Origin of the sequence: Reichenbachiella sp. (genome assembly GCF_039944555.1) — a bacterium.
In the GTDB taxonomy this organism is placed as follows: Bacteria; Bacteroidota; Bacteroidia; order Cytophagales; family Cyclobacteriaceae; genus Reichenbachiella.
In genome coordinates, this window is sequence record NZ_JBDUYN010000008.1 from 461,374 (window position 1) to 519,044 (window position 57,671).

Annotated in this window: 51 protein-coding genes (2 of these 51 only partly in view); 21 read left to right on the forward strand and 30 right to left on the reverse strand. The window is 40.4% G+C overall.

What is annotated here, in order from left to right:
- Both ABJD64_RS15620 and ABJD64_RS15625 read left to right on the forward strand, forming a co-directional pair.
- Positions 1 to 932, forward strand: the end of a protein-coding gene (locus ABJD64_RS15620; protein ID WP_348183170.1) for a sodium-translocating pyrophosphatase. The gene continues 1,432 nt to the left of window position 1, outside the view; the window shows 932 of its 2,364 coding nt (coding positions 1,433–2,364); the start codon falls outside the window, past its left edge; the stop codon is at positions 930 to 932.
- Between the two features lie 98 nt (positions 933 to 1,030).
- The gene (locus tag ABJD64_RS15625) at positions 1,031 to 1,813 is read left to right on the forward strand and encodes a DUF3667 domain-containing protein (RefSeq protein ID WP_348183172.1); all 783 of its coding nucleotides are present in this window, start codon (positions 1,031 to 1,033) and stop codon (positions 1,811 to 1,813) included.
- On the opposite strand, the gene ABJD64_RS15630 is transcribed toward ABJD64_RS15625, so the two are convergent.
- The 8 genes from ABJD64_RS15630 to aroQ form a co-directional block, all read right to left on the reverse strand.
- Complete coding sequence (locus ABJD64_RS15630) at positions 1,810 to 2,463, reverse strand: methyltransferase (protein WP_348183174.1); 654 nt, start codon at positions 2,461 to 2,463, stop codon at positions 1,810 to 1,812. The genes ABJD64_RS15625 and ABJD64_RS15630 overlap by 4 nt on opposite strands.
- A 175-nt stretch (positions 2,464 to 2,638) precedes the next feature.
- Complete coding sequence (locus tag ABJD64_RS15635) at positions 2,639 to 2,995, reverse strand: YciI family protein (protein ID WP_348183176.1); 357 nt, start codon at positions 2,993 to 2,995, stop codon at positions 2,639 to 2,641.
- Positions 2,996 to 3,041: 46 nt separating this feature from the next.
- The gene (locus ABJD64_RS15640) at positions 3,042 to 4,322 is read right to left on the reverse strand and encodes a sigma-70 family RNA polymerase sigma factor (RefSeq protein ID WP_348183178.1); all 1,281 of its coding nucleotides are present in this window, start codon (positions 4,320 to 4,322) and stop codon (positions 3,042 to 3,044) included.
- Between the two features lie 2 nt (positions 4,323 to 4,324).
- On the reverse strand, positions 4,325 to 4,858 hold the full coding sequence (locus ABJD64_RS15645; protein ID WP_348183180.1) for a GNAT family protein: 534 nt from the start codon (positions 4,856 to 4,858) through the stop codon (positions 4,325 to 4,327).
- Between the two features lie 12 nt (positions 4,859 to 4,870).
- A complete protein-coding gene (locus tag ABJD64_RS15650; RefSeq protein WP_348183182.1) occupies positions 4,871 to 5,776 on the reverse strand; it encodes a PhzF family isomerase in 906 nt (301 codons plus the stop codon).
- 101 nt (positions 5,777 to 5,877) lie between these two features.
- The gene (gene rnhA, locus ABJD64_RS15655) at positions 5,878 to 6,351 is read right to left on the reverse strand and encodes a ribonuclease HI (RefSeq protein WP_348183184.1); all 474 of its coding nucleotides are present in this window, start codon (positions 6,349 to 6,351) and stop codon (positions 5,878 to 5,880) included.
- A 12-nt stretch (positions 6,352 to 6,363) separates the two neighbouring features.
- Positions 6,364 to 6,939, reverse strand: coding sequence for a MarC family protein (locus ABJD64_RS15660; RefSeq protein WP_348183186.1), 576 nt, complete (start codon positions 6,937 to 6,939; stop codon positions 6,364 to 6,366).
- A complete protein-coding gene (gene aroQ, locus ABJD64_RS15665; RefSeq protein ID WP_348183188.1) occupies positions 6,939 to 7,361 on the reverse strand; it encodes a type II 3-dehydroquinate dehydratase in 423 nt (140 codons plus the stop codon). The genes ABJD64_RS15660 and aroQ overlap by 1 nt, the downstream gene beginning before the upstream one ends.
- Before the next feature lie 119 nt (positions 7,362 to 7,480).
- Here aroQ and xerD point away from each other — a divergent pair, with 119 nt between their 5' ends.
- The 9 genes from xerD to ABJD64_RS15710 all read left to right on the forward strand — a co-directional run bounded on the left by xerD (position 7,481) and on the right by ABJD64_RS15710 (position 20,828).
- Complete coding sequence (gene xerD, locus ABJD64_RS15670) at positions 7,481 to 8,380, forward strand: site-specific tyrosine recombinase XerD (protein ID WP_348183190.1); 900 nt, start codon at positions 7,481 to 7,483, stop codon at positions 8,378 to 8,380.
- A gap of 70 nt (positions 8,381 to 8,450) precedes the next feature.
- Positions 8,451 to 9,491 carry a quinone-dependent dihydroorotate dehydrogenase gene (locus ABJD64_RS15675; protein WP_348183192.1) on the forward strand — a complete coding sequence of 347 codons (1,041 nt, stop codon included), beginning with the start codon at positions 8,451 to 8,453 and terminating at the stop codon, positions 9,489 to 9,491.
- 62 nt (positions 9,492 to 9,553) lie between these two features.
- Entirely contained in the window at positions 9,554 to 12,064 is a 2,511-nt protein-coding gene (locus ABJD64_RS15680; protein ID WP_348183194.1) for a DNA translocase FtsK 4TM domain-containing protein, read from the forward strand.
- Positions 12,065 to 12,146: 82 nt separating this feature from the next.
- Positions 12,147 to 12,785, forward strand: coding sequence for an outer membrane lipoprotein carrier protein LolA (locus ABJD64_RS15685; protein WP_348183196.1), 639 nt, complete (start codon positions 12,147 to 12,149; stop codon positions 12,783 to 12,785).
- A 73-nt stretch (positions 12,786 to 12,858) separates the two neighbouring features.
- Positions 12,859 to 13,611 carry an NRDE family protein gene (locus ABJD64_RS15690; protein ID WP_348183198.1) on the forward strand — a complete coding sequence of 251 codons (753 nt, stop codon included), beginning with the start codon at positions 12,859 to 12,861 and terminating at the stop codon, positions 13,609 to 13,611.
- A 102-nt stretch (positions 13,612 to 13,713) separates the two neighbouring features.
- The gene (locus tag ABJD64_RS15695; RefSeq protein ID WP_348183200.1) at positions 13,714 to 15,618 is read left to right on the forward strand and encodes a PQQ-binding-like beta-propeller repeat protein; all 1,905 of its coding nucleotides are present in this window, start codon (positions 13,714 to 13,716) and stop codon (positions 15,616 to 15,618) included.
- 69 nt (positions 15,619 to 15,687) lie between these two features.
- Positions 15,688 to 18,873: a caspase family protein gene (locus ABJD64_RS15700; RefSeq protein ID WP_348183202.1), complete on the forward strand. Its 3,186-nt coding sequence runs from the start codon at positions 15,688 to 15,690 to the stop codon at positions 18,871 to 18,873.
- Positions 18,874 to 18,882: 9 nt separating this feature from the next.
- A complete protein-coding gene (locus ABJD64_RS15705) occupies positions 18,883 to 19,665 on the forward strand; it encodes a hypothetical protein (protein WP_348183204.1) in 783 nt (260 codons plus the stop codon).
- Positions 19,665 to 20,828, forward strand: coding sequence for a hypothetical protein (locus tag ABJD64_RS15710; protein WP_348183206.1), 1,164 nt, complete (start codon positions 19,665 to 19,667; stop codon positions 20,826 to 20,828). Before ABJD64_RS15705 ends, ABJD64_RS15710 begins: the two co-directional genes overlap by 1 nt.
- Positions 20,829 to 20,833: 5 nt before the next feature.
- Here the strand turns inward: ABJD64_RS15710 and ABJD64_RS15715 are convergent, their stop codons facing one another.
- Positions 20,834 to 22,462, reverse strand: a complete 1,629-nt coding sequence (locus ABJD64_RS15715; RefSeq protein ID WP_348183208.1) for a S41 family peptidase — start codon at positions 22,460 to 22,462, stop codon at positions 20,834 to 20,836.
- Between the two features lie 315 nt (positions 22,463 to 22,777).
- Complete coding sequence (gene gdhA, locus ABJD64_RS15720; RefSeq protein WP_348183210.1) at positions 22,778 to 24,133, reverse strand: NADP-specific glutamate dehydrogenase; 1,356 nt, start codon at positions 24,131 to 24,133, stop codon at positions 22,778 to 22,780.
- A 221-nt stretch (positions 24,134 to 24,354) separates the two neighbouring features.
- On the opposite strand from gdhA, the gene ABJD64_RS15725 reads away from it, so the two are divergent.
- Entirely contained in the window at positions 24,355 to 24,546 is a 192-nt protein-coding gene (locus ABJD64_RS15725; protein ID WP_348183212.1) for a hypothetical protein, read from the forward strand.
- 133 nt (positions 24,547 to 24,679) lie between these two features.
- Positions 24,680 to 24,865, forward strand: coding sequence for a hypothetical protein (locus ABJD64_RS15730; RefSeq protein ID WP_348183214.1), 186 nt, complete (start codon positions 24,680 to 24,682; stop codon positions 24,863 to 24,865).
- On the opposite strand, the gene ABJD64_RS15735 is transcribed toward ABJD64_RS15730, so the two are convergent.
- On the reverse strand, positions 24,862 to 26,766 hold the full coding sequence (locus tag ABJD64_RS15735) for a hypothetical protein (protein ID WP_348183216.1): 1,905 nt from the start codon (positions 26,764 to 26,766) through the stop codon (positions 24,862 to 24,864). The two genes, ABJD64_RS15730 and ABJD64_RS15735, sit on opposite strands and share 4 nt — an antisense overlap.
- Positions 26,767 to 27,018: 252 nt before the next feature.
- Between ABJD64_RS15735 and ABJD64_RS15740 the strand changes: the two genes are divergently transcribed.
- Complete coding sequence (locus ABJD64_RS15740; protein ID WP_348183218.1) at positions 27,019 to 27,693, forward strand: hypothetical protein; 675 nt, start codon at positions 27,019 to 27,021, stop codon at positions 27,691 to 27,693.
- Between the two features lie 46 nt (positions 27,694 to 27,739).
- Here the strand turns inward: ABJD64_RS15740 and ABJD64_RS15745 are convergent, their stop codons facing one another.
- The 5 genes from ABJD64_RS15745 to ABJD64_RS15765 all read right to left on the reverse strand — a co-directional run bounded on the left by ABJD64_RS15745 (position 27,740) and on the right by ABJD64_RS15765 (position 36,748).
- Complete coding sequence (locus tag ABJD64_RS15745; protein WP_348183220.1) at positions 27,740 to 30,553, reverse strand: TonB-dependent receptor; 2,814 nt, start codon at positions 30,551 to 30,553, stop codon at positions 27,740 to 27,742.
- A 238-nt stretch (positions 30,554 to 30,791) separates the two neighbouring features.
- Positions 30,792 to 32,087, reverse strand: coding sequence for a hypothetical protein (locus ABJD64_RS15750; protein ID WP_348183221.1), 1,296 nt, complete (start codon positions 32,085 to 32,087; stop codon positions 30,792 to 30,794).
- A gap of 225 nt (positions 32,088 to 32,312) precedes the next feature.
- Positions 32,313 to 33,308, reverse strand: a complete 996-nt coding sequence (locus ABJD64_RS15755) for a MoxR family ATPase (RefSeq protein ID WP_348183223.1) — start codon at positions 33,306 to 33,308, stop codon at positions 32,313 to 32,315.
- 108 nt (positions 33,309 to 33,416) lie between these two features.
- A complete protein-coding gene (locus tag ABJD64_RS15760) occupies positions 33,417 to 34,886 on the reverse strand; it encodes a DUF4301 family protein (RefSeq protein ID WP_348183225.1) in 1,470 nt (489 codons plus the stop codon).
- Positions 34,887 to 34,909: 23 nt separating this feature from the next.
- Entirely contained in the window at positions 34,910 to 36,748 is a 1,839-nt protein-coding gene (locus ABJD64_RS15765) for a glycosyltransferase (protein ID WP_348183227.1), read from the reverse strand.
- Positions 36,749 to 37,072: 324 nt separating this feature from the next.
- Between ABJD64_RS15765 and ABJD64_RS15770 the strand changes: the two genes are divergently transcribed.
- From ABJD64_RS15770 to ABJD64_RS15785, 4 genes are all read left to right on the forward strand, one after another.
- Entirely contained in the window at positions 37,073 to 39,514 is a 2,442-nt protein-coding gene (locus ABJD64_RS15770) for a glycoside hydrolase family 31 protein (RefSeq protein WP_348183229.1), read from the forward strand.
- 11 nt (positions 39,515 to 39,525) lie between these two features.
- Entirely contained in the window at positions 39,526 to 39,834 is a 309-nt protein-coding gene (locus tag ABJD64_RS15775) for an isoamylase early set domain-containing protein (RefSeq protein ID WP_348183231.1), read from the forward strand.
- A 75-nt stretch (positions 39,835 to 39,909) separates the two neighbouring features.
- On the forward strand, positions 39,910 to 41,100 hold the full coding sequence (locus ABJD64_RS15780) for a glycosyltransferase (RefSeq protein ID WP_348183233.1): 1,191 nt from the start codon (positions 39,910 to 39,912) through the stop codon (positions 41,098 to 41,100).
- Positions 41,097 to 42,125 (forward strand): hypothetical protein, encoded by a 1,029-nt coding sequence (locus tag ABJD64_RS15785; protein ID WP_348183235.1) that lies wholly within the window; start codon positions 41,097 to 41,099, stop codon positions 42,123 to 42,125. The genes ABJD64_RS15780 and ABJD64_RS15785 overlap by 4 nt, the downstream gene beginning before the upstream one ends.
- On the opposite strand, the gene ABJD64_RS15790 is transcribed toward ABJD64_RS15785, so the two are convergent.
- The 11 genes from ABJD64_RS15790 to ABJD64_RS15840 all read right to left on the reverse strand — a co-directional run bounded on the left by ABJD64_RS15790 (position 42,122) and on the right by ABJD64_RS15840 (position 51,687).
- Positions 42,122 to 44,137 carry an alpha amylase C-terminal domain-containing protein gene (locus ABJD64_RS15790; RefSeq protein ID WP_348183236.1) on the reverse strand — a complete coding sequence of 672 codons (2,016 nt, stop codon included), beginning with the start codon at positions 44,135 to 44,137 and terminating at the stop codon, positions 42,122 to 42,124. The two genes, ABJD64_RS15785 and ABJD64_RS15790, sit on opposite strands and share 4 nt — an antisense overlap.
- Before the next feature lie 138 nt (positions 44,138 to 44,275).
- Complete coding sequence (ftsY, locus tag ABJD64_RS15795) at positions 44,276 to 45,226, reverse strand: signal recognition particle-docking protein FtsY (RefSeq protein ID WP_348183238.1); 951 nt, start codon at positions 45,224 to 45,226, stop codon at positions 44,276 to 44,278.
- A gap of 84 nt (positions 45,227 to 45,310) precedes the next feature.
- Entirely contained in the window at positions 45,311 to 45,463 is a 153-nt protein-coding gene (locus ABJD64_RS15800) for a DUF4295 family protein (protein ID WP_348183240.1), read from the reverse strand.
- Positions 45,464 to 45,465: 2 nt separating this feature from the next.
- Complete coding sequence (gene rpmG, locus ABJD64_RS15805) at positions 45,466 to 45,648, reverse strand: 50S ribosomal protein L33 (protein WP_318173158.1); 183 nt, start codon at positions 45,646 to 45,648, stop codon at positions 45,466 to 45,468.
- Between the two features lie 12 nt (positions 45,649 to 45,660).
- Positions 45,661 to 45,900 (reverse strand): 50S ribosomal protein L28, encoded by a 240-nt coding sequence (rpmB, locus tag ABJD64_RS15810; RefSeq protein ID WP_348183242.1) that lies wholly within the window; start codon positions 45,898 to 45,900, stop codon positions 45,661 to 45,663.
- Positions 45,901 to 46,096: 196 nt separating this feature from the next.
- The gene (locus tag ABJD64_RS15815) at positions 46,097 to 46,441 is read right to left on the reverse strand and encodes a translation initiation factor (protein WP_348183244.1); all 345 of its coding nucleotides are present in this window, start codon (positions 46,439 to 46,441) and stop codon (positions 46,097 to 46,099) included.
- 106 nt (positions 46,442 to 46,547) lie between these two features.
- Positions 46,548 to 46,946: a hypothetical protein gene (locus tag ABJD64_RS15820; RefSeq protein ID WP_348183246.1), complete on the reverse strand. Its 399-nt coding sequence runs from the start codon at positions 46,944 to 46,946 to the stop codon at positions 46,548 to 46,550.
- 171 nt (positions 46,947 to 47,117) lie between these two features.
- Positions 47,118 to 48,023: a 1,4-dihydroxy-2-naphthoate polyprenyltransferase gene (locus ABJD64_RS15825; protein WP_348183248.1), complete on the reverse strand. Its 906-nt coding sequence runs from the start codon at positions 48,021 to 48,023 to the stop codon at positions 47,118 to 47,120.
- A 3-nt stretch (positions 48,024 to 48,026) separates the two neighbouring features.
- Positions 48,027 to 49,820: an arginine--tRNA ligase gene (argS, locus tag ABJD64_RS15830; protein WP_348183249.1), complete on the reverse strand. Its 1,794-nt coding sequence runs from the start codon at positions 49,818 to 49,820 to the stop codon at positions 48,027 to 48,029.
- Positions 49,821 to 49,826: 6 nt separating this feature from the next.
- Positions 49,827 to 50,768 carry an arginine deiminase-related protein gene (locus ABJD64_RS15835; protein WP_348183251.1) on the reverse strand — a complete coding sequence of 314 codons (942 nt, stop codon included), beginning with the start codon at positions 50,766 to 50,768 and terminating at the stop codon, positions 49,827 to 49,829.
- 1 nt (position 50,769) lies between these two features.
- The gene (locus tag ABJD64_RS15840; protein WP_348183253.1) at positions 50,770 to 51,687 is read right to left on the reverse strand and encodes an arginine deiminase-related protein; all 918 of its coding nucleotides are present in this window, start codon (positions 51,685 to 51,687) and stop codon (positions 50,770 to 50,772) included.
- 124 nt (positions 51,688 to 51,811) lie between these two features.
- Here ABJD64_RS15840 and ABJD64_RS15845 point away from each other — a divergent pair, with 124 nt between their 5' ends.
- From ABJD64_RS15845 to ABJD64_RS15855, 3 genes are all read left to right on the forward strand, one after another.
- Positions 51,812 to 53,203, forward strand: coding sequence for an arginine decarboxylase (locus ABJD64_RS15845; RefSeq protein WP_348183255.1), 1,392 nt, complete (start codon positions 51,812 to 51,814; stop codon positions 53,201 to 53,203).
- 96 nt (positions 53,204 to 53,299) lie between these two features.
- Positions 53,300 to 54,031 (forward strand): polyprenol monophosphomannose synthase, encoded by a 732-nt coding sequence (locus tag ABJD64_RS15850; RefSeq protein WP_348183256.1) that lies wholly within the window; start codon positions 53,300 to 53,302, stop codon positions 54,029 to 54,031.
- A 113-nt stretch (positions 54,032 to 54,144) separates the two neighbouring features.
- Positions 54,145 to 54,588: a Dps family protein gene (locus ABJD64_RS15855; RefSeq protein ID WP_348183258.1), complete on the forward strand. Its 444-nt coding sequence runs from the start codon at positions 54,145 to 54,147 to the stop codon at positions 54,586 to 54,588.
- Positions 54,589 to 54,649: 61 nt separating this feature from the next.
- Here the strand turns inward: ABJD64_RS15855 and ABJD64_RS15860 are convergent, their stop codons facing one another.
- The 3 genes in view from ABJD64_RS15860 to ABJD64_RS15870 are tightly spaced (at most 43 nt apart) and all read right to left on the reverse strand, a layout consistent with a single transcriptional unit that may run on beyond the window.
- A complete protein-coding gene (locus ABJD64_RS15860) occupies positions 54,650 to 55,060 on the reverse strand; it encodes a pilus assembly protein (protein WP_348183259.1) in 411 nt (136 codons plus the stop codon).
- On the reverse strand, positions 55,041 to 55,289 hold the full coding sequence (locus ABJD64_RS15865; RefSeq protein WP_348183261.1) for a hypothetical protein: 249 nt from the start codon (positions 55,287 to 55,289) through the stop codon (positions 55,041 to 55,043). Before ABJD64_RS15865 ends, ABJD64_RS15860 begins: the two co-directional genes overlap by 20 nt.
- Before the next feature lie 43 nt (positions 55,290 to 55,332).
- Positions 55,333 to 57,671, reverse strand: partial view of an ABC transporter permease gene (locus ABJD64_RS15870; RefSeq protein WP_348183263.1) — the 3' portion only. It continues 49 nt past the right edge of the window; 2,339 of the gene's 2,388 nt are visible here — the last part of the coding sequence; the start codon falls outside the window, past its right edge; its stop codon occupies positions 55,333 to 55,335.

A 57,671-nucleotide genomic window follows, 5' to 3' on the forward strand; every position in this document is an offset into this window, starting at 1 on the left:
AAGAAGTGAGAGAAAGAACCGACATCCTTGATGCCGTTGGAAACACAACTGCAGCGGTTGGAAAAGGATTCGCGATCGCTTCTGCAGCCTTGACTGCACTAGCACTTTTCGCCGCTTACGTAACTTTTACGGGTATCGATGGTATCAACATTTTCAAGGCTGATGTATTAGCTGCATTATTCATTGGTGGTATGATTCCAGTGGTTTTCTCAGCATTGGCTATGAAATCTGTGGGTAAAGCTGCCATGGAAATGGTAATGGAAGTCAGACGTCAGTTCAAAGAAATTCCGGGCATATTAGAAGGAACCGGCAAGCCAGATCACGCCAGATGTGTTGAGATTTCAACTCAGGCTGCCTTGAAGGAAATGATGCTTCCTGGTGCTTTAACTATCGTTACTCCAATCATCATTGGATTTGCCATGGGACCTGAAGCATTAGGTTCATATATGGCAGGTGTTGCCGTATCCGGCGTGATGTGGGCCATCTTCCAAAACAACGCAGGTGGTGCGTGGGACAACGCTAAGAAGTCTTTCGAAGCGGGTGTCATGATCAATGGCGAGATGACTTATAAAGGGTCTGATGCGCACAAGGCGGCCGTTACTGGTGATACAGTTGGTGATCCTTTTAAAGATACTTCAGGGCCATCTATGAACATCCTGATCAAATTGACATGTTTGGTAGGACTGGTAATTGCTCCTATTTTGGGTGAAGTCTACGGCACCGGTGGCCACGCGGCTGAAGCTAAAATTGAAATGATGGGATGCAAGCACGAAGGTGCTTGTACTGCAGCATGTCATGCTAAAATGGATGACAAAAAAACTTGTGCAGCTGGATGCACTAAAGCTTGTTGTACTTCAAAAAACAGTACTGAAGAAGTCGAAGAAGAAGTTGTACTTGACAAAGAAGTTTCTCAATTAGAAATCGAAGAGTAAGAACGACTTTAAAAGAATAGAAAAGCGAGGGATATCAATCTCTCGCTTTTTTTGTGCCTCAGATTCTTTATAATTGAAGTGCAATGCAGACAGTGCCTATGAAATCTTGCATCCAATGTGGTGAACCCACTTCCGATAATTACTGTTCGAAATGTGGCCAGAAACAAAATATTCAGAGACTTACACTAAGTTCGTTCTTTAGCGATTTCTTTAGTCGTGTGTATGGACTGGATGGAGCATTTCCTAGAACAGTTATTGGTCTTACAAAAAACCCTGCTCTTGTTGCTCAAGAATACATCAAAGGTATTCGCGGAAAATATGTCGGGCCAGTGGGCTACTATTTTTTGATATTTGCAATACTACTTCTGTTGATCGAAATCTCTGGTTATGAGGTGGCTGATTATTTTCCCAAAACAGAAGAAATTTCAGATTCAATCATCGACGAAACCGGAACCACGAAAAATTCAGAAGCAAAAGCACTCGGTAGAATAATCAAAAGTAAAATCTATAGCAACCTTCAATACATAGCGGTTCTGATGGTTCCTTTTTTAGGGATTTGGGGAAGTATCTGGTTCAAAAAATCAAAATTTAACGTGCTCGAAAGCACAGTTTTTGCATTTTTCATTCTTGGTCAAGCAATTATTTTTAACATTATCGGATTCCTTTTTTTTGCGTTAAGCGGTTACAAAAGTCTTAGCATTGTTAATGCAGTGGCCATCATCTATTATACGGTTTGCATCAGTTTGTTCTATACTGAAAGTATTACGTTCAAATCTATACTAAAGGCTCTAGTCGTGTATGGGTCAGCGTTTATATCATTTATGATTTTCACGACTGCAGTCATTGTACTGATCATCATTTTTCAAAGATCATTTGGCTAGTACTTCAGGTAATAAGTACGCATCAACTTGTTGAAAGCCATCGAATATATCCGTCCCTCTCTAATATTCAATTCGTCAGCCTCAATTGCCTCTTGATATTTTGTTATTCTCGAAATCACACGAAAAACGGGTCCATTGGGTTGGTTTCGAATAATCAAAGCGGGTAAACAAAACAACCCGGCCTTCTCTGCCTCAAGCTTAAATTGTTTCGTCTCCAACTCAGGATATAGAATGAAGGCTCTTCCTTCTTCAGAAAGTAAATCTTTAAGTACCAACGCCAAATTAGTTTTATCGAAGTCTGAAGTATCATGTTTGGCGAGGTTTTTATTATCAATTCCTGATTTCAGACTATTGGTAAAGAAAGGAGGATTGGAAATGATGAGATCATATGTTTGATCAATAGTTTTAGCATGGTTAAAAATATTCTCATTTATGACTTTGATACGGTTCGCCCACAGTGATTCGGACACATTTTGCTGAGCCTGCTCTGACGCATGGCCATCCAACTCCACAGCATCTATCGGGGCATCCATCCGCTGTGCCAGCATGAGAGATAGAAGTCCAGTACCTGTCCCAATATCAAGTATGCGAGTGGGCCTCAAGTCTGGCACCCATGCACCGAGAATACAAGCTTCTGTGCTTACTTTCATTGCACATTGGTCTTGATGTACAGTGAATTGTTTGAATTGGAAGTAGGTGTTAGCCACTGATTTTTTTAAGTCAAATATTAGGAATTTTTAAGCAGAGATAAGATTTTGGAAAGATTGATTTGATCAAAAAAACCCAAAGAGCTCTCAAATACCCTTTGGATTTTAGCTCGAAGCTTTAATTAATTCCATCAACCTTCATAATGGGCCTGACTTCCAGTCTCCATTCGCCATCTTCAAATCTCGGATCTTCTTTAGCCATTTGGATTGCTTCTTTCAATGAATCGGCCACCAAGTGATAGTAACCTGAAATTACCTCCTTTGTTTCATTAAAAGGACCATCAACAAATCCTCCATTTTTTTGAGCGACCAAAACGCCTTCCATTTCCAACGGCTGAGCGGCTTTCATTTTTCCAGCTTCTGCCAAACGTTTGATATATGCTCCTACTTTTTGTACATGCGCTTGCTGTTGCTCTGGCGAAAGGTCGGTAATAGGGTTGCCTTCGTTTCTAATAAATACCATGAATTCTTTCATAATCTATTTTTTTTAAAAGTTTATACCCTCATTACAACTGAGACTACTAAAGAGGGACAACCCCCTTCAGTTTTTTCTTTAAAAAAGTCTTGTCTCGTTCATTATCTGCCAGTTTAATTGCTCTTTCAAAGTGTGAAATTGCTTTTTCATTGTGATTAGCATTTCTATGGAGTTCACCAAGCGTTGAATGAAGTAAATAGTTATCTTTCAAATCAATCCGAGTTTCCAATAGTTTCAACTCTGCAATAGCCGAATCATCACCGTGCACTTTCGAAAGAGCCACCGACCTATTCAATCTAATGATTGCCGTATCCTCCATTGTCAACCACGCGTCATATAGGGCTAGTATTTCCTTCCAATTGGTTTCCTCGAAACTTGGTGCTATGCAGTGATTGGCAGAAATGCTCGCCATAAGTAAGTAGTTTGATACAATTCCCTGCTGCTGCGCCTCTTCCAGATGATAAAGTCCTTTGTCGATTAGCGTTTTATTCCATAAAGACCTATCCACCTTTTCCATTTCAAGGGTCCCTTCATTTTCATTAACCCTAGCCTCAAAACGAGAAGCATTCAAATACATGAGGGCTAAAAATGCATGGCAATGCACTTTTTGGGTAATTATTGGGTGAGAAGCGAGTATATGCGTAAGTCTGATCGCCTCGAGGCAAAGGTCGGTACGGATAGACTGGTTTTTTCGGTTGGGTAAATACCCTTCATTGAACAGGAGGTAAATAGCTTCTAAAACCACGTCGCAATTTTTGCTGATCCTTTCTTCGGAAACTATTGATAAATCAACTGACCTCAACTTTTTTCTTCCACGAACCAGACGTTTATTGATGGTATCTGTATTCGTGAAAAAAGCAGCTGAGATTTCGGAAATGCTAAATCCACAAAGGATTTTCAAAATCAATGTGATTTGCACTTCTTCCGAAATAGAAGGATTGCAGCAAGCAAACATCATTCGCAATTGCTCGTCTGCGATCTGTTCGTCAGAAAAATTGAAATGAACTGCTTCGTCTGTATCACTCTCCTTTTCAAATTTTCTTTTGTGCTTCTGGTGTTTTAGATAGTTGAAGGTCTTGTTTTTGGCCGTTGTATAGAGCCACCCGCTGGGATTTTCGGGAATACCATGATGTTGCCAATATTCGACTGCAACCAAAAGAGAATCTTGCACAATATCTTCAGCGCTTTCAACATGTTCTGCTCCCAGGTATTTGGCAACTACAGCTACCATTTTCCCATATTCATTTCTGAAAAAATGTTCGGTTAGCTGATTTTCCTTGCTTTGTACAGTTTTTTTCTCGTTGATGCTATTGATATTTTTTATCAAATCTAATTCACTTCGTCAAATCTAATTCTAGACATTTCATATCTATTCACCAACTGGTGAAAACATATGATACCTGGAATGGTTTCGTAGCTCCTGATAAATTCAAATCCGACCTTCTCCAAAGCCCTATTTGGGGCAGGGTTGAGTGCATAAGGTTCGCAAATTAGTTTTTCCAACCTAAATTTATCAAAGTAAATCGGTATCGTTTGCCTGACCAGATCAAGCCCGTTCCCTCCTTGTCTGTCTTTGCTTTCCCAAATATGCAAGTGCATGGAAGCATGCTTACCGAATTCGATTTGATTGACATTGGAATGTCCAATGGCTCTACCGTCTACTTGCCAGATCACGTAATAGATTTCCTTTTGATCAAAAGGTATATCTAACTCATGCTTGATTCTTTCAATCCAATTGGCTCTCTCTGGCAATTTGCTTTTATCTGCACCCATGCCCCTTAGAAAGTCTTGGGTCGCCTGAACAAAGTAGTCAACCACTCTTTCAACATCAGCAGGTAGCATTTCTCTAATTGCTGTAATCATTTGTTTTTTTAATTATTCCAGGGTTAACTCAGTCCTAAACACAACAACTGCATCTCCCTTTATTTGAACCAAGGTTGGTATTTTATTTTCAATACTGACGCTTACTTTTACAAATCCTTGCCTACCCATTTGTTCTCCCTGACCTCCATTAAACTCAAATAAACCATCTTGAAAATCAACAATTCTATTTTGAATCAAGTAAGCACCTAATGGTCCGTTGGCATTACCTGTTACAGGGTCTTCATTGATACCGATGGCCGGGGCAAACATCCTCCCGTGAGTAAGAATGTCCCCATCGTCTGAATCAAACGTAAAGACAAAATACCCATTGCAATTTATCCGTTCACTGAGTTCAGACAAGGTCGAAAAATCCGGAGTAAGTTGATTGAGCCTTGCCCTACTTTTAATCCCAATCATCACCTTCGAATGTCCGGTGGATGCGATCTGAATTGGGCATTTTACGTCCAAATCAGATGGGTTTAAACCCAATGCCGTTATCAGTTTCTTGGTCACCAAATCATTCAAGGCAGGACTGTATTCAACTTTGCCCTGAGTCATGATCACCTGGTAGTCTTCGTTATTCTTAATGATCTCGAATGGAAGAATACCTACCTGAGTTTTAAAATTTAAGATACAGGATTCAAATTCTCTTTCGATAGCAAGTGCATACATGGCTGCTATGGTGGCATGTCCACAGATGGGTACTTCCGTACTTGGCGTGAAGTATCTGATGACTCCGTCACAATCGCTACTATCTGGAGAAAAAAGAAAGGCCGTCTCCGAATTGTTTAGCTCTCTTGCTATTCGCTGCATTTGGATCTCATTCAATCCATCGGCATTCACAACAACCCCTGCTGGGTTGCCTTTGAATTTCTCCTTGGTAAAGGCGTCTATTTGATACGTGATCAGCTTTTTCATACCTCCTCAAAAATGTAAACCCATTTTCACAAATACTGTGAACGGAAATGATGGTGACTTGGGTTTGGAGATTAAATTTTGTCTGCCGCTACAAGCGAATTTCAAAAATCATTCACCCCATTCTCAAAAGCCTGGTCGGCAGGAAGATTAGGTGCTGAGGCCGCTTCGACCGCCAACTCATCACAACGTTCATTTTCCGGAATACCGGCATGACCTTTCACCCATTTGAAGGTGACTTTGTTTCGCTTGTAGGCGGGAATGAACCGCTCCCAGAGGTCTCGGTTTTTCTTGTCTTTGAAGCCTTTTTTAACCCAGCCCCAGAGCCAGCCCTTTTCTACTGCATCCACTACATATTTGGAGTCTGAGTAGATCAAGATCTCTGCATTGATCACTTTAAGCGCTTCCAGGCCTTTGATTACTGCCAGGAGCTCCATGCGATTGTTGGTGGTTTTGCGAAAGCCTTCTGATAGCTCCTTTCGGTGACCTTTGGCTAAAAGAACGGTTCCGTAGCCCCCAGGGCCCGGATTACCACGGGATGAACCATCAGTATAAATTACAATGCGAGGACTAGTCATAAAAGGAGGTAATTACCAAATGGCCAGGCCATTCTTAAAGAGTTTAATTGAAATGGCCAGGAGAATAATGCCAAAGACTTTTCTGATCACATTGAAACCTGCATGACCAATCTTTTTTTCCAACCATGATGAAGATTTTAGAACTACGTAAATCAAAACCAGATTTATGATGATACCCACCAACACATTGGTCAGCTCATATTCTGCCCTCAGTGAAATCAATGAGGTCATGGTACCGGGGCCAGCGATGAGCGGAAAGGCGATTGGCACAATCGAAGATGAAGCTGGAGCATCAGGATCTGTTTTAAACAATTCTATTCCCAATACCATTTCCATGCCGATCAAAAACATAATCAAAGCACCGGCTATAGCAAATGAGCCCACATCTATCCCCAACAAGCCCAATATTTTCTCTCCAAGAAAGAGAAAAATAATCATAATAATGCCAGCTACAATCGTGGCCTTGCCGCTGTGTATCTTTCCCGTCTTTTTTCTTAAATCTATGACGATTGGGATATTCCCCATGATGTCTATGATTGAAAACAGGATCAAGGACACGGATAATATTTCTGTAAAACTCAATTGCATCACTTGTTGTCTACTAAAAATTTAATTCCTTCTTTATATCCATCCAATCCTAAACCGATGTAGTGTGCCGCACATACTGGAGTAAGATAACTATGGTGCCTAAATGCCTCACGCTCCATGACATTGGAAATATGCACTTCTACTACTGGAGTAGTGACTCCTTTTACAGCATCGGCCAGAGCTACAGAGGTATGGGTATATCCTCCCGCGTTTAATACTATACCGTCAAATTCAAACCCCACTTCATGGATTTTGTCTATCATGACGCCTTCGTGATTGGTTTGTAAATATTCCAATGCTACATCAGGAAATTTGATTTTCAGATGCTCAAAATAATCTTCGAAAGTCTCATGTCCGTAAATCTCCGGCTCACGCTTCCCAAGCAGGTTTAGATTCGGTCCGTTGAGAATGAGTATTTGCATATTAAAATTTAATGATTCAAAGTCTAAGGTTCAAAAATAAACTTCCGGAGGATATAATTATGACAAAATTGGAGAGTTTCGGAAATTCACTCATTTTTACTCTCATATTCAACTCGCCAATGTCCTGGAAATTTTATATCAGTCAATTCAAATCCTATCTGCAGCTGGAACGCTCTCTGGCACCAAACTCTGTGGAGGCTTATGTGCAGGATATTGTGAAATTGGAGCAGTTTCTATCCCTTCATGGCTCTGATGCCGGACCGCTTGCCGTCAAAGACTCTGATATTAGGGATTTGTTGGAATACATCCATGAGTTGGGCATGTCTGCCTATTCGCAGGCTCGCATTGTCTCAGGGATCAAGTCATTCTTCAAATATTTAGTATTTGAAGGCGATCTGGATAAGGACCCGTCAGAGCTAATTGAAGCTCCCAAATTGGGGCGCAAACTACCAGACACACTCAACATTCAGGAAATTGATTCCTTATTCGCTGCCATTGACTTGTCCACTCCTGAAGGCCCCAGGAATAGAGCCATGCTCGAAACACTCTATAGCTCTGGACTTCGAGTATCGGAGTTAGTCAACCTTCAAATGAATTGTGTACTGGATGATATAGGTTTTCTGCGTGTAATTGGCAAAGGAAATAAAGAACGACTTGTTCCCATTGGGCGTGAAGCGCTGAAACACATTAACATTTATATCGAGCAGGTACGTTGTCATGTGAACATCAAAAAAGGCCATGAACATTTCGTTTTTTTGAACAGGCGAGGTGCTCAGCTCACTCGAGTGATGATTTATACGATTATCAAAAATCTGACAATAAAGATTGGATTAAATAAGACCATCAGCCCGCATACTTTCAGACACTCATTTGCGACACACCTGATCGAAGGTGGCGCTGATCTACGGGCCGTCCAGGAAATGCTGGGCCATGAGTCTATTACCACCACCGAGATTTATACTCATCTGGATAGGGATTATCTCAAACAAACGATCAAAGAGTTTCATCCAAGGAGCTGAACTAAATCTCCAACTTCCAATTAAGAATAGCAGATAAAAATTTAGCTTTGCGTCGCAAGAATTACAGACTATGTATAAGACTTTACTCCGCCCCTTTTTATTTCTATTCCAACCGGAAAAGGCACATCACCTCACCTTCTTCTTGCTCAAGTTGATCAATGTCATTCCTTTTGGGCGCGGTCTTTTTTCTTTGGTATATAGCCAAAAAAAAGACACCAAGTCGACACAACTATTTGGATTGGATTTTCCCAATAAGGTGGGATTGGCGGCAGGTTTGGATAAAAATGCAGAGGCTATTGATATGTTCGCAGCTATGGGATTTGGTTTTGTAGAAATAGGTACCATTACACCCAAACCACAACCCGGTAATCCAAAACCAAGGCTATTCAGACTAAGGAAAGATGAGGCCCTCATCAATCGCATGGGCTTTAATAATGATGGTGTTGAAGTCATTAAAAAAAGACTTCAAAAAAGAAAATCCAATATTCTCGTTGGTGGCAATATTGGGAAAAACAAAATCACACCAAACGAAGAAGCCGTAAACGACTATATCATCTGCTTCAATGAGCTGTTCGATGTAGTGGACTATTTTGTGGTCAATGTTAGCTCTCCTAACACGCCCGGCCTGCGTGAATTACAAGAGAAAAAACCGTTATCCAACATTTTGAATACCTTGATGAAGGAAAACAATAAGAGGCCAACCACCAAACCTATCTTGCTAAAAATAGCCCCGGATCTTACAGAGGAGCAATTACTAGATATTATTGATATTGTAAATGAGACCAGAATTGACGGAGTAATCGCTACTAATACCACTATAGACCGATCAGGCTTGTTGACTTCAGAAACGACAGTAACATCCATTGGAGCGGGTGGGTTGAGTGGAAAGCCTGTACAATCCAAGTCTACCGAAGTCATTCGATTTTTACATGAAAGATCAAATGGATCATTTCCTATTATTGGTGTAGGGGGAATAAACTCAGGTGTATCTGCGTTAGAAAAAATAGCGTCCGGTGCGAGCTTGGTGCAAGTCTATAGCGGGTTCATTTATGAGGGGCCAGCCTTGATCTCAGCCATCAACAAAACCCTTTCCGAATCAGCCACTAAATGATCGAATCTCGGGGTTAACATTTGTGCCCATTTTGATTAATTTACATTTCCAAATCCACATAAATGGCCAAGAATACTTTTAAGAACCAAACGAAGGAGAAAAGACAGTTTAAGCTACCCTCTCTATCCATAGGCTTTTTGAATGACAGAAGATTTCACTTGTCGTTAGGGTTTTTGACGCTTATTTCTAGTTTGTTCTTACTCACTGCATTTATCTCCTACCTGTTTACAGGCAAGGCGGACCAAAGTCTAATGGGAAATATTGCAGAGACTGGCCTTAAAGCTTCAGGTTTGGAGGCTGAAAACTGGTTGGGACTCTTCGGTGCCTACACCGCTCATTATTTTATCTATCAGTTCTTCGGCATTGCTTCTTTTTTGATTCCTCCATTTCTGTTTTTGATTGGATATAAGATTGTTTTTGACAGAGAAATTCTTCCCATCTCAAAATCATTTTGGTTCACCATATTCTTCCTGCTATGGGTAAGCATATTTATTGGTTACTTCATGATCAATTCCGAACGGATCAACATCTGGGGTTTCCTTGGTGGTGGTACCGGGTTCGAATTGGCGATTTTATTCGACAGTTTGATGGGCTGGGGTACCCTCTTGTTTCTATTATTTGCCTTAGCGGTATTCTCTATTTATTTTTTCAATATCACCAGAATGGTTGGACTTGGAAGTATACCCACACTTGATAGCAGACTGGACCAAATAGCTGAAGAGGACATGGAAGTAGAAGGTTCAGGAGAGGGAGATCTATCTGATGCCAACGATTCAGATACCATCGCAGCGGTAGTGGAAGCCATCAAGGAAGAAGTGGAAAAAGAAGAAGCCGAAGCCTTAACTCAGGAGCCGGAGGAAGCTGAAGAATGGAAAGTAGAAACTAAAAAGCCAGCTGCTAAAAAACAAGACAAACCAGATTTGGTTCTGGACGTGGATGAGCCCACCGATAAACCTGCATCACGGAATAAACCAACACCGCCCGTAATAGAAAAGGAAGACGACCTGGCGCTCGAAGTAGAAAAACCTGAAGTCAAAGAACAAGTAACCGACCAACTAGAGAACTACGATCCTACTCTGGATTTAGCCAAGTATGTATATCCAACACCGGATTTACTTATTGACTACCCGGAAAAAAATGTGCAGGTTTCTAAAGAAGAACTGGAACAAAACAAGGATAAAATTGTAGAGACATTGATCAACTTTAAGATCGGCATCTCAAGTATCAAGGCTACAATCGGACCTACCGTGACACTCTATGAAATTGTTCCGGAGGCCGGTGTAAAAATCTCAAAAATAAAGAACCTTGAAGATGACATTGCCTTGAGCCTGGCAGCACTTGGCATCAGGATCATTGCGCCAATTCCTGGCAAAGGCACCATAGGTATTGAAGTACCTAACAAGAATCGTGAAATGGTGGATGTAAAGTCAATTCTGACCACCGAAAAGTTCATGAAAAGTACCTATGAGCTTCCTATAGTGCTGGGTAAAACGATTTCAAATGAGGTCTATGTGACTGATTTAGCCAAAATGCCTCACTTACTTATGGCCGGAGCCACTGGTCAGGGTAAATCTGTTGGTTTGAATATTCTGTTGACTTCATTGATCTACAAAAAACATCCTTCTCAATTGAAGTTTGTCCTGGTGGATCCAAAGAAGGTAGAATTGACATTGTTCAACAAAATTGAAAAGCACTTTCTGGCGATGCTGCCAGGTACTGATGAGGCAATCATTACAGATACGAAGAAAGTAATTTATACTTTGAACTCTTTGTGTATCGAAATGGACAACCGCTATGATCTGCTCAAAAATGCGGCTTGTCGAAACCTTAAAGAGTACAACCAGAAATTTGTTGAGCGAAAGCTCAATCCAAATAAAGGTCACAAGTTCTTGCCTTACATAGTTCTTGTGATCGATGAGTTAGCCGATTTAATGATGACAGCAGGTAAGGAAGTAGAAACTCCAATCGCCCGACTGGCACAATTAGCCAGAGCCATAGGTATTCATTTGGTCGTTGCCACACAGCGCCCATCTGTCAATGTGATCACAGGTGTAATCAAGGCTAACTTCCCGGCCAGGTTATCTTTTCGAGTAACTTCGAAAATAGATTCCAGAACCATTCTTGATGCCGGTGGTGCAGAACAATTAGTGGGTATGGGAGACATGCTCCTATCACTTGGTTCAGACATTATTCGTTTACAATGTGGATTCGTAGATACACCAGAGGTAGATCGGATTTGTGAATTTGTTGGTGACCAACAAGGCTATGATTCAGCATATTTGTTGCCAGAATTCGTTGGTGAAGAAAGCGACAGTAGTCTCGGAGATGTTGACTTAAAAGATAGGGACGTGCTCTTTGAAGATGCTGCACGACTCATAGTCATGCATCAGCAAGGAAGCACTTCTCTCGTTCAGCGAAAACTAAAGCTCGGTTATAATCGAGCTGGGCGACTAATTGATCAGTTGGAAGCAGCAGGTATTGTTGGTCCATTTGAAGGCAGCAAGGCCCGTGAAGTATTGATCAGCGACGAACACTCGTTGGAGCAACTACTTAATGAGTTGAATGGCCTTTAATGAAATTAATTAACTTTTATATTTGGCATGAAATGTGCAATTTGTCCATCATTTCTCAACCGTAATCAAAAACAATACGCTTATGAAGTCGATTCAATTCCTATTTATACTCAGCATTGCACTACTTACCCAGGCCATTGCACAAAAAGACCCTGCTGCTAAGGCCGTTCTTGATGCCATGAGCACGAAGTATCAAAATATTCCGGCTTTCAGAGCAGAGTTTTCCTATACCATGGAAGATGATGGTGATGAAATAGACGAGGGATTCAAGGGAACTATCTTAGTCCGAGGTGAAAAATATAAGCTTATCATGGATGAGCAAGAAGTAATTTTTGATGGGGTTGACATATACACATTCCTGAAAGAAGAAAATGAAATGACTATCTCTACTTATGACCCTGAAGAAGAAGAGATTTCACTTTCCAATATCTTCGACATATATAAATCTGGATATAAGTATGTCTACACAGAGTCCAAAAATAATGGTTCAATCGATGTGATAGATTTAGTTCCCGAGGATCGTGAAAAGGATTATTTTAAGATTAGGATGGAGATCGCTTCAAGCAATAAGGAGCTGAAAAGTTTCAAAGTATTTGACAAATCTGGTAGTCGTTATTTGTACAAAGTACTGAAGTTCAATGAAGACAGCAGCATCTCCGAAAATATTTTCACATATGACCAAAGCAAATACCCCAATGCCGAGGTGATCGATTTCAGATAGAGAAGACGAAATGAAAGATGGAGGCTCTGAATTTTTGGAGCCTTTTTTATGTTTGAGTAAAAAAACAAAGTTCATGTGTCTGATTTTATTCGCTTGGAAAGTTCACCCAAAACATGATTTGATATTAGTGGCGAACCGGGATGAGTTCTTCAACCGCCCAACCGCACCTGCGCAAATTTGGCAAGAACAACCAGAACTCATTGCTGGTAAGGATCTTACCGCCGGAGGAACCTGGCTTGGTGTGACAAAATCGGCAAGATTTGCGGCACTTACGAATTACAGAGATCCTGCCAACATAGATCCGAAAGCACCATCAAGAGGACAGCTGACGAAGGACTATTTAACCTCAACTATTGATCCGCAAAATTACTTAACAGGTCTTCGGTCAAAAAAAATACCTTATAATGGATTTAATCTATTGGTTGGAGATGAGCGGTCACTTTGGTATTACAACAGCGTGAATCACAAGATTGAATCATTGGCCCCTGGAGTTTACGGTCTAAGCAATGCACTTTTGAACGACCCCTGGCCAAAGGTTGTCAAAGGAAAATCAGATTTGCGGGGTTCGCTAGATCATCCAGAACCCAATGCAAAAGAGCTTCTACGGCTCATCCAAAATACAACCCTAGCCCCTGATGAAATGCTGCCTCAAACAGGTGTCCCCCTAGAATGGGAACGTGCCCTCTCCGCCATGTACATATCCACAGAAACTTATGGGACCCGGTGCTCTACGGTACTACTAAAAAATCAGCAAAAGACCCAGTTCATCGAGCACACCTATGCACATGTTGGACAAAAGGAAGCTCAAGTAGAATTTATTCTTTAATAATTCCCATCTGAGTTTTGAATATACCTAGCAATACGGATTGATACCGTTCATTTCTGGCTCTAATTTTATTTTTTAAAACAATCTAAAATTGGAACTACTATGAAAATGTACAGTCTAAAATATGGAATTTTACTACTCTGCACGTTAGCCATATCAGGCACCTCTCAAGGGCAAGATGCTCTTTGGCAGCTGGATTTTGAAAAAGAAATTGCCTGGAATCAGATTACAGAATCTGGTATACTTCTGATCGGTACCAATGACATGGGACTCCATGGCATCGATTCGAGAGACGGCAATAAAATATGGAGTAACGACATTTTAAAATCAGCCAAGGCTGTAAAAGGTGCAGATGGCAAAAAACAAGAGCCTCAAGCGCTGTTTGAACAATTCGTAAATATCATTGAAGATGCCGAATATCCGGAAATGGGTGATTTTATAGAAGTCAAATATACGGACAACATCACCCTCAAAAATTATGCGGTTATCAATATCCAAACCGGTGAAGAGGTAATGAGTCCTCGAAAAGCTGAAATGCCGATAACAAAATTTTTGGGAAAGCAAATCACTACATTCAATTACAATGGGACCGGCTACATTCCAGAATTGAGAATGGTTATCATTTCAGCAGTTTGGCAAGATATTACCGCAAAGGGCACACCGTGGTACCAAATGACAAAAATGGTAGAATTGCCAAGCGCTAAGGTTATTTGGGAGAGTGACGCAATTTCTAGTGAAAACTTTCCTTTTGTAGTAGGAGAAGACATCATCCTGCCAGGTAAGTTTAAAATCGCCAGATTGGAAGCAAGGACCGGAAAAATCAAATGGGAGTACAATACTTCATTGAAAAATCAAACATTCGAGAAATTTGACCTAAGCCTGGATTTAACTACTGGCTATTTCTTTGAAAAGAAAAAGAATAGCGGTACGCTTTCAGCCGTAGACATGGCCTCGGGCAAGAAGTTTTGGGAGCAAGAACTGAAACTTAAAAATGTACCCTCTCTTACCGCCATGAGCTATGGTGTAGTAACAAAAGATGACACTAACCTAAGACTGTACGACCTTAAGTCAGGTGCCGAAAAATGGAAAATCAAAAAAGTAGATGGCACAGTAATCGACTTGGGAGATAAGGGCATTGCTGTTACTCAAAAAGCAAAAAGGCTAGTACTGCTAGACCCTGAAACTGGAAATGCCAAATGGGATGAGAAGATTTCAGGTATTAACATAGACCGTATTGTTGGAAACGGTATCATGTATTCAGATGCTAAAGGAAGGTTAGGAGTAATTCAATACGACGGAAAAAAGATATGGGACAAAAAAGGTATGTTAGACGTACCGAGTGTACGGTATCAAGCAGCGTTGGGTAGAGAGTTGATGTATATTGATGGTGATTTGTATGAAGTAGACCTCTTCTCCGGAGATTATAGTGTACTTGTAGGCAATTTGGACAAACAGTTTCAGGGAGACGAGGAGCCAGGAAATATCGAATTGGTGGATGGTGGCTACCTGATCAGTTCGAGTCAGAATCTATTTATGTTCGAAACTGATGGGTCACTTAGATGGAAAAAGTACTGGGCTGCGCCCGGTATGAGTATGGCCGCAAAAATCGCCTTACGCGTAGGACAAGTAGCTATGGTGGCCATGGCAGCAAGTGCCTCAATGGAATCAGCCAGACACAAAAGTCCATATGGTGGTGACACCTACTACAGTAAAATGTATGCGCAGCAAGCTCAAGATCTTGCCAAAGGTGCAGGCATGCTAGGTGACGAGGCGAAAAAGCTTTTTACAGCTTCCAAGTCCAAAGGTGACATAAAAATGATTCTTTCCAGAGTAGGCGCTGGGGGACAAGCTAAAAGTTCTGGTTTGGTCAAAGTAGATAAAACTACAGGCGAAGAACTAGGTACCCTTTTATTAGGAGACAAGGAGCCTATTTATGACTTTGATCCTCTTTCTGGTCAAGTTTTTTTCAAAGCCGACAAAAAACAGATCATAAGCTTCAGCCTATAAAGTTCAATTCTTGATCAAAGACTGTCTCCGGCAATGTTCGGGACAGTCTTGATTTCAAACCCCTTCGTTATGCGTCGATTACTTCCCTTGGTTATATGCATCTTCTATTTCCAAATCTCTGCTCAAGACACAAAACTGATCATAAGACAAGGTCATACGGATGCCATATCCATGGTGAAATACTCCAGGGACGGAAAGTACATCTATTCTGCCAGTAGTGACAAATCAATCAAAATGTGGGATGTTCGTACAGGAATAGACATCAATACTTTCAACGCTCATACTTCGGGCATTAACTGTATAGAACTTTCTAAAAATGGCAAGCACCTCATCTCAGGAGATCAAGAGGGAAAGCTGATTATATGGGATGCCAGCGATGGTAGCGTAATCAAAGAAATCAATGCACATCAAGGGCCAATTAATGTAGCCAAATTAACCGACGACGGCCAGACTATAGTTTCGGGAGGAGAAGATAAAATACTAAAAGTATGGAGTTTGGAGGGAGACACGATCAAAACCATATCAGGGTTTAGTGCGCCCATTACAAATTTCGGTATTTCCCCGGATAGCAAGAGAATTGTAAGTGGAGGTAATAAAAGCAACGGCGTAGAAGTGCTACTCATCGACCTGGAAAAGGGAAAAATTATAGACGACGCTCTGAATCATGTGAAAGGATCCGGTGCTGCATTGGCTTATACAAAAGCAATCATGACCGGTTTTGCCGTTGCCGAAAACATTGCGAAAGGAAACATCGGAAAGGGAATGACAACCATATTCGTCATGACATACAGCAATATCGAATTTTCAGATGATGGTGAAAGGATTTTACTCTCGCAAAACATGTATGTTCCTTTTACTCAAGCCAAAGGAGATGAAAAAGAAAATGGAAGTGCCAGCGTATCCATCATAGAACTGACAGAAGATCGAAACCAGTTTGGCGAAGTATCCAAGCCAATCCGGTGGACGGTCAACAATGCTCGCGCCGTAGCTATGTTCAACCAGGATCAAACGAAAGTCATTGTCAATGAAAAGTATGCATTAAAGGTATATGACTATGCCAACTTCCCAGAGGCAGGTTATAAAGAAGCGACACAGTACATTCCTCCGGTGGTCAAAGAAATCCCTAATTTAACCAAAAACACAAGCTGGATGGAGCTGTCGCCAGATTATCACACCATAGTAACAGCTGACGACCAAAGAAAACTGAAGCTATTTGACTATAAAAGTGGAAGAAAAATCCGTGACCTCGAAGGCTACGTCCAACCCGCACTTGCAGTGGACATCATGCCCAATGGCAAACATATCTTGGTCGGGTCTCAAGATCGGGATCTGACACTTTGGGATATAACTACAGGGCAGTTGATCCGAACATTTGAACGTTCATCAGATGTTTGCAGCATTGACATTTCTGACGATGGAAAAACCTTCCTTACGGCTGCCGTCAACACCGAGTTTTTCAAGATGTGGAATTTCGGTACCGGTCGTCAACTTCGCTCATTTTTAGAATCAAAAAAACAAACCACCTGGGTAAAATATGATCCGGATAATGATGACCAGGTTTTTGCAGCAACGGCCAATGGAGAAGCAAAAATCTGGTCTATCAGCGAATCCAAAGCTAAAAAGAAAATCAAAGGTGATTACACCTCGCTGGAAGACAAATATCAGTATCAAGGATATAGTGTTAGCTGGTCTGACTATGATCTGACCGTGCAAAAAAGTAATACCAATTATATGAGTGATACTCAAAGTGGTCGTATCACAGACGCCGTCTTTAGTCAGGATAATCAATTGCTAATTACGACAAATGAAAACGGCGAAATTGTAGTATATCATCTGCCCAGTCAAAAACGGACTGTGAGTATGGCATTGATTGACAATAATAACTTTATCACCTATACCCCTGATTACTACTACACATCATCGAAAGCTGCTGCCAGGGCCATTGCCTTTAAAGCAAACAATCAAATACTTCCATTCGAACAACTTGAACTGAAATACAATCGCCCTGATATCGTCGTCGACCGTTTGGGCTACGCTCCAAAAAAACTAGTGGCTTCATACAAGGCCGCATATGAACGCAGGCTCAAACGTCTTGGCTTTTCAGAAAACGAATTGAGCAGTAGTTTTAAACTACCCGAAGTCACTGTTGATTTCAGCAATATTCCACTAGAAACTGATCAAAGGACACTAGAGCTTCAAATTAAAGCCCGGGACAAAAATCATCCTATCAAAAAAATTCAGGTCTACGTCAATGATGTTCCCGTTTACGGCTCAAAGGGATACGCTGTTTCTACCGGCATGAATATTAATCAAACCTTATCCTTTGACCTTGGTACCGGTCTCAATGAAATTAAAGTAACTGCAACAAATACAAGAGGTCAGGAATCATTACCTGAAAAATTCGAAATTCAGTACACAGCTCCATATGACAAGCCTGACCTGTATCTGGTCGCCATCGGTGTCTCAAACTACCAACAGTCAGACTACAATCTGGCCTTTGCTGCTAAAGACGCCGAAGACTTGTCCAATACTTTGAAGAAATCCAGTGCCTATAAGCAAGTTCATAGCAAACTGATCGTGAACACGGAATCCACAGATAGCAACATATTGTCCTTGGAACCCTTTCTTGCCCAGGCCAAAGTGGATGATGTAGTTGCCATTTTTATCGCTGGCCACGGAGTTCTGGACAAGGACTATAACTACTTTTTTGCCACTACGAATATGGATTTCAACAATCCGGGAGACGGTGGGTTGTCCTATGATCAAATCGAGTCGCTCATTGATGGAATTCCTTGCAGGAATAAAATTCTGCTCATGGACACTTGCCATTCTGGTGAGCTGGATGAGGACGATGTGGAGACCGTTACAGCTTCCTCCAAAAAAAGTGGCGCAGTGGCCTTCAGGTCAGCTGGAAACATCGTAAAGCTAAAGGATAATAGCTTTGGACTGCAAAATACGTTAGAACTATCCAAATCACTTTTTGGGGATTTAAAGAAAGGCACTGGAGCTACCGTTATTTCAGCCGCCGGTGGTACTGAGTTCGCTGCTGAAGGAATAAACTCGGCTAACGGACTGTTTACTGGCAGTTTCATCGAAGGAATTACCACAAGAAGAGCTGATAGAGATAGAGATCGAAGCTACACCATCTCAGAAATGAGGGCATGGGTAAGCGAACAGGTCATCAAAAAAAGCAAGGGCAACCAAGTGCCTACTTCGCGTGAGGAAAATATTAAAAATGACTTTAGAATCTACTAACAGACCGCCATGCGTACATTCCTACTTTTATTACTACTATCATTTCAGGGAGCAAAAGCTCAAACTTATACCATCATTCATGTTATTGGGAAAATCCATGACAGTAGTACCAACACCTATCTCCGGCCAGGAGCGAAGCTAGCCGAGAGCTCAAAGCTTAAATTTGAAACACCAAATGCCAGGGCTGCGGCGCTGAGTTCGTCCCGTGGGCGCTACGTTATTCAACAACAAGACTCTCAAAACCAAAGTGGAGACTTCGCCTATACTCTGGCTTCAGTATTGGCTCCGGCAAGAGGGAAGATGAGTACCCGCTCCGGAGGAATAAATAACCAAATGGATTTTGTAAAGAAGTTTGGAGAAGGGCCAGTGGCGATAATCAATGGCACTTATGAAGTAGCTATTTCACCTAATTCCTATCCTACTGATGCAGTGCACTTTTTTTATGCCAGCTATCTGTTCAACCAGGAAAGCATCAATAAAAAGTTGGATGTCATAAATGGTCAATTGGTTATTGATGCCAAATCTTTCTATGCCGTAGATGATATTCCGATAGACCCATCAGAAACCTCAGAAACCAAATTGTTCTATTATAATAGCGACAAGCAAGAGTCCACAGAAATTACGACGTTAGATCTTGTGTTGGTTAGCAGCGAGAATCTCGGCGCAATAAAAAAATTGCTAGGTGAGATGAGCGAGGAAGAACAAATCGCTGCCATTCAGGATATATTGACCAGCATGTACGGCAAGTGTGATGCCAAGCAAATCCAGATTGCCCTTCAAACTTTGAACTGATGCCGAAAAAACGGATTTTGTTATGGACTGGCATTGTTCTCAATGCTATCGCAATGATAATTCTCACCTTCTACTTTATGAGCCTTCCCTGGTTAGCGGGAGATGAGAAACTCCTAATTTGGGGAACCTCTGCACTGAAGTTTAGCAATCGTGAAATGCCTGCTTCGGAAGATTTTGCCCTTATCAACACATCCTACGACCTGCAACTGATTGACCGACTGGATGATTTCGGTTTCCCCGTTGGCCAACGAGCCATTACTGATCGTCAGAAGTTAGGAACAATTCTGAATATAATAAGCCAATCAGAACGGCCTCCAAAGTATATCATCTGTGATATTCATTTCCTGGATTCTACTGCTTTTGATTTTGAACTAGGTGTTGCCTTGTCTCAATTTGATAACCTCATTATCTCCTACCATTTGAATGCCTCAGATGAGGCAGAAAACCCCATATTCAATCATATCAACAAAGGACTATCAGATTATGTAGTTGGTAGTGTTTTCGACGGTGTTTATAAATATCAATTGATTTACAATGATTCGCTCAAACTCACTCCACTCATCATCCATGACGATCTGTCTGGTAAACTCTCAAATACTTATGGCCCTTTTGTGAAAATTGGAGACTATTGGACGCCGAATAATTTCATTATGAACTACAGGCTATTGCAAAAAGACATTGAAAACATGGAAGCTGGATTCAACCCTGTCAATTTGGGTGAATTGATGTATCTGGAGGAGGCTGACATACAGGAATTCGTGGCAGGAAAAATTGTAGTTATTGGCGATTTTTTTGAAGCTGACATGCATGAAACCCTATTCGAAATCACTTCAGGCCCACTCATCCTACTCAATGCCTATCTAACGATTCAGGCTGGTGATACTTATGTCAATCTTTGGTTTTTTATTCTTGTTTTTGCCACTTACCTCTACCTTAGTTACATGGTATTTGTTGATGGAGATTATATGGAAAATCAATTAACCAAACATTTCGGTGCTGTCAGGATTGCCAACTATCTGGCCGGATTTATGAGTTATCTAATTTTACTCACACTATTGTCGTTGCTCATATTTTTTATTTTTGGCATTCACCTGAATGTTTTCTTTCTGGCTTTGATATTTTATGCCCTTGATAAAATAATGGCTCTCATCTATAGAATTTGACTTTTTTAGTTACTTCTTGTAACTATTGCCTCTGCTTGATCAAAAAGTTGGATGGCCTGCATATAGATTTCATTCGATTGGTTGTAGATAGGATAAAAGCCGTCGTTGTTCCAAATTCCTCTAGCTATCTGGGCTTTAAGGTAGAGTTTAATCAAGTCTTTAGAATGATTGAACTGCGCTTTGTTAAATGGCAACCCACTTTCTTTGGCTACAGCTATTAGCTCTTTGAGCATTTTATCGTTCACTTCAAAATCAGCAAAGTACGTCTCAAAACCATTGCCTTCCAGCTTATCTCTATTAGAGTCAGAATAAGTTAATGAGTACTCCCTGATGGCGTTAGTGGTGAAAAGGCGATTGAGGTAAACCGAATTGCCAGTAGTGTCCACCGGAATGAAATAATCTGGCATGATTCCACCTCCTCCATATACGGTTCTACCTTTAGCTGTTGCGTATTTTAAAGAATCATTTTGGTGAATACTGTCAGCATTGTACATTTCTCCAGAGTTGTAGCGATTATAAATATCGCTGTAATAGTCCTCTTTTCCGCCTTCATAAGAGCGCTGAATGGATCTGCCACTCGGAGTGTAATATCTTGATATAGTCAATCTTAGTTCTGAACCATCAGAAAGATCAATTGGCATTTGTACAAGGCCTTTGCCAAAGGACCTTCTTCCAACCACCAAACCTCGATCATTGTCTTGAATGGCGCCAGATACAATTTCTGAAGCAGAGGCACTGCCTTCATCAATTAATACGATCAGAGGTCGATCTTCGAATATACCGGTTCTTCCCGCTTTGTGTTCTTGATTGTATCTGAATTCTTTTCCCTTGGTAAATACGATCATCGGGTCCCCAGGAAGAAATTCATCAGCCATCTGAATGGCCATATTCATATACCCTCCGGGATTGCCCGTTAAGTCAAGTACCAGCTTTTGGAGCCCTTGACCATCCAATTTGGCCAATGCCTGTTTGAACTCTTCAAAAGTGGTAGCTGTAAATCTGTTGACCTTAATATATCCGATTTCATTATCAATCATGTAGGAGGCATCTACAGAAAATTGAGGGATTTTGTCCCTTACTATATCGAAATCCAGAAGATCCACACTGCTTTTTCTAAGAATAGAAACAGTAACATGGGTACCTTTAGGCCCTCGCAATCTGTCCAAAACTCCCCGAGTCTTGATCCCTATTCCTGCGACGTTCTCTTCATTCACTTTGATAATTTTATCACCCGTGAGGAGTCCTACGCGTTCTGACGGGCCACCACTAAGTGGCGAAACTACATAAATGGTGTCTCTGAAAATGTTGTACTCAATACCAATACCATCAAAATTCCCTTCAAGTTGAGAGCGGCTATACTCCTGCTCCTCTACCGGTATATATGCCGTATGCGGATCAAGCTCTTCAAGCATATCAGTAATGGCCTTTTCTACCAGATCTTCAGTCTTTACCTCATCGACATAGTTCCGGTCAACATAGTTGAGTATTTCCCGAAATTTAATAAGTGACTGAGCCAAGTCGGAACCACTTTTTGTGGAACTGGTCATATTTGCTCCGATGAATATGCCTGCCGCAATGGCGATGGATAGAAAAAGTGGTAGCCTGATTTGTGCTTTGGTATTTTGAATTTTCATAGACCTTAAAATAAACGTAGTATTCCTTTTACGAGGAACGTATCATTAAGATACTCAAAATGGGTCATTATTCACAAAACAGAATCCGGGGAAATGAGTATGGGTATACAAAAAAAGACTGGCCTACCAGGTATCCCAGTCTTTTTCGTGATCGCTTACTTTTTCATTTGGCAGTACAAATGGACAAATAGCCGCACCAACAAATAAAACAGCAATTAAAATTATCATAGACATATCGAACGCTATTTAAAATTGAGAGTCAAAGATAAATGGTTCTTCCCATACAACAAACAGGATCAATATTATTGTCCAAAATTATACGTGACCCTGAGCCAGCATTGCGTCAGCGACCTTTACGTAACCTGCGATATTCGCCCCTTTCACATAGTCCACAAAGTTTTCATCTATTCGCCCGTACTTTTCACAGTTTTCGTGAATGGACTTCATGATTTCTTTGAGCTTTGTGTCTACCTCCTCGCGTGTCCAATTGATTCTAATGCTATTCTGTGTCATTTCCAAACCAGATGTAGCCACACCTCCGGCATTCGACGCTTTACCCGGACTGAACATTATTTTATGCGCTTTGATCAAGGATAAGGCACCTTCTGTAGTTGGCATATTTGCTCCTTCAAACACACCTATGCAACCATTGTCAATCAAGGTCTGCATGTCATGGTCGGGTAGTTCATTCTGAGTGGCAGATGGAAAGGCCAAATCCACTTTAGCGTTCCAAGGCGTCAGGTCCTTGTGAAATGATGCGCTCTTATATTTCTCAACGTACTCTTTGATACGGCCTCTCTTTTTATTTTTCAATTCCTTAATAAAGGCCAATTTATCCTCATCGATACCTTCAGGGTCATAAACATACCCCTGAGAGTCTGATACAGTTACGGCCTTTGCTCCAAGGTGCAACAGCTTCTCAATCGTGTATTGCGCAACGTTGCCACTTCCGGAAACTGCACAAATCTTATCTTTCATAGAATGACCGTGAGCCTTCAGTACTTCATCTGCAAAATAAACGGTGCCGTATCCGGTCGCTTCAGTCCGGATCAGACTTCCACCATATTCAAGTCCCTTGCCAGTAAGTACTCCTGCAAACTCATTTCTCAGCCTTTTATACTGGCCAAGCATAAATCCAATCTCTCTTCCCCCAACGCCGATATCTCCAGCCGGTACGTCGGTGAATCCACCAATATGTTTTGACAATTCTGTCATAAAGCTTTGGCAAAAACGCATGACTTCTGCATCCGATTTGCCTTTGGGATCAAAGTCACTACCTCCTTTTCCTCCTCCCAATGGCAGAGTGGTCAGACTATTTTTGAATACCTGTTCGAATGCCAAAAACTTAAGAATGCTCAGATTCACGGTTGGATGAAACCTAAGTCCACCCTTGTATGGACCAATCGCAGAGTTCATTTGCACTCTAAAACCCCTATTTATTCTATTAATTCCTTGATCATCCACCCATGGCACACGAAAAATAATGGCACGCTCTGGCTCACACATTCGTTCGAATATATTAGCCTCTTTGTATTTTGGATGCTCTTCGTTGAATGGTATAATCACTTCAGCAACCTCTCTCACTGCCTGGATAAATTCATTTTCTCCAGGATTTCGTGCTTCTATGCTCTGCATAAAGGCATCTATATGCTTCGTCATGTTCTCTGACATGGGTATTATTCTTTTGGGTTAAAAATCAAGGCCAATATTAGCTAATTCCCGAGTATATTTTGACCATCCACTTTGATATTTTATCGGCCTACTAAAATTCTAATAGACCAATATCGGCTGTATGCTATGGTAATCATTTATTAAAATAATGATAATCTGTATAAATCGACTGTTGACCTGTGAATTCGTTCCTTTGATTAAACACCAAAAAACAGAAAAATATGAACACGCACCCAACAACACCAGACCTGCTGAATTCCTGGCGATCGCTGAACAAGGAAGATCAGGTAGACTTGATCATATACATTAAAAATAGATACTCTATTCCTAATAAGTCAAACAAAGAATATCGAATGACTGCTTTGCAACAGATCAAATCAGCTTTGAACTCCTACGTCCATGTAGACGTTTAAGTAAATAGGAGCCTGAAGAGTTCGCATCTCACCTAATTTTCATTTTAGGTAAAAGCCGTATTTACTTCGACAAAAATTGGCTCTACATTTGATTTAAGTATTTCTATAATATAGGTCACTAAATATTACAGCAATGGATCAATTAGCAACAGTCTTAGAAATCATGCAGAGCGTGAAGTCTTTGGACACAGATCAGAAAAACAATGTAATGGACTACGTGAAGCAAATGTCTTCACTTAATGAACAAAATAAAGAATCTTATAGAAAGAGGGCTATAAGTGAGATTCGTTCTGCTCTAAAAAAGCAATCTACATTTTAGTCTTCTGATAATACGATTATCTCATCTTGGACGGTAAGGTTGATCATTTCCGATTTTTTCGGATTTACAACTACTCCATAGGCCTCATTAGGATCCTTGCTCTTGGCAAGAATACGGTAACCTAACGCCACTTCATTTTTGCGAGCGGCGGACTCCAAAACTGTATAAAAATTAACTGGTTGACCTATAGACACATATTCAGTGGCAGGTTTGATGTAAATCTCAGATCCGTCAGCATCAAAAAGATCTTCGAAAACTCTCATCAAAAACTTATTTTCTGATACCTGAGTCATAAGCAGACTTAGGAGTTTATCACTTACTATAAAGTCATCTGCGCTCGTGATATCAGCCAATAATCTATTTTTCATATCGATCATCTCACTGACCAGATTCAGATGTTTCTCTGTACGCTCTGCAATGCTTCTTATATGTAGCAATGTGATTAGTGTTTGAGCATCCGCTTCTTGGACAGGAAAGTGTTGTTCGTAACAGAGTAGAATAATATAGTCGTAACTCGGAATATCCAGTTTTTCGAGCGTCTCTCTGTCTGTAGTTTCAGCACGTTTAAATTCAACTGTTAGATTCTTCAACGACGGTTTTATTCGTTGAATGACTGTCACCGGATCTTCAAACTTAGACACCACCTTTACGGTAGAACCAAAGGGGGCATAATGATCCAATTCTCGGATGATATTCTTTGCACGGTCATTCCATCCAATGATAAGAATTTGCTCCTCATGGGTCTCCTCTTCATTTCGTACAGTCAACCTGGATTCTTCTATCTCATAGTTCGCGAGGCCCGATGGTACTAATGTATCGTCGTCTTCAGTAATTCCAATCACCTGGTCTCCTGGGTTGAAAACGGTATCCATTGGAGGGTTTATGGCCACCGTGCCATCGGCAAACTGAAGGCCCATGATAGCCGAATCTTCATAGGCGAATATAATATCGCGGAAAGTCTTACCTACTAATGTCGGTTCTTCTATAAAGTAGATCTCATCTCCATCATAATCCATCAGCTCTATGTAGACCACACTCAGGCCGGACTGACGGCTGGTTTGCACCATGATTCTTGAAATAAAATCATCGGACAAGATTAGTTCCACTTCATCCTGACCAACCATCTTGGCCACCTCGTAGTTTTTACTATCCTGAATCTCAGCCGTAATGTGATAAGGCTCCTCTCGTCTATTGGGATTAGTCACTATGGCTACAATAGTCTTGATAATTTGAGAATCTGAATTCTCATTATCCTTATCAAGGACAATAATAGACTTAGAATTGAATGGATTGGCAATGTATATGTCATCTATATCAATAGGGCTACCCGTCCTGCAGATCACTCTTGTATTGGCGGTACTTCCTACCTTCAATCGAATTTCGTCTTCCATCTCAACCTTATCCTTTTCAGCAAGGATTACAATTACACCTTCTTTAAGGTTCTCATTGGCTTCTACCAGCTCTGAGATGATCGTAAATATTTTGGAAGACCAGCCGAGAATGAGCGTATGATTTCTTTCAATTACAAATGATCTACCCTTTCTTAGGTCTTCTAGTTTGGTCAGGATACCATTGGATACCAAACCAATAAGTGTAGAGAGCACAACTACACCAACTAAGGTAACAGCCAATAAATACACTCGTAAAGGCCATCCACCGGTGGTATTTCCCAAGGTTCCAGGGTCTAGCATATGAATCATGTTCTGCCACAAGGACTCAGGATATCCTATACTCTCGCCTACTTCAACTTCAAAACCTGTAGAAACCAATATTATGGCCAGAATAATTACAAGAATTAGGGACAAAAGACCCAGTCCCCCGATAAGAGTCATTGTACCCTTCGATACATAATTATCAAACTGGTATTTGGCCTTAGCAATTAGAGAAGAGCTATTATTCATTTATTCAGGTAGTAACTAAATATAAATCTTATTAATGGAATAGCGGCCGAAAACTATTAATCTCTGTAAGATAAAATTTTTCGGCGTATCTGGGCAAAAATAATCCAATAATGGAAAAACAACGGTTTAATGTGGATTATATATCTTATTCTTGGCAGTCATTTCCATACTTGGTGAAATATTGATTGGTACAAATGTTTTTATCTTCGTGGCAAAGTCGAAAATATCAATAGTCCAATCGCAATTTGCAAAATGAAAGGCCTTCTCCACTGTTGTCTTGTTTTAGTCATAATTATATGGCTCCCTGCTAAATCTAGTGCTCAGCGCTATTCCCTGAAAATAAGTTCTGCCAATTTTAATCTTGGGGGTGAAAGTTTTCAAGGCTATTCTACTCTGTTCGATCAATCTTATAAGGAGGTAAAAAAAGAATGGTGGCGCTATGTCAATTCACGGACCATTATTTTTAACAAAAAGACGCACCTCGAACTCACGGTCCCAGCTCAAAAGAGAAATTCGAATACTCCTCTTAAATTTGTCTCCCAACTTAAAGAAAATAAAGAAAGTAAGTCATCAACACTTCGTGTAGCACTTGCGACTGACGGAATCCCAGATAATCAGATTGATGAACTTAAGTCAAAGGTTCGGCATTTGATATTGGATTTTAAGGTCGGGTATTTCACAAGATTGATCCAAAATAAAATAGAAGTGCAAGAAACTACTTCTCAAAAGATCAGTATTGAAATGGACAAATACTTGCTTAGCAACAGTAAGTTGCAGCAGTGGATTGATAAAAAACCAGAGGATAAAGACAAGTTTATTGAAAAGTTGGCCACTAACACCCGCAAAATTGAAAAGTTACAAAACCAACTAAATCATGAACAAGCTCAGCTCGTGAAACTAAAAAAAGAACTCACGCTCATAAAATGAAAAAGGCAGCCGTCTGGCTGCCTTTATTCTCTTGATTAATCTTACCTTAAAAAGTGTAAGCATATTTTAATGAGAAGGTTCTGCCAGGTTTAAAAGTAGAATAGGTGGCCTCAGTACCATTATTTTGGTAAACAAACTTCTTCTCTGCAGCTAAAATGTTATTCACTCCAAAAGTTACTCTGGAGGACCCGTTTGGTCCAAAGTCTCTGTAGGCATTAAAGTTTAAACTATTGAATGGTTTCACAATAACATCCGGTGTAGCTCCGATACCCACAATTGAAATATTCTCGCCCTGAACATTGTATGCCAAACTTATATTTGTTCTACCCTCTTGATCGGCGTAGTTAACAAAGGCATTGATCAAGTAAGGTGCCTGACCGGCCATGGCCCGATCTGTGTCTATGGTTTCCCCATTTCTTGCATTGTTAACACGTGAGTCGTACTCGGTAGTACCCAGATTGTCATTTACGATAACTGTCCTGGTGTCCACCTTTGACTTTGCAAAAGACAGATTCGTACCTGCAGAAAATCCGTTAATAAGCTTTTTCCTAAGCTCCAGCTCGACGCCGAATACGGAACTTGAACCTAAGTTTCTAGGTGTAACATTCGATCGCTCTACATCATAGGTTACCATTTCGATGTGACCGTCAAAAGATTTGTAGAAACCAGAGATAGAAAACATATCACCAGCTCCAAAAAAGTTCTCTACTCTCAAATCATAGTTGTTGATATTGGTCTGTTCCAAATCCAAATTACCGTTGAAGAAAATTCCACTGATAGGATCTAAAATTTGTGCAATGGATTTTTCTTTAAAAGATGGACGGGCAAGGGTTCTGCCGTAAGCAGTTCTAATGTTCATATTTTCAGAAACACTATAAACCAGATTTAAAGAAGGTAGAACATTGATTTCGTTTAGTGTATGCTCATCATTATATTCAATCCCGCGAGCCACATCATGGCCTGTATAGTACATGTCTGCCTTTTCTACTCTCACACCATAGATGGCTCTCAATTTTTCTGTCACTTTCATATCAGACATGGCATATGCAGCAATTACACTTGATTTAGCCTCATAGTTATTAGCCGCTTCATATCCACCTGAAACATATGTTCCATCAGGATTTGTGGCCGACCAAATATTATCATCTTGTAAGAACCAGTTAGGATCATTTTCCACATTGTTTTCGCTCCCCCTTCTGATGAAGTAACTGTGAAGGTCAAAGACCCTGCTCTTGTAGAGCACTTCAAATCCTCCTTTTAGCTTATTTTTTTCAGAAAGATCGTAGGTCAAATCAGCCTTGATGTTTTCATTCCATTCGTTGAGATCTCTATAAAACCTCCTGATACCACCTCCATCTCCTGATGAAATCGAATATCTCACATGTCCTTCTCCACCTATTGAAGTAGGCACGATAGCGATGTTTGTCACTCTAAAGTCCGGATCATAGGTTCTTGCAAACGTAAGCGCATTACTCCACTTTACACTTAACTTATCAAAACTGTGTTTACCGCCAATCATGATATTGGAAACTGATCGCTGCGTATAAGTAAGGATATCATCGTTCAAATCCTGACTGGTCTGTTCTACATCTCGAGTTAGTCTTTTAGAGGCCTGAGAAATACCATTCTGAGTTCTCAAAAAGCTAGCAAATAACTCGTGATTGTCAAATTTGATTGCACCATTCAAAAGTGCACTCCACATAACATTATTAGTCCCTAATTGTCCCTGCCGAGTCTTTTGTGTAAATAGCCTATTTTCATCTTTGTCTGGGTCTTTAGTATAAATACCAAAGGCTGCATCCTGATAGTACTCTATATTGTTTTGGTAATTAAAGATTGCACCATAACCGATATCATATTTGCCCTTATTGACTTGATTGCCATGACTAATAGCAAACTTTGTATTCATAAAGCTGGTCTTATTTTTTGCTGCCATTTGCCCATTGAAACTCTTAGTCAAATTCTCCAATTCCGGATCCCTAAGCGAAACGTCCGGGATTTCAGTCTGTGGATCGAAAGGTAACTTTCTTGTACCGTCATCGAAGCCTAAGAAGTCAGTGTTTCCTCCATCGTAAGTCACAAAGTCACTTTTGAAGTGCATATCAGGGTTATACCCTACTCCAAGTGTAATTTTTGTGGTTTTTTCTTCTGGAAAACCTTTGGTCTCCACATTAACTACTCCTCCGGTAAAATCACCCGCCAAGTCAGGGGTAAAAGTTTTAAACACCATTACATTTTCAAGAATCGACGTAGGAAAAATATCTATTTGCACATCGTTTCTATCGGGGTCTAAACCAGGTAAGCTCATGCCATTTAAAGTAGTTTTGGTGTATCGATCCCCAAGACCTCTTACATAAACATACTTACCCTCTTGTACGGCCACTCCAGTCACTCTTTTCATGGCACCAGCTAAGTTACCATCTCCTATTTTCTTGAAAGACTGTGCAGAAATACCATCCATGGTGTTGGCAGACTTTTTCTGAACAGCCAGTAAAGCCACTTCGTTGTCTCTGATGGTCTTTGCCGTAACTACTACTTCTGCCAATTCAGTGGTTGAAGCTCCTAAAGTGACGTCAAGTAAAGTAACCTCACCCTCTTTGATTTCGATATCGCTTACTACCTTGGTTTGGTAGGAAAAAAAACGATATTCGATGGTATGAACACCAACTGGGAGTGTTAGTGAATAACCTCCACTGAAATCAGCCGGGACTCCATTACTTGTTCCTTGCTGAGAAATGGTAGCTCCCAATAGTCCTTCACCTGTTTCACCGTCAATTACAATTCCTCTTAGGAATCCTTCTTGAGCTTGTACAGCGCTAAATGCGCTAATCAATATTGTAATAATTAATATCTTTTTCATCTTCTGAAATAATAAATTCTGGTGCAAAAATAGATGCCCAGTATTCCTTTATGATGGTGGTAGTTTTAAGAAATGTTTAAAAAAACAAGCTATTAAAAGTCTTTGGTAACACTGACATAACATACCTGGTAGACCTTTGGCATCTCATATATTTGAATGCCTTTTATACGATGCAAATGGTAATAACAAAAAAGGCCCCGACGTTTCCGCCAGAGCCCTTATATTCAGAAAATGAATCTTAAATATCTTCTCTTAATGAACTAAGCGTCCAGGTGCTCCAAGCACTAGCATCTGCTGCTCCGGTAGCGGTAGCAGAAGTTACTGCAGCTTCAGCAGCCGATTGATCGTTCGCAGAAACTGTGCAGCCTACCGGCTCGGCAACGTCTTCGTTCTCGACGGACTTGGTATACACCTTTACTGCATCAAACTGTGTTGTTGCGAAAGTTAGGGTTGCAGGGTTACCAGTCAGATGAGTAAATGCATCCGTTTTAGCGATGGTGCAGGCATCTGTATAACTAGCTCTGAATTTAAGAGTAGCAGAAGAGTAACCGCTAAACAGTACATTAGTTATCGTACCCTGAGCCTTAGACTTGAAGTCCGCAGCACTAGACTCACTGACAGTTTCGCTTGCAACAGCTCCAACATACTTTACTGTTCCATTTTTGATAACAAAGACACCTTCAGCATTTTCGGATCCTTCCGGGCCATCAATTTCCAATCCTTCGTCAGAATCTTCATCTTGCAAGAGCATGAAGTTATCCACTGTACCAGAGTAAGCTTGGTCCACATCTATTGCGTCATCTCCCTGATAGGCAACCAATACATTAGATACATTCACAGATCCTCCGAAGAACTCAACACCATCATCAACATTGGCAAAAACTTCGACATGACTGATGGTGGTTCCAGATCCTACACCACCAAGAGTTAGCCCATTTATTTCTTTCCCTTCTGCGGCATCAATTACAGCTCCACCATATCTGATTGAAACATAACGAATGGTACCTGAATTATCAGTTGCATCAGTTCCACCATACAATCCCAATGTTTCAGTAGCAGGCACTCCTTCAATCTGGGCTTCAGTAGCTCCATCTACTGAGATCGGTGCCTTTCCAAGGACTACAAGACCACCCCATTTACCTTTGTCTCCGGGAGCTCCCAAAGTAGTACCCTGAAGCTGACCAATAGCAATATCATCTAATGCAGTAGTCATAATGATCGGCTTGTCTGCAGTTCCCTGAGCATCAATTTTTCCGCCTCTTGCAATCATAAGTACAGATGCGTTGGTTCCTTCTCCCTGAGCTCCTTTAATAATAGTTCCCGGCTCAATTGTAAGGGTAATTCCGTCTGAAACGATTACTCTACCTGTAATTGTCCAGATTTCATCAGCAGTAAGGGTCATATTCTCCTCAATGACTCCGCTCAAATCTGTATTTACTGTTGGGTCTGGGTCAGGAGTTGGGTCATCATCATCACATGATATCAATAATCCCATGGTAGTAAACACAAATAGTAGTGCTAATAACTTTTTCATTTTTTTGCTTTTAAATATTCTGATATTCGTTTTTTTCAAAATTTGATATTGCAAAACTGTAAAAGTCATATTACCAAGGCAGCAAGCGGTAGTTACCTTTCTGTTAAAAGAATACGGTAATGTGTTATTTGTATTTTATCAATGTTAAGGAAATGTGAAGGCCGTAAACTAAAAAGAGCAACCACATTGCTGAGGTTGCTCTTTTTGAGATTTTTATCTTAGGGACTACTTCGCCATACTGATATTTACCTTATTTAAAATTGTGTTGATAATGTCATGAGTTGTGATGCCATCAGCTTCAGCCTCATAGTTGAGAATAATTCGATGGTTGAGAACATCCGGAGCTACTTCTTTGATATCTTCCGGGAGCACAAAATCACGACCTTCCAAAAAGGCTATGGCTTTTGCTGCCAGATTCAGATTGATCGATGCTCTTGGGGATGCTCCAAATTGGATGTAGTGTGCTTCTTCTTTCATTCCGTATGCCTCAGGATCCCTTGTAGCGAAAACCAACTCAATGATATATTTCTCAAGCGATTCCGAAAGATTTACACTATTGATTTCGCTGCGAATCGCGAAAATATCTTCTTTCGTAAGAATCGTATCTACCTTGCTATCGAACGTCATGTTTGACATGCGCCGCATGATTTCTAATTCGTCCTCTTTAGATGGGTAGCTCACATGTACCTTCATCATAAATCTATCCACCTGTGCTTCCGGCAAGGGATAGGTTCCTTCCTGATCGACAGGGTTTTGAGTGGCTAAAACCAGAAATGGCCGATCCAATTGGAATGTTGTTTCACCAATGGTCACTTGCCTCTCTTGCATGGATTCAAGCAATGCTGATTGCACCTTAGCCGGAGATCGGTTGACTTCATCAGCCAAAATTAAATTGGCAAATATGGGTCCTTTTTTCACCTCGAAATTAGAAGCTTTCTGATTGTATATCATAGTACCCAACAAATCCGCAGGTAGCAAGTCCGGGGTGAACTGTATTCTCTTAAAATCCAGATGCAACACATTTGCCAACGTATTTACTGTTAAGGTCTTTGCCAGCCCCGGTACTCCCTCCAAAAGAATATGACCTTGAGTGAAAAGACCTACCATCAACCGATTGATCATGTACTCCTGCCCGACTACCACCTTATTTACTTCAGTATATATCTGCTTAATTTTTTCCTGATGCTCCTTTTTGCTGTCTATGCTTGCTGTTGCTTCCATTTTCGATAATAGTTCTATGCTAATCGAACAAAACTAATCCAAGTTGGGTAAGTTTTAAAACCAGAAAAGGTTTAACGGTCGGATGTTGCTGTTAAAAATTGTTAAGTCTTATTGATGGCTTGGTTTGAGTAGATCATTTACCGTTTTCACTGGATTGAAAGTCGAAATAGGAACCTCTACAAATAATGTAATCCAGTCTGCCATAGCGCCATTCCATAACCCGGGAAGCTCCATGGCTTTCAGTTCTTTCCCACTTCTTGACTTATGGGTGATAAACCCTGTTTTGTCATTTCTGAACTTGAGCAGTTCAAATTTGTTCCCTTTGTAATCTCTCACGCCGCATACGAGGTCGACCGGATTGAAATGGGATGACAGTTTAAGAATGCGCTCCTGCTCAGAGTCTGCTAGATCTATCTGCGCTGTCTCTGCAATTTGTAACGAAATCTCTTCCTCGTCTTTGACCCAAAATGGACCTCCCCCGGGTTCACCGGTATTTTCTACCATACCGCAAACGCGAACAGGTCGATTGAGAAACTGGCTCAGTGTGTCCAGATTTGGGACATCCGGTGTGATCGCATACTTTGATTTTAATTTATTCAAAGCCTCCGACAGACAATCTTTACCCTGTTCGATTCTTTGTTGCCAATTAAAAGAATCATTTTGAAAATCGATTAGCAAACTCGCCAAAGCTTTCTTGTAAGTAATAGTATCGGCCTTAAGGTGATCGGGTACTACATTATCAATGTTTTTAATAAAGATGACATCGGCACTAAGATCATTCAGGTTTTCCAAAAGGGCCCCATGACCAGCCGGTCTAAATAGCAACTCTCCGTTTTCAAAAAAAGGTTTGTTGGATAAATCAACAGCGATGGTATCGGTCGACTTTTTCTGCTGCGAAAAAGATACTTGATATTCAACACCGAACGCCATCTGGTAATCGCTTACTTTTTTCGCCAATTTTTCTTGAAATCTCTCCTGATGTTCAGGTGAAACTGTAAAGTGAAGTCTTATTTTCCCATCACTTTGTACTGCATATTTGGCCCCTTCTACCAAATGCTCTTCCATTGGTGTCCTTGCTCCGTCGGCAGTGGAATGAAACGAAAGAAGACCTTTAGGCAGACTACCATAATTCAAACCTTCTGATTCCAGTAAGGCATTCACGATTGGCTTATAGTTCTCCGATTCTAAAAGTTCTTCCATGGATTGACCTTGTTTTGTTAAGCACTCGGACAACTCCTGATAGAAAGCAAATTTCTTAATTTCTTTAATGAAATTTTCAGTCGCACTATTCAACTCTCCTGTGGCCAAGAATTCAAACAGATCCTTGAACATTCTGGTTGCGGCACCTGATGCCGGTACAAATTTCAGCAAATCCTTACCCAATATCTGTGATTCATATTGCTCAAGATACGACTGAACTTGATGATCTGATAACTGAATGATACCGTCTCCAATGGTAGCCGGACGGATAATATTCAAAAATGGAAATCCCGTCTGGAAATCAGCAATTTGTTGTTCCACTTTGTGGAGGTTACTCCCTCTGGATTGGATGAAATTTTTTTGATCACTTGTAAACATTAATTCTATAGTCTAAGTAGTAATTATTTCTTGGCCGGATGATAATTCAGTGCTTTTTCGTAAGCTTCATTGTAATGTCTAACCAAGTTCTTCCAATCGAACTCTTCGGACAAATCTTCTGCTTTATTTCGACTCTGAATCCTGTTTTTTGATGTAGTTGTTACGAATTGTAAAAGCTTGTTGGCCAACTGTTCTGCTGAAGAGTGAAAATCATGATTCTCTCTCTCTATAAGATACATACCGTGCGCCTCATTGCCTTTTTTAATGTTTTTAACATAGTTGCCAAATCCGGATAGATCAGATGTTACGGCCGAAACACCACGGGCCAAACATTCGACGGGAGTGTAACCCCATGGTTCGTAATAGCTCGGGAAAATTCCTAGATGACAACCTCTAACAAACTGGCCATAATCCATTCCGAAAAGCGGACTGGTAGACGCAATAAAATCCGGATGATAAACCACCTTTACCTTGTCGCCTTCATGGTTAAGCAGGTTGGCGTTGCGTAAAAAATTGAGTACCGGATCTTCACTATCATGTGATAAATTATGTGTGACAACACTAGGTAAACGGTCTGATTTCCATGATTGGATGGTCCGGCGATATCTCAATCTCCAATAGTCATCCACCATCTCATTCAGTCCGGGCAAGCGGTGGTCAGTATTTGTTGCGGCCGCCTGAAACAATCGCTCCTTCACCTGCTTCATTATAGCGTCGCAGTTGTGATCGATCTCTTCCAATACTGCACGCGAAGTCAGTACATCCTGGTTGATGCTGGTATAAGGTTGCTTGGTTACAAAAAACATCACCACCGTTTTATCAATTCCCTGCTCTTTCATCATGTGGTTTAGGCGAGCAAGTGCCTCCAGGGTCAAGTCATAACCTTTGTTTTTGTATTCAAATCTTCCGGATGTGAAGAAATACAAAGTGTTTTTCAAATCGAAAGTATAGGACTGAAAGAAGTGTCCCATCACAAAGTGTTCTATTCGTTCTTTGTAGGTATGATGAAGATTTTGCACTTCATGCAGCACTGAAAATCTCTCAATATTGAGACCATTTGGTAAAATAGCATCAGGGCTTCTACCAAGCAAATGCACACATTCTTTGGCCGTCACTTCACTGACTGTGGTAAACACGTTGGCACCATGGGCGCATGCTCTTTCGAGTTTGGCGGTTGGTTCTATATTGAACTTTTTAGCTTCGGATTCCCAATCTAAAAAAGGCAAATGATCGTAAAAAAATGGGTCGTTCATTGCCAAATACCTTCCTAACAAAGTTGCGTGAGTCGTAAAGATCGTTTGAACGGGGATTTGCTCTTTTCGCAAATCGGGAATTGCTGTACCTGCCATCCATTCATGACAATGGGCTATGAGGTCCTTATCTTCTTCCAAACAAAGTCTGGCATACCTGGACAAAAACTCTTTAACCATAAAACCAAAGGCCAGCACCTGATCCATCAATGGATCATGCTGATTAAATGAAATGTGATGATTTTGCCAATAAAAGTATTTGATATCTGCCAGTTTGTCCATCACACTCTGAGGATTGAATAAAACTGTACTTGGCCTACCTGACACAAGCCATGAACCAGATTGAACACCCCATCCCATTTCATTCAATTCCCCAACGATTTTGGCAATGGGTGAATTTGAACTACTATCAACTTCAAAATCGGAATTTACATTTGGATGTACATTAGGTCCCAAAAGCAGGTAATCATCTCCCCAGTCCTTGACCATAGTAGGCACCTTAGAACGAATCACGGTGTATATTCCACCGACTTGATTACAGACTTCCCAGGCAATTTCTACCAGACTAGTCTTGCCTTTTATCGATTTTTTAGCTTTGGCCCGTTGTGTCATATTATTATTGCTATTGATTCGGGAAAGATAATCCGCCGGTAATTCTGCTCTACAAAATCACGGCTTTATTTTCATACCTTAAATTACGATTTATTCAAAAAAATGAATAATTTATTGAATTAATTATCGCAAATATAGCAATATGTTAAAAAACATATAACTATCGTAGTCATTAATTGAAAATCCTACCTAAATTGCAGTCGATTTCAAGTCATCAACTATTCGCCGCACTTGAATGCAAGTATGTTATGAATGCATTATATCTGACAGTTGTACTTTCTGCCAACTTCAATTATTGCTAAATTCATTCATGAATGATCAAAAATGGATAATCTTAAGGAAGAAATAAAAAAAGAAGAAAACGAAGATTTTTCTGGCAACTACATAGAAAAATTTCAAGACAATAATGCCGAAGAGTTCTTTTCAGGTAATTTATTGTCGTGGGAAAAACAGCAGGACTCTTTTCTTTTTCATGGCGAAAGAGCCACGCTTCAAATTACGGTCGTATCGGCAGACATTTTAAAATTCCGCCATGGAAATGACGGCAACTTTGATGATGATTTTTCTTATGCCATAGATCCAAGCTTCAAACCCGAAAAGCCAAGATATAAATTCGAAGATTTGAAAAACACCTTTGTGATTAAAACAGAGCTGTTGAAATGCTATATCACCAAATCAAATCTTTCCACAAGGATCTCCACCTTAGATGGCACACCAGTCTTAGAAGATGAAAAAGGCTATCATTGGCAAGATCATAAGTACTATGGAGGCACGATCAATATTTGCACTAAGGTCCTTCATGAGGGAGAGAAGTTTTATGGTCTCGGCGATAAAACCGGTCGTTTAAACTTGATAGGAACTAAGCGAGAGCTTTGGGGCACAGATTGCTACGGATATGGCAATGACACTGACCCGGTTTATAAAAATATTCCATTTTATATGGGTCAGCATAGCCATATAGGCTATGGTATTTTCATGGACAATACGTTCCGTAGTTTTTTCGATTTTGGCAAGGAAAGAAGTTCGGTCTGCAGTTTTTGGAACCAAGGTGGAGAAATGAGATACTACTACATTCATGGCCCAAAGCTGATAGATGTTGCCAGGAAATATGCCCTACTCACCGGCAGACCCCAACTGCCCCCGAAGTGGGCTTTAGGATATCATCAAAGTAAATGGAGCTATTACCCAGAGTCCGTGGTAAGAAAACTAGGTGAAGAATTTAGAAGCAGGAAAATACCATGTGATGTCATTCATTTGGACATCGATTATATGGACGGGTTTAGGTGCTTTACTTGGGACAAGGATAAATTCCCAAATCCCGCACGAATGATTGAGGATCTAAAAGAACAAGGATTTAGAACAGTAGTAATTATTGACCCGGGAATCAAAATAGACAAAGACTACGAGGTGTATCAGCAGGGCATGAAGGGGGATCATTTTTGTCAAAGAATGGACGGGGCACTGCTTAAGGCCAGTGTTTGGCCTGGATTATGTCACTTTCCGGATTTTACAAAAAAAACCACTCGTGAATGGTGGGCTACCTTATTTAAAGGTCTCGTGGCGGACGGAGTGGATGGCGTGTGGAATGACATGAACGAACCTGCCACTTTTGAGGAAGGTACTTTTCCCAACGACGTAAGACACGACTTCGACGGACATTCGGGAAGCCACCGAAAAGGGCACAATGTCTATGGCTCACTAATGGCACAGGCCACTTGTGAGGGGCAAAAGAAATTCATGAAAGACAAGAGGCCGTTTACCATTTCTAGATCTGCTTATGCCGGAGTTCAGCGATATGCATCCGTTTGGACTGGCGACAACATGGCTACCTGGGAGCATCTAAAATTGGCCAACATCCAGTGCCAAAGGTTGGCCGCATCCGGCGTATCATTTGCCGGTTCGGATGTTGGTGGGTTCATTGGTTCTCCAGATGGAGAGCTTTATACCAGATGGATACAAATGGCAGTCTTTCATCCATTTTTCAGAACGCACTCCTCCGGAGATCATGGTGACAAAGAACCCTGGAAGTTTGACAAAAAATATGTGGATATCGTCAGACAATTTATAGAAATGAGATATGAACTGCTGCCTTATATCTACTCAGTATTTCATAACCACAGCCTAACCGGAACACCTATGGTCAGGTCTTTACATTTGGAAGGGCACATAGATCCGGAAACTTTTTACAGAGAAGAGGAATTCTTTTTAGGGGATCATATCATGATATGTCCTGTATCAGAGCCTGAACTCAAATCAAGAAGAATGTATTTGACATCGGGGCAATGGTATAACTACTGGACCGATGAACTGGTTCAGGGTGGAGTTGAAATTACAGTGGACACTCCTCTGAATCAAATTCCAATATTTATCAAGCAGGGAGCAATCATTCCAAAACAACCAAAAATGCAGTTTGTTGATGAATTTGTGTTCGATCAACTCGCACTTGATTGCTACAAACCGATAGCAACAACCAAATCTTCGGTGTACGAGGATAGCGGCGACGGGTATGACTATCTGAGGTCAGAAGGATACGTAATCAAATCTTTCAAATCAACAATTCAGAATGACGAGTGGGTAATTACACAACAATTAGAAGGCTTATATGACTCTTCTTATCAGCTTTATCAATTGCGACTGCATGGACTGGAGTCAAAACCGACAAAATTAGAAGTTGACAACATTGATCTGCTAGATCAATCAGTCTTTGAAAATGGAGTGCTGATTGTAGAATTACCCAAATCATTCAAAAAAGTAATCATCATATAATTTCAACAATCATGAGTATTAAGAAACAATTTTTGAAATCAAAAAATGCCTTTAGAGTTACCTGGACGATCAATAAAGCTACAGCAGGTGCTGCCAAAAAAATCTTTTTGGCGGGTGATTTTAACCACTGGAGCGAAGTTGAATCTGAATTTACTGCTTTAAAAAACGGCTCATTCAAGTATGTTACTGAATTGCCTAAGGACAATCAGTACCAATTCAGATATCTATTAGATGGAAAGCAATGGATCAATGACAATGATGCAGATGGGTTTGTGGACAACCTGATATCAGGTGAACAAAACTGCTTGATCTCGCTTTGACTAAAACTAAAACAAGGTATGTGAACCTAAATAATAGCTAACCTACAAAGGAATAAAACCAAAAAACCTAAAACCATGAATTTGAAACTTTTGATCTTCGGGCCCGGAGCCCCAGACCGCCAAACAAGTGGCCTCGGGAAAGCCGCTAAGCATCTTACAGATGAGCTAGCAAAGCATGTTGACTTGACTCTGATCGAGCCAAAGCAAGTTGAGACACTAGCGACTAAAAAGGTCGATCATGAAACCCTATCGTTTTCTGACTTCAGTATTCTCAAGGAGTTGGCGACCGTAAGTATCGAATCTCAGCTATCTGCTTATCACTATCAAGAAGTGACTTCCGCCAATACAATGGAAAAAGTTGAAAGTCAAAGGCTATACAAGCAGTTGACAACTTTTTCAGAAGAGTTGGTGCTTGCCGGTAAAAAAACTGATTTCGAGGTCATTTACGCTCATGACTGGATTACTTTCAAGGCTGCACTTGAGTTGAAGCAAAAGTTTGGAAAGCCTCTTTTATTACATGTCCACTCTTTAGATTTTGATCGCAACTTCGGACAAAGTACTTCCTGGATTTTCGATTTGGAAAAAAAAGCCATGATGGAAGCTGATGCAGTTATTGCCGTAAGTCAATATTCTAAAAAAATTATGAGCACAGAATATGGTATTCCAGAGGAAAAAATTCATGTGGTTTATCATGGTCACACCCACGCAAAACATTTGGTGTCTAAAAGCCCATTTACTGAAAAAATAGTACTCTTCGTTGGAAGACTGTCTGGACAAAAGGGTCCGATGCAATTTTTGGATATCGCAGAAAAGGTACATGAAAAGTACCCCAACACAAGGTTTGTGATGTCAGGAGATGGAGATTTATACAAAAAACTGATTGAAGCTGGTGCGGCTAGTCATATAGCAGACCGATTCCATATCACTGGTTATTTGGGACATGATGATCTCCAAAAACTTTATGGTCTGGCCGATGTTTATTGCATGCCTTCTTTCTCTGAGCCCTTTGGGCTCACTGCCCTGGAAGCGGCTGATGCAGGTTTACCTTTAGTACTATCAGACAAATGTGGAGCTGCCGAACTGCTGCCTGAGGCAGCCCTGGCTGACCCTGGAAATGTGATTCAGTTTGCAGAGGAGATTGTAGCTATATTGCAAGATCCTAAAAAAAGTAAAGCGCGGACCGAAGCTCATAAGGAGATAATCAAGAACCTGACATGGAAACGATCTGCCTCCAAAATTTTGTCTGTCATAGAATCCATAATATGACCAAACTGCTATCGCTTACGATTGTATTCGACTGGGAGAGAACGCTTTCCGAGTTTTCCTTTTTAGATATAGGCTCCGGCAAGTCGTATTACGATGAAAATGAAATAGCTTTCTTCGAGAAATGGTATAAGTCAGAGGCCCATGAACAATTGACTCAAATGGTAAGGAGTGAACACCCCACATCAGTTTATTTTACCGGATCATTTCTTGAGTTACTTGTCATATGCGATGAGGAAATGGTAAAATCTTTGAAGTCAGCGGTGAAAAAAGGTCATATAGAGTTATTGGGAGGCACCTACCATCATACCTTGTCGTCCTTATACAGTGGTTTCCATTTTGATCTTGAGGTTGGTTGGCATCAGAAACTCATAAAAAAGACTTTTGGGACAAGGACCAGCTGTTTTTTCAATACCGAGAATATTTATTATAATGATTTAGCAATTCAACTCAAATCTCTTGGCTATTCCTCAGTTTTCACAGGTGCAATTGATTGGTACCTGGGACCCGAAAAGTCCCGAAGGATATTTTCTTCCGGACCGGAAAAAGACTTTAAGGTATTGCTGATTTCACCGAACCAAGGTAATTCCTTATTCCAGGATAATGCTGTCGAAAACCATTTCGTGCAATTTGACAGCACACAATTGATTTCAGCAGGAGGTTGGAATGAACTTGTAAGGAAAACAAGTAACAAAGCCTCAATTGTTACTCTAGATAGTCAGACGGCTAAAGATCAAGGAGAAGAGATTTATAATGTAAGACAGCCCATTTCAGGAAAATATCATAGCATTGAGCTAAAACAACTCCATGAACATCCTTTGCAAGCAGGTTGGTTGAAGCAGTTGTATGACTTAGCTCCATCTATTGAGAAAAAATCAGAATCAATCCAAAAAACATGGTCCAGCTTGTCATCAACTTCACACCTTAAAAAATTGAACCCTGACCTGAATAGTGGCGATCATAACGCATGCTACGACACCTATCAGATACTGATCAATATACTTAGCGACTTTCGATTAACACTCTAGACAGGCTGTAATACCAATGCCGTTCGGCACGGTATATATATGGATAGCTGCTGATTGCCGCCTTCTTCTGACAAAGACTCATACATCAAGGAGTAGTCTAACCTGTCGTACCCACCAAACTTAAGGTCATCGCTGCTCAATATGACCTTATATCGACCAGCTACAGGCGTGTGAAATTTATAATCCGAAATTGATCTGTCAGGATGGAAATTAAAGATGAAGATCAAATTATTTCGCTCAAATATCACCACTTTGTTTTCATCATCCATATTGAGTTGGCCGGCAGGAATGGCAGCCAAAACATTATACTCTTTCAATAGCCCTATCATGGCTCGATCAAAATCATTCAACCATTGATATTTCAAGTCTTCATTGTCTACCAATGACCATTGCCTGCGGGCATGCTTGTAACTCCACTCATTTCCCTCCCGTGGGAAATCTACCCATTCGGGATGCCCAAATTCATTTCCAATAAAATTGAGATAACCTTCACCTCCTAGTGTAGCAGTGAACAATCTGATCATTTTATGTAAGGCAATACCTCGATCAACAATTAAATTGTCGTCGTCCTTTTTCATATGCCAATACATTTCTTTGTCCATTAGCCAAAAAGACAGAGTTTTATCCCCCACCAAAGCCTGATCATGTGACTCAGCATATGCAATGGTCTTCTCCTTGAACCGCCGATTGGCCATAACATCCCAAAGCGCATGTACTGGCCAGTTTTCATCCGAAGTATGTTTCAAAAGCTTAATCCAGTAATCGGGTATTCCCATACCCAATCTGTAATCAAAACCGATACCACCTTCCTTTACAGGCCGACACATACCCGGCATTCCACTCATATCTTCTGCTATAGTCATGGCATCAGGTTTAATTTCATGAATCAAGTGATTTGCCAACTGCAAAAAACAAATGGCATCCCAATCAACGCCCTCCTTGAAATATTTATCATAATGATCAAAGGCTACACCTTCGCCATGGTGGTGATAAAGCATGGAAGTAACACCATCAAACCGAAAGCCATCAACATGAAACTCTTCCATCCAATATCTGATGTTTGAAAGTAAAAACTGGAGTACTTCGGTTCTACCATAGTCAAATAGCTTAGAATCCCAGCCGGTGTGATAACCTCTACTCCCTTTATGGAAATACTGATTATCAGAACCGTCAAAATCATTTAGCCCCTCAGCAATATTTTTTACAGCGTGAGAATAAACAGCATCCATTACTACAGCAATATCGAATTGATGAGCCTTGTCAATCATATATCTGAGGTCATCAGCAGTACCAAAACGTGATGAAGGTGCAAAAAAATTGGATACGTGATAACCGAAAGAACCATAGTATGGGTGCTCCTGAATGGCCATGACCTGAATGCAATTATATCCTTGGCGTGCTACTCTTGGCAATACCTGATCGGCAAATTCACGAAACGTGCCAACACCTTCCTTTTCCTGTGCCATGCCGACATGACACTCATAGATCACCGGTGATGAAGCTGATTCCAACTTAAATTTATCGTCCTTCCATTTATACTTACTTCGGGCAGTTACTTGCCCGCTAAAATCATAGGAAACCGGATCCTGAATAGCAGACTCTATATAAGCCGGCAGGCGATCCCGATCATTCAATCCATTTTGCACTTTCACCTTGACCAGACCTGGAACGGTCAATGGAAATTCACTGTCATCAGAAACAAAAATCCCCCAGACCCCATGTTCATCCTGAGTCAAAGGATGATGTTCGGCATTCCATCCGTTGAATTCACCTATTAATGAAAGGGCGTCTGCAGCTGGAGCCCATTCACGATACCACCACCCTTTTAACTTTTTATCATAATTGAAACCCAAATAGAAATGTCCGCCGGCAAAGTCGTATAGCGAACCAACCGAAGAAGCCATATCTTCCAATCGCTGCTCAAAATAGGAAATGCGCTGTGCTATATCGGATTGGTATGGAGCCAACCACGGGTCATCTATGATAAGCTGAATATCTTTGGTCTTTGGCATAACTTGTACGGTTGTCTTTACTGAATAACCTACCTAATATAGACAGCCTGGAGCACATAAATTACGCCGTACCTCAGAAATGAGAAATTATTACATGGTTATCAATGTATCTATTGAGAAATTGGTAGAGTTACAATCTCAATTGAAAAACGAATCAACAAACTCGTGCTTATTAAAGACCTGAAGGTCTCCAACAGCCTCTCCAACACCTATGTATTTAACCGGAATTTTGAACTGATCGGAGATGCCAATCACCACTCCGCCTTTGGCCGTACCATCCAATTTAGTAATGGCCAATGAGGTCACATCAGTAGCTTTGGTAAATTCCTGGGCCTGAATAAATGCATTCTGGCCTGTGCTACCATCCAAAACGAGCATGATTTCATGAGGAGCGTCATCCACAAACTTCTGAATGACTCTTTTTATTTTTGTCAATTCGTTCATCAAATTGACTTTGGTATGTAGTCGACCTGCTGTATCGATAATTACAATATCAGCTTTTTGTTCTACGGCATGTTTTACTGCGTCAAACGCAACTGCAGATGGGTCTGTATTCATTCCATGGGCGATAACCGGTACGCCTACACGCTCTCCCCAAAGCTTCAGCTGATCTACTGCTGCAGCTCTAAATGTATCTGCCGCGCCAAGAACAACGGATTTTCCTCTTTTTTGAAATTGTGCAGCCAATTTGCCAATAGTGGTGGTTTTGCCAACGCCATTTACACCAACTACCATCAACACATAAGGTTTCTTATCTTCAGGAAGCTCAAAATCGGTCAAATCCCCAGAATTGCTTTCTTCCAACAGAGCGGCAATTTCCTCACGAAGTATAACATTGAGCTCTGCTGTATTCAAATATTTATCTTTTGCTACTCGTTCTTCGATTCGGTCAATGATTCTAACAGTAGTGTCAACACCTACATCTGAAGTGATTAACACTTCCTCCAGTTCATCAAGCAATTCGTCGTCAACTGTAGACTTACCAGCCACAGCCTTACCAAGTTTCGAAAAGAAATTTTCCTTAGACTTCTCCAGCCCCTTGTCAAGGCTTTCTTTCTTTTCCTTAGAAAAAATATTGAATAATCCCATAATCAATTACGTGGAAAGGGGTAAAAATAGAAAAAGTCTCCCGATACGATCAGGAGACTTTCAAATATATTTTAAGTCGCTGAATTATTTAGCAGCTAGAACTTCTTTCACTCTATCTTCAGTGACAATTTCTTCTCTGAATGAATATGCTCCTGTTTTGGTTTTGATTGCCTTAATCACCTTAGCATATTTTACACCATCCTTTTTCTTCAGGGTTGCAACTACCTTCTTAGCCATGGTTATTTAATTTCTTTGTGAACAGTATATTTCTTAAGAATTGGATTGAATTTTTTCAATTCCATTCTATCAGGAGTATTTTTCCTGTTTTTTGTCGTAATGTATCTAGAAGTGCCTGGCTGACCTGTTGTCTTATGCTCGGTGCATTCTAATATTACCTGAACTCTATTGCCTTTCTTAGCCATTGTCCTAAATTATTATAATGAAAGGGTTCCCTTTGCTTTAGCTTTTCTCAATACAGCTGCCAATCCATTCTTATTGATGGTTTTCAAAGCTGTAGATGATACTTTCAAAGTAATCCATCTATCTTCCTCAGGGATATAAAATCTCTTCTTGAATAGATTTGGATAAAACCTTCTCTTGGTTTTATTATTTGCGTGAGAAACATTGTTCCCTACTTGTGGTCTCTTACCTGTTATTTGACAAACTTTCGACATTTCCTTAGTCTTTTATGCGATCCTTAAAAAATCGGAGTGCAAATATAGATAAAACTTTAGCATTTGCGAAAGCACGACGGAAAATAAATTTAAGATTTGAAATCGAAAATTTGAAATTCAAAAACTAGGAGCCAGATATTCACTTCCATTCCGGAAACTTGTAGAAGGCTAATTCTAAATCTCAAATTTTGAATATTTAAATTTTCCTCGCCTGGTACCCCTCCTTTTGAAGAATTTCGACCACTTTGTCCCGCAAATCACCCTGAATGATAATTTCCCTATCCTTCACATTTCCCCCTACACCACATTTCGTTTTGAGCATTTTACCGAGCTCTTTGATATCGCCGGTCATACCGGTAAAGCCAGTAACTAATGTTACCTGCTTGCCCTTCCGATTCTTCTTATCGAGTTCTACTCTTAATTTTTGATCTTGCGGTGCCAATGTATCTTCTTCAAATTCCTGACTTTCTGTATAATCGAAATTGTCATCTGTCGAATAAACAACCCCAATTCTATTTTTGAAATTACCCTTTTTTGACATGATAATAAATTTCTACAAAGAAAGTAATACTTGTCCTTCTATCAAAAAAAGAGGCTGTTTCCTTCTGAAACAGCCTCGCGATATAAACGTAATTCTTTGGCCTTAATTAATATTTAAGTGCCCATATCTTCTTTTGGTAGAGTGAGATATCTGCCTGAGGGTTTGCATTGACCAATAGTTTGGAGCACTGCGAATAGTAGTCCATAGCTTGGGTTGGTAAATCATTGAGTGCATAGTAGTCCCCCATCAATTCCAGATTACTCACATCCTTTTTGATGGCTATTGATTTCTCAATCCATTCCTTGGCTGTCCCAAGGTCTTTTTTCTTTCTCAATAATACTTTTGCTTGTTTGGCCAGCAACCGCCAATCATCTGGTGCACCATTTTCCACTGCTGCCTTGGCTTTCACTACTGACTTATTATCTGTACTACCAGCAATTAATGAGGTTTGTAATAACACGCATAGCGCCATACCGAGCGCTAAAACTCTTTTACTTTTATTCATAACATTTAAATTTTAAGTTTTTGACATTCCGCCAAGTGCCAATGACGTGCCAGTTCGTTAACTCCCTGAGCATAAATGCTTTGAATAAATCACCAAATAATATTTGTCAAAGTATCGGACAGTATATGTGCAGATACGGACTAAAATGATGCTTTTCACTCTCCTGAGGTATTACCAGACCAAGCCAATTCCAAAAAGAATAACGAATAATAACGTGGTCACCGCTAGTTGTTTGAGGTAGGGGTCTAGTTCTGCCGGTTTCTTTTTGTTTTTTACAGCCAATCCGTTTTTAACAATCAAAGGGAACGTAAGTATGAACAGAAAAGAGGACCAGCTACCATCTATTAATCCGATAAAGATCATTCCTGACAACATAGCTAAACTCAGTAGGCAAAAATGGTAAATGACTGCCTTATCTCTACCTAAGCGAACCGGAATCGAAATTTTGCCCGCTTTTTGATCTGATTCTATGTCACGAATGTTGTTCACGTTGAGGACTCCAGTAGCGAGAAATCCACAACTCAACGCTGGCCATATGATCGGCCAGTCCAGTTGTCTGGTTTGTAGGAAGTATGAACCAAATACGCCTACTATTCCAAAAAAAATCAAAACAGATATATCACCCAAACCCCTATAGCCATAGGGATTTTTTCCTGCTGTGTAGGTAATGGCGGCATAAATAGCAACTAAGCCAAGTGTCAAAAAAACTAAAATCAAAGGCCAACGATCTGCAAAAGCTACTCCCAACAAGAGTAAACCGGAAATCAAGGACAGTCCTGCAAACAGAAACATAGCAGTCTTCATCTGCTTTTTGGTAATGACTCCGGTCTGGACAGCTCGCGAGGGCCCTTCTCTTTCTGCACTATCGGCTCCATGAATGGAATCACCATAGTCGTTGGCCAGGTTAGAAAGTATCTGAAGGAAAATTGTAGTGCATACTGAAAGTGTCAGTATAGACCAACTGAACTTACCTTCCCACTTGGCCAGAAAGTTTCCCATAAAAATGCTCGAGAGCGCCAAAGGCAACGTACGCAATCTGAAAGCTTCTAACCAATGTTTGATCTTCGAATCGCTCATAGATTACATTCTGTCCGGTACATGAATTCCCAGCAAAGACATGCCGAATTTTATATTTATAGCCACTTGTGCCGATAATGCTACTCTCGATACCGTAACTTCTTGTGCCTGTTCACCGAAAATGGCTAATTCGGCATAGAACTTATTATACTCTTTAGCCAGGTCATATACATATTGAGCTATGACCGAGGGTAAATAGTCTTCTGCCGCTAGTTTGACTCGATTTGGCAATTCCGAAATCAAATAAATCAATTCACATTCTGCCTTACTTAATTCAATATCAGGACTAATAGTAAGATCATCTTTTTTCAGACCAAGTTCATCAGCTCGTCTCAAAATTGCTGATATTCTTGCGTGCGTATATTGAATAAAAGGCCCTGTGTTGCCATGAAACTCTATTGATTCTTGGGGGTCAAATAGCATGCGCTTTTTAGGATCTACTTTGAGTAGGAAATATTTGAGCGCCCCCAAACCAATGGTGTCATATAATTCTTCTGCTTGTTCCTTTGTGAAGCCGTCGATCTTACCCAATTCTTTGGTGTGATGAGCTGCGGTACTCACCATTTCATTCATTAGATCATCAGCATCTACCACTGTTCCTTCCCGAGATTTCATTTTGCCGGAAGGCAGGTCCACCATGCCGTAGGATAGATGGTAGCACTCCTCCGCCCACTTGTAACCGAGCTTCTTCAGTATTAGAAACAAGACTTTGAAATGATAATCCTGCTCATTGCCGACCGTGTACACTTGCTTGATCAATCCGGGATATTCTTTGAATCGCTGAATCGCGGTTCCTATATCCTGTGTCATATAGACTGCCGTTCCATCCGAACGTTGAACAATTTTCTGATCCAGCCCTTCGTCTGTAAGGTCTACCCAAACGGAGCCATCATCTTTTTTGAAGAAATGACCATTTTTCAAGCCTTCGGCAACTTGTTCCTTACCTAGCAAGTAAGTATTGGATTCGTAGTACAGCTTATCAAAAGTGACTCCCATTTGTTCATAGGTAGCGTCGAACCCCTTATAAACCCAACCGTTCATTTTTTCCCAAAGTGCGTAGGTCTCCGGCTCTTTTGCCTCCCACTTTATTAGCTCTTGCTGAGCTTCCAACAAGATGGGGGCTTGCTTCTCAGCTTCCTCTTGTGTTTTTCCCGAAGCTACAAGCTCCTTAATTTCAGTTTTATACGCCTTATCAAACGCTACATAGTATTTACCTACCAGCTTATCTCCTTTGAGGCCTGAGGACGCAGGTGTCTCTTCATTGCCGAATTTCTGCCAGGCCACCATTGATTTGCAAATGTGAATGCCGCGGTCATTAATAATCTGAACTTTGACCACATCATAACCAAAGGCATCATAAATTTTTGAAACTGAGTATCCTAAAAAGATATTCCTGAGATGACCAAGGTGCAACGGCTTATTGGTATTTGGAGAAGCGTATTCTACCATTACCTTTTTACCCTTACGGTCGTGCGTACCATAGTCAGGTGTTTGAGCAATTTGGTTGAATAAGTCTGTCCAAACTGATGAGGACAATTCAATGTTGAGAAAGCCTTTGACTACATTATATCCTGAAACTACTTGACAACTTTCTTTTAGAAAAGCACCTAACTCCTCACCCGTCTCCATCGGATTTTTCTTTGAGATTTTCCCATAAGGGAAGGTCACAAAAGTGTATGTACCCTCGAATTCCTTCCTGGTCGGTTGAAGTCCCAATTCTGAATCATTCACCTGGTGATTATAGAGGGATTTGAGTCCTTCCGCTATGCCTTGCTGTAGTTGTGATACGATGTTCATTCTTTCTTAATTCTTGGGCAGAAATACCTCTGCCATCATACATCTGGCGCTTCCGCCTCCCAAGGCCTCGATGGTATCGAGCGAACTGGAAATGATGTCTTTGTTATATCTTAAAATTTTGTTTTTCTGATCCTCTTCTAATGATATGTAAGCAGCTGCTGACATGACCATAAACCGATCTCCTGATTTATTCTCTACTTGCAACATGTTGCCTGCAAAGTGAGCTTTTTGACTTTCAGAGATCTCAATTACTTCTTTTCCGGAGTTCTCTAGCGAATCTACCACCATTTTACGTTCTGCTTGATCATCGATGGTATCCAGACAAATCACTGCAAACTCATGTCCAAGTGCCATCATCACATTGGTGTGGTAGATAGGAAGTCTTTTTCCATCCACGGTTTGATTAGCCGTAAAGGATACAACTTCAAAACCGAAGGCACTCTCGAAATCCTTTATTACATCCGGATGGGTTCTTTCAGAAATGGCTGCATAGGCAATACGGTTTCCACGATCCAGAATAAGGCTTCCGGTACCTTCCAAAAACTTACTGGATCCTTCAGCTCCGGATAGGTCTATGATATTGGTGATTTTATAACCATCTTCGGAAAATTGATCAATGATATCAGGCCTTCTCTCCAGTCGTCTGTTTTTCGCATACATTGGGTAAAGTCCTACAACCCCATCATCGTGAAAGGAAATCCAATTGTTTGGAAATATCGAATCTGGTGTACTGGGTTCAAGTGTATCATTGATTACAATGACATCTATGCCATTTGAACGAAGTTTTTCTACAAAGTCATCAAATTCTGACAGCGCCCGAGCTTGCACATTTTCTGGAGTGATTCCTTCCAATGCTTTTTGATAATAATTATTTACAGCAGTTTGCTCATTAAGCCTGAACTGTACTGGCCGTACCATCATAATGGTAGATGTTGTATTGATTCCCATATTAGTAGGCTCTTTCGAGTGGTAAGGTGGAACATCTCAATAAACCTTCCATCTTGGCAGTTTCACCATAAGGAACTCTTTCTACAGTAAATCCTCTTCTCTCCAATTCATCATTCAATCGAACGAAGCCTTGCTCACTTATAACCACCTTTGGCGAAATTGAAAACACGTTTGAATTCATATCATACATTTCATCCTTTGTGATTTCAATGCAGTTTTCCTTACCAAAATGACTTACTAAAAGGTCGTAATCTTTTTCGTTTTTGAATCCCCCTTTATAGATAATGCACTGATCATTTCCTATGGGCTGAAAACAACAATCTAGATGCAAGGCATTTTCTTTAGGTTTGGTGTCTGATTTCTTGAGCTCAAATGCATAGAATTCGCAGTTAGGAAATTGCTCTCGAAGGAATTCCACACCGGCACGATTGGTACGACTAACTTTATACTTATTGTAATCTTCATCCTCAGAATATCCGATATACAATTTTTCTTTCCAAGGCATAACATCTCCCCCCTCCGCATAAGCGCCTTCAGGCATTTGAAGTATTTGCTCCGGATTAATTTGATCAAGCAAGTAATTGATACCTTCCTTTTCGGAGGAACGATCATCAATGATATTAGGCACGACAAATTTATCCCCTACCACGAACCCAATATCTCGAGCAAAAACCTGATTGGTATCTTGCAGGACACTGGGCCTGTAAACCTTCACGTTATGTTTGGTCAGAGCTTTTTCTACAGCTGCCATTTCTTTAACAATATCTTCTTCAACTGGAAATGTACCATCCAGAATGTGCTCCCTTGACTTAGGATCATAAGCCTCTTCAATGTCCGGCACGCCTCCAAAGCTTTCTCCTGTACCAAGTACCACAGACTTGAGTGGAGCGGTTTCATCTTTTATTAAAATATCAATCATCAAATTCGGGTTTTTGGGAGCGCAAATTTAATAGGAATTTTACCAATTACGATGATGCATATTCAACATAAATTTGCGGATATTTGCCGGTTTCCGTTGGCCATTAATTTATTCTGTCAATTCAATGAAAAAGTACTATGATTTAATTGATCAAACTTTTGATTTTCCAAATGCTGAGTTTGAGGTGAAAAGTAATCATTTAAATTTCAATGGTGTCAATCTGATGAACATCATTGAAGAACATGGAACACCTCTCAAACTCACCTACCTACCTAAGATTTCTGAGAAAATCCAGGCCGCTAAAAGTTTTTTTGACAAGGCCATCAAAAAGAAAAAATACAATGGCTCTTATACCTATTGTTATTGTACTAAATCAAACCATTTCTCATTTGTTCTCGAAGAAGCTTTAAAAAATGATATTCACATAGAAACTTCTTCGGCATACGACATTTCAATTGTCGAGACTTTATACGAAAAGGGGCTTATTACAAAAGATACTTATATTATTTGCAACGGTTATAAGCGCCCACACTACCTCAAGAAAATAACTGAACTTTTAAATGCTGGCTTCAAAAACTGTCTTCCCATCTTGGACAATCTAATGGAGTTGGATTACTATGATCAGCATGTTGAGAAACCTTTCAATATGGGTATGAGGTTAGCAGCCGATGAGGAACCCAATTTTGAGTTTTATACTTCACGACTCGGTATTCGCTACAGTGATGTATTAGATTATTATCAGAATAGGATTACCGGGAAGTCGAAAGGAAAGCTAAAAATGCTTCATTATTTCATCAATACCGGCATCAAGGATTCGGCTTACTATTGGAGTGAATTGAGCCGTTTCATGTACAAATACTGTGAGCTTAAGAAGATTTGCCCTGATTTAACAGCTGTGGATATAGGAGGTGGTTTTCCTGTCAAAAACTCATTACATTTCGAATATGACTATGCATACATGGCTGAGCAGATCGTCGAAAACATTCAATGGATTTGCAAAAAGAACAGCATAGAAGATCCAGACATTTTCACGGAGTTTGGCAGTTATACTGTAGCAGAAAGTGGGGCGACAATTTATTCAGTCCTAGACCAGAAGCTTCAAAATGATAAAGAAAAATGGTACATGATGGATGGCTCGTTCATTACCCATATGCCGGATGTATGGGGGCTGAATTCAAAATTCATCATGCTTCCAGTCAATCTATGGGATAATCACTTTCATCGAGTGAATATTGGAGGATTGACTTGCGATAGCATGGACTACTATGATTCTGAGGCACATGTATCTGAAGTTTTTTTACCGATCATAGAAAAGAATCAGACGATGTATTTCGGTTTCTTTCATACTGGGGCCTATCAAGAGTCCTTAGGTGGTTACGGTGGAATACAACATTGCCTAATACCTGCTCCCAAACACATTTTAGTAGAACGCGATGACAACGGAAAGGTAGTAACTCGCGTATTTGCTGAAGAACAGTCCAGTGAACAAATGATGAAAATATTAGGATATCATTAAATGTTGTCCTGGCTTTACTTTTTGAGGACATTTAAAGTAAGGGGGTGTTCAAAATTTCTAATTTTAGAATAGATTCGTAAAAAATAAACTACACGCTTGAATAAGAGTCTTGTCATCATACCTACGTTCAATGAAAAAGAAAACATTGAAGATATCATAAGAGTTGTCTTTGATCTTCAATCTGAATTTGATGTTTTGGTAGTGGATGACAACTCGCCTGATGGAACTGCTGATATTGTAAAAAAACTTCAAGCCGAGTTTGATTGCCTCCACCTTTTAGAAAGAGCCGGAAAAGCGGGATTAGGCACTGCATATATTGCCGGATTTCATTTTGCGCTTGACGCTGGGTATGAATACATCTTTGAGATGGATGCCGACTTCTCTCATAACCCTAGTGACCTTATACATTTGCGAGATGCTTGTAAAAATCAGGGGTATGACGTGGCGATAGGGTCTAGATATATTTCTGGCGTAAATGTTGTTAACTGGCCAATGGATAGAGTTTTGATGTCATATTGTGCTAGCATGTATGTACAGTTTATCACAGGTATTCCTATAAAAGATACCACTGCGGGATTTAAATGCTATACGAGAAAAGTTCTTGAAACAATTCATCCAGACAATGTTCACTTCGTAGGCTATGCCTTCCAAATCGAAATGAAGTTCCTGGCCTGGAAGTATGGGTTTAAAATCAAAGAAGTTCCAATCATATTTACTGACCGAACCAAAGGCCAGTCAAAAATGTCGCGGGGGATATTCAAGGAGGCCGTCTTTGGCGTGATTCAAATGAAAATGAAAAGCCTTTTCAAAAAATATATTCCTGTCTAGAATTAACATCGATATTCTTTATCGTCGCATTGTAATAACTGATTTCATATTTTGTCCGCTCCTGGTGCCTTTATCGTTATTTGTATCAAACGATATCTTTAAAATTGAATGATATGAAAGAGAACAAAGTAGTTATTGAAAAATTGAACGAGCTCCTTGCTGACTTCCAGATATACTATCAAAACCTTAGAGGCTTCCATTGGAATATTCAGGGTAAGGAATTTTTTGAATTGCATGTGAAATTTGAAGAGTTATATACAGATGCTGCCATGAAAGTAGATGAAATTGCAGAACGCATCCTCACAGTTGGCGGCACACCATTGCACAGTTTTGAAGACTATTTGGCAACAGCTCAGATTAAGCCTGTAAAAAATGTGCATGACGGAATAACGTCAGTCAAGACCGTGGTAGCCAATTTGGAACAAATTGTGGAACAAGAGAAAGCACTCAAAGAGTTGGCTGGAGAAGCAAACGACGGAGGTACCGAGGATCAAATGTCTGCCCTAGTAGAAGAGCAGGAAAAGACACTTTGGATGTACAAGGCTTGGTTGAAATAGTTAACATACATGCCAGGTCAGAAAAAAAGAGCAATATCGATGGATACTGCTCTTTTTCCTTTTATACAAAAATATTTCTAAGATACTGATTCCGAATATCACGATAGATGTAAAAGTCCGAGTCAATAGAGGCTATTTCCTGTTGCTTTTTTTCTTCGGCAGCGACTATCAGTGAGGCGTCAGCTAAGTCCATCGGCACGTCATCAATTTTTTTTGTCAACTCCAATATTCTGTCCAGATGACTTTCATCCAATTCGAAAAGCCTTAACCCTCCTCTTTTTATCCATTCCAAAAAAGCACATTGAGCTTTGGTACTAAAATCCAACATATGACAAACTTCTGTCACCACAGGCCAGGTTGACCAAAGGTAACCCTGATAGTTTTTGATAAAGTTCAAGGCTCTCATATGATATTTATCTGACCGGTCAAAGAGTGCGATTAATGGACCTGCATCAATGAGAGTGCTTGACATGCAACTTTTCTTTAAGTTTGGATTTGTAGGTTGTAGAGCGATCAGACTGGCCACTTGCATCAGCTCCGAAAAGATCCTCTCCAAGACTATAAGGCAACTTACCCGCTATTTCTTTTGTGAAATACATAGCCAAAGCTTCTTTAACAACATCCGTTTTAGACATGTTGTTTTGTTCGCTGTAATCCTTTAGCGTTTTCTCAGTGTCCTTATCGAGTCTTACGTTCAGCATTATTCTACAATTATGTAATACAGTAGATTCCATATTGCAAATATCATTCATCCCTCAGCACTTTCGATGGACTTGTATTCGCGGCCTGCCACGTTTGAGACCCTACAACCAACAAGCCTAAAACAGCAACTATAGCTACTCCAAAGACAATAACCCCTGCACCAATATCAACCCTGAAAGCAATGAAATCCATCCAAAGATTATTAATGAACCAGGTAACTGGCACACTTATCAATACCGCTAGCAATAGCAGTTTGGCAAAACCTTTCGAAAGAATATAAACGAGCGCCTGATTGCTCGCACCGAGTACCTTACGGATAGACACTTCCTTTAGTCTGCTTTGAGTACTAAATACCACCATACCCATAAGGCCTAAGCAGGCGATGATAATGGCCAAAAATGATATAAATGAAATGATTTTGGTCAGGTCACCAAACATGAGATCAGCAAAAAAAGCTATTTCATCACTCATCAATTTGTGTTCAATTTTCAAATCGGGGTTGACTGTTGTCCAGGCTGCCTCGATACTCTCAATGGCATTTTCATAATTATCAGAATTGACCCTGATCTGAAGTATTCCAAATTCTTCGGGACTATAAATTAGCGCCAAAGGTTTTATTTCAGAAACCATTGTTTCGTGATTGTAGTTTTCCAGGACTCCGATAACTTCATAATTGACAGAGTCATTGATCACCACAATTTGGCCTATTGCATCAAGTGGGTGGGGATATCCGAAGTTGGCTGATGCCTTCTCATTTATTACCAATTTATTCTCGTTAATCTCGGTTGTAAAAGAGGACCCCGCCACCAAAGTGAGACCCATGTTTTCTACATAGTCCTCATCCACCTCAAAAAAGTTTACATCTTTCTCAATCTGATCGACAACAATCTCGATTGTACTACTCGTACCTGCTGCAGGAGCAAAACCAGCGGCTGATACACTTTGAATATCAGGGTATGATAAAAGTTCATTTTTAAGCTGTTGATGATCAGAATTATTGAGTGAGACAATGACAATATTTTCTGCTTCGAATCCATAATCGGACTCTACCATGAAATTCATTTGATCATAAATCAATTTCACTGTAATAACCAAGAATAGTGACAAGCCAAACTGCCCAACAATTAATGCATTTCGCAATCCCAGCTTGGAGAATACTTTCACGCCTGACAAGTTTTTCAAAGCCTGTAGTGCCTTTACTGATGAATGAAACAAGGCTGGCACAATACCGGCAAAAAAACCTACAGCTATTGAAAATGCCAGGCAAAGCAGGTACACTTCGGTCGATTGTTGCAAATCCCAATCCAAAAGTTGACTAAAGTTTAATTCCAGAAAGATGGGCTCCATGAACTGTACTATTCCAATTGAGAAAATAAAAGCCATCAGAGAGATAATGACCGATTCAGTAAGGAATTGAGTCAAAATCTGATGGCGTACTGCACCAAACACCTTTCTTATTCCAACTTCTTTGGCTCTATTCAGCGATCGGGCAATAGATAGGTTTGTATAGTTAAAACAAGATGAAATAATTATGACCAAAGCCATACCAGCCAGGAAATAGACAAAAATCATAGGTATCCCAGGACCAATTTGATTACCCACAAGTGGACCAGGGCTAATAGCTCTAATATTCTGCAAATAAAATTCTGCATCCATATCTTCCATTTCTCCATATTGCTCTTCGCTGATGACCGCCAGGTTCTTCTCTACATTTTCGGGAATGGTCCCTTCTTCTAATTTAACATAAGTCCAGGTCCAAGATCGATTAGTCCAGGTTTCCAAAGACTTAGGCATGACTTCCTTCTTTATCAGTGACTCCAACGTAGACATAGATGCCAACCCATCAAATTTGATATGAGACTTACCTGCGATTCTTTTTAGGACACCAGTGACCTTATAACTTCCCAGATCGCCCACTTTTATAATCTCGTCAATTGGATTTTCCTTATTGAATAGTTTTTCGGCAGTTTCCTTCGAAAGTACAACAGTGTATGGTTCGAGAAGAGCTGTACGAGGGTCACCATATTCAAACTCATACTGAAACATTTCCACGAAAGATGGATCCGCGAAAAATCCAGAAATTGGGATATTGACGTCCTGCATCAACTTGACCCAGCCATTACCAAATCCTCTGGTGAGTCTCGTATAGCTTGAAACGCCCATATACTTACTTGTTAGTTCTTCACCAAGTGGCAAAGGGGAAGTGGCCATTCCTTCGATGATACCGGGATCGTCACTTCTTGAATGGTTGATTCGATAGATATGATCCGCATCTGTATTGAACCGATCATAGCTAAATTGATCAGCCAACAGCATAATTATAATCAAGCAAATAGAAAGACTAAAAGAAAGACCGAAAACATTGATGAATGAAAACAGCT

Excerpts from the sequence above, each read along its gene's own strand:
- ABJD64_RS15625 (WP_348183172.1), top strand. The coding sequence starts at position 1,031 with ATGAAATCTTGCATCCAATGTGGTGAACCCACTTCCGATAATTACTGT.
- ABJD64_RS15630 (WP_348183174.1), bottom strand. The coding sequence starts at position 2,463 with ATGAAAGTAAGCACAGAAGCTTGTATTCTCGGTGCATGGGTGCCAGAC.
- ABJD64_RS15635 (WP_348183176.1), bottom strand. The coding sequence starts at position 2,995 with ATGAAAGAATTCATGGTATTTATTAGAAACGAAGGCAACCCTATTACC.
- ABJD64_RS15645 (WP_348183180.1), bottom strand. The coding sequence starts at position 4,858 with ATGATTACAGCAATTAGAGAAATGCTACCTGCTGATGTTGAAAGAGTG.
- ABJD64_RS15650 (WP_348183182.1), bottom strand. The coding sequence starts at position 5,776 with ATGAAAAAGCTGATCACGTATCAAATAGACGCCTTTACCAAGGAGAAA.
- rnhA (WP_348183184.1), bottom strand. The coding sequence starts at position 6,351 with ATGACTAGTCCTCGCATTGTAATTTATACTGATGGTTCATCCCGTGGT.
- ABJD64_RS15660 (WP_348183186.1), bottom strand. The coding sequence starts at position 6,939 with ATGCAATTGAGTTTTACAGAAATATTATCCGTGTCCTTGATCCTGTTT.
- aroQ (WP_348183188.1), bottom strand. The coding sequence starts at position 7,361 with ATGCAAATACTCATTCTCAACGGACCGAATCTAAACCTGCTTGGGAAG.
- xerD (WP_348183190.1), top strand. The coding sequence starts at position 7,481 with ATGTCCTGGAAATTTTATATCAGTCAATTCAAATCCTATCTGCAGCTG.
- ABJD64_RS15675 (WP_348183192.1), top strand. The coding sequence starts at position 8,451 with ATGTATAAGACTTTACTCCGCCCCTTTTTATTTCTATTCCAACCGGAA.
- ABJD64_RS15680 (WP_348183194.1), top strand. The coding sequence starts at position 9,554 with ATGGCCAAGAATACTTTTAAGAACCAAACGAAGGAGAAAAGACAGTTT.
- ABJD64_RS15685 (WP_348183196.1), top strand. The coding sequence starts at position 12,147 with ATGAAGTCGATTCAATTCCTATTTATACTCAGCATTGCACTACTTACC.
- ABJD64_RS15690 (WP_348183198.1), top strand. The coding sequence starts at position 12,859 with ATGTGTCTGATTTTATTCGCTTGGAAAGTTCACCCAAAACATGATTTG.
- ABJD64_RS15695 (WP_348183200.1), top strand. The coding sequence starts at position 13,714 with ATGAAAATGTACAGTCTAAAATATGGAATTTTACTACTCTGCACGTTA.
- ABJD64_RS15700 (WP_348183202.1), top strand. The coding sequence starts at position 15,688 with ATGCGTCGATTACTTCCCTTGGTTATATGCATCTTCTATTTCCAAATC.
- ABJD64_RS15705 (WP_348183204.1), top strand. The coding sequence starts at position 18,883 with ATGCGTACATTCCTACTTTTATTACTACTATCATTTCAGGGAGCAAAA.
- ABJD64_RS15710 (WP_348183206.1), top strand. The coding sequence starts at position 19,665 with ATGCCGAAAAAACGGATTTTGTTATGGACTGGCATTGTTCTCAATGCT.
- ABJD64_RS15715 (WP_348183208.1), bottom strand. The coding sequence starts at position 22,462 with ATGAAAATTCAAAATACCAAAGCACAAATCAGGCTACCACTTTTTCTA.
- gdhA (WP_348183210.1), bottom strand. The coding sequence starts at position 24,133 with ATGTCAGAGAACATGACGAAGCATATAGATGCCTTTATGCAGAGCATA.
- ABJD64_RS15725 (WP_348183212.1), top strand. The coding sequence starts at position 24,355 with ATGAACACGCACCCAACAACACCAGACCTGCTGAATTCCTGGCGATCG.
- ABJD64_RS15730 (WP_348183214.1), top strand. The coding sequence starts at position 24,680 with ATGGATCAATTAGCAACAGTCTTAGAAATCATGCAGAGCGTGAAGTCT.
- ABJD64_RS15735 (WP_348183216.1), bottom strand. The coding sequence starts at position 26,766 with ATGAATAATAGCTCTTCTCTAATTGCTAAGGCCAAATACCAGTTTGAT.
- ABJD64_RS15740 (WP_348183218.1), top strand. The coding sequence starts at position 27,019 with ATGAAAGGCCTTCTCCACTGTTGTCTTGTTTTAGTCATAATTATATGG.
- ABJD64_RS15745 (WP_348183220.1), bottom strand. The coding sequence starts at position 30,553 with ATGAAAAAGATATTAATTATTACAATATTGATTAGCGCATTTAGCGCT.
- ABJD64_RS15750 (WP_348183221.1), bottom strand. The coding sequence starts at position 32,087 with ATGAAAAAGTTATTAGCACTACTATTTGTGTTTACTACCATGGGATTA.
- ABJD64_RS15755 (WP_348183223.1), bottom strand. The coding sequence starts at position 33,308 with ATGGAAGCAACAGCAAGCATAGACAGCAAAAAGGAGCATCAGGAAAAA.
- ABJD64_RS15760 (WP_348183225.1), bottom strand. The coding sequence starts at position 34,886 with ATGTTTACAAGTGATCAAAAAAATTTCATCCAATCCAGAGGGAGTAAC.
- ABJD64_RS15765 (WP_348183227.1), bottom strand. The coding sequence starts at position 36,748 with ATGACACAACGGGCCAAAGCTAAAAAATCGATAAAAGGCAAGACTAGT.
- ABJD64_RS15770 (WP_348183229.1), top strand. The coding sequence starts at position 37,073 with ATGGATAATCTTAAGGAAGAAATAAAAAAAGAAGAAAACGAAGATTTT.
- ABJD64_RS15775 (WP_348183231.1), top strand. The coding sequence starts at position 39,526 with ATGAGTATTAAGAAACAATTTTTGAAATCAAAAAATGCCTTTAGAGTT.
- ABJD64_RS15780 (WP_348183233.1), top strand. The coding sequence starts at position 39,910 with ATGAATTTGAAACTTTTGATCTTCGGGCCCGGAGCCCCAGACCGCCAA.
- ABJD64_RS15785 (WP_348183235.1), top strand. The coding sequence starts at position 41,097 with ATGACCAAACTGCTATCGCTTACGATTGTATTCGACTGGGAGAGAACG.
- ABJD64_RS15790 (WP_348183236.1), bottom strand. The coding sequence starts at position 44,137 with ATGCCAAAGACCAAAGATATTCAGCTTATCATAGATGACCCGTGGTTG.
- ftsY (WP_348183238.1), bottom strand. The coding sequence starts at position 45,226 with ATGGGATTATTCAATATTTTTTCTAAGGAAAAGAAAGAAAGCCTTGAC.
- ABJD64_RS15800 (WP_348183240.1), bottom strand. The coding sequence starts at position 45,463 with ATGGCTAAGAAGGTAGTTGCAACCCTGAAGAAAAAGGATGGTGTAAAA.
- rpmG (WP_318173158.1), bottom strand. The coding sequence starts at position 45,648 with ATGGCTAAGAAAGGCAATAGAGTTCAGGTAATATTAGAATGCACCGAG.
- rpmB (WP_348183242.1), bottom strand. The coding sequence starts at position 45,900 with ATGTCGAAAGTTTGTCAAATAACAGGTAAGAGACCACAAGTAGGGAAC.
- ABJD64_RS15815 (WP_348183244.1), bottom strand. The coding sequence starts at position 46,441 with ATGTCAAAAAAGGGTAATTTCAAAAATAGAATTGGGGTTGTTTATTCG.
- ABJD64_RS15820 (WP_348183246.1), bottom strand. The coding sequence starts at position 46,946 with ATGAATAAAAGTAAAAGAGTTTTAGCGCTCGGTATGGCGCTATGCGTG.
- ABJD64_RS15825 (WP_348183248.1), bottom strand. The coding sequence starts at position 48,023 with ATGAGCGATTCGAAGATCAAACATTGGTTAGAAGCTTTCAGATTGCGT.
- argS (WP_348183249.1), bottom strand. The coding sequence starts at position 49,820 with ATGAACATCGTATCACAACTACAGCAAGGCATAGCGGAAGGACTCAAA.
- ABJD64_RS15835 (WP_348183251.1), bottom strand. The coding sequence starts at position 50,768 with ATGGGAATCAATACAACATCTACCATTATGATGGTACGGCCAGTACAG.
- ABJD64_RS15840 (WP_348183253.1), bottom strand. The coding sequence starts at position 51,687 with ATGATTGATATTTTAATAAAAGATGAAACCGCTCCACTCAAGTCTGTG.
- ABJD64_RS15845 (WP_348183255.1), top strand. The coding sequence starts at position 51,812 with ATGAAAAAGTACTATGATTTAATTGATCAAACTTTTGATTTTCCAAAT.
- ABJD64_RS15855 (WP_348183258.1), top strand. The coding sequence starts at position 54,145 with ATGAAAGAGAACAAAGTAGTTATTGAAAAATTGAACGAGCTCCTTGCT.
- ABJD64_RS15860 (WP_348183259.1), bottom strand. The coding sequence starts at position 55,060 with ATGTCAAGCACTCTCATTGATGCAGGTCCATTAATCGCACTCTTTGAC.
- ABJD64_RS15865 (WP_348183261.1), bottom strand. The coding sequence starts at position 55,289 with ATGCTGAACGTAAGACTCGATAAGGACACTGAGAAAACGCTAAAGGAT.